Below are 54,220 nucleotides of genomic sequence, written 5' to 3'. Positions count from 1 at the left end.
CGGGCTGGCCGGTTTGGCGGGCTTCTTCGCCGGGGCAGGCACCATCGGTTCGATCACGCTGTCATCCGCCTCGGCGGTCACTGACAGGCTGACCCCCATCGCCATGACGGACCCTGCCTTGGACTTCAGCTCCAAGATCACCCGCTGCGCCAGTTTCGGCCCCACGCCGGGCGCGGCCTGAATGGCGCGTGCATCACCCAGCGTGATGGCGCGACCCGCGCCCTCGGGCCCCAGCGTGCCCAAGATCGCCATCGCGGCCTTGGCACCGACGCCCTGCACGGTCATCAAGAGCTTATGCCATTCCTTTTCCAGCATGGTCGGAAAGCCAAACAGCTGCAAAAGATCCTCGCGCACCAACAACTCGGTATAAAGCGACACCGCCTCGCCCAAGCCCGGCAGGCCCGCCATGGTGCGGTCCGAGACATGCACGATATAGCCCACGCCGCGCACATCAATCAGCACATGGTCCGCGCCGCGCCAATCCAGCCTGCCCGAAATCTTGCCAATCATCCCGCTGCCCTTTTCACTGCGGCCTGCAACCGCCCCGCACTTTGCAGATGATGCGCATGGCAGATCGCAATCGCCAAGGCATCCGCCGCATCCGGCCCGGCAATCTTGACCCCCGGCAGATGCAGCCGCACCATGTGGTCAACCTGATCCTTGGAGGCATGGCCGACGCCCACAATCGCCTTCTTTACCGCATTCGGGGCATATTCTCCCACCGTCAGCCCAAACTGCGCCGGCACCAACAGCGCAATCCCGCGCGCTTGGCCGAGCTTCAGCGTCGCCACCGCGTCCTTGTTAACAAAGGTATGTTCCACCGCCGCCGCCTCGGGGGAATACTGGCGCAGAACCTCGGTCAACTGGCTGTAAAGCGACACCAGACGCAGCGCGAGATCGCCCTCCCCCTCACCCGGAGCGGAATGGCAAATGCCGTTGGCGACATGGCTGATCCGCGCGCCAGCGACGTCGATCACACCCCAGCCAAGGTTTCGCAGCCCGGGGTCAATTCCCAAAACGCGCATGCTTGCCCCGTTCTTTCCTGTTTCGCCCGAATTAGCACGAAAAGAGAACATTCGCCAAGATGAATTGCAGTCTTGCGCGGCGATAGCAGGTCTATTATGCAGTCGCAGAAAGACGACGTCATGGTTTGCGTCAGCGACATTTTCCGCGTGAAATCCGATTTAGCGCATAAATTTATGACATTTTTTAGAACACGAGCCATGCACGGCGCGCATTGCGGCCATGCCGGAACCCCCATTGCTTCGCATCTGCAGCATGGCTATTTACCCGTCATCGAAGGCGAATAAACGCCTCGCAATAGAGCAGTTTGTGAAAGGATACCCGCTATGGCCGCCTATGAGACGTCCCGCGCGGCGCCGTTTGGCGCCATTGCTATTTTCCGCTTCGTTCAGTCTGTGTCTGACAAAGCCGCCGCCCTTGCCGCTTGGAATGACGCTCGCGTCACCCGCAATGCGCTGGCCAAGCTGTCAGACCGTGAGCTTGACGATATCGGTCTGTGCCGTGGTGACATTGAGGTGATCGGCCGCTAAGGCCAGATCAACCGAAGAAATAGACAAAGCCGCTGCCCGGGTTCGGGCGGCGGCTTTTGTTTGCGGTGGGGGCCATGTGTGGTTCGCTCACCGGAACATCGCCCCGCCGATGCCGGGGCCATACTCCCCGACGCGCCTTATGAGATCAGGCGTTCAGCGCGCAGTGGCGACTGCGATCTTTTCGGCGACATAGGCCGTCACCGGATCCACCTGCATCAACCAGCCGCCCAGGCGATCAAAGCCTGGGCTCTGGCTCAACTGCGCGACCCGGTCCTGATAGGCCGCAGGCCCCACCGCATGCAGGATGCCCGCTTTCAGCCCAAAAGCCGTCATCGCAACAAACACAAAAGGCATCAGACGCAGGCGCAAGCGTTTCTTCGGCAGGCCATAGGTGACAGACCGGCCCAGCGTTCCGGGGGCCTCGTGACCATAGCCCTTGCCATGGGAGGACTGATAATCGGCCACGCGACTGTAGAAGTTCACCAAATTCGCATCATACATGACAGCGGCTCCACAAAACGGCCCCACACTTGGGTGTTTATGGGGTCAGATTGTGGCGAAATCGGGGCAGACGCAGGACCTAAGCCCCGGATTTGACAGAAACAATTCAGTTCCGTTTCAGCACCAATGCCGACCACTCACCAATGTCCTCGCGCGACACCAGCGTGAAACCGGCGACATTATAGGCCGCAACCACCGCCTCAGCCTGCACCGCCAGAAGGCCCGACAGGATGACCAGCCCATCCTTGGCACAATGCTGGCCCATGTCAGGTGCCAACTCAATCAGCGGGCCTTTCAGGATATTGGCGAAGATCAGATCATAGGGGCTGACCTCATGCAGACGCGGATGGGCAAAGCCCGCCGCCTCAAGGCATTCGATGCGGCCCTCAAGCCCGTTGATCGCGACATTCGCCTCGGCCACATCCACCGCGACCTCGTCAATGTCCGAGGCAATGACGACCGCATCCGGAAACACCCGGGCCGCCGCCAGCGCCAAAACCGCCGTGCCCGCGCCGATGTCCACAACTTTGGCCGGGCGAATGCCCTGTTCAACCAGCCGATCAAAGGCCCGCAAACAGCCCAGCGTGGTGCCGTGATGCCCCGTGCCAAAGGCCACCGTCGCCTCAATCTGCAAAGGAATCCGGCCCGGATCACTCGGCACCCGGTCAGCATCATGGCTGCCATAGACAAAGAAGCGCCCAGCCTCGACCGGGGCCAACTCGCGCCGCACATGGGCCACCCAATCCACATCGGGCACTTCGGAAATCACGAAAGGCTTGCCGCCGAACTGCGCGACAAGTGCGTTCAACACCTGCGGATCAGGCGCGTCGGACAGGTACAGACCAACCTCCCACAGCCCGGAATTGTCCTCAATCTCAAAGGCGCCAATGCCATAGGGGGCCGGGTCCAACTGCTCCAACGCCGCCGCCAGCGCCCGCGCCGGGCCTTCACCGGGCAAGGTGGTCAGCGCCGACCATGTGGTCTGCGACAGGCTCGACACTTCAAACGCCGCCGCGCCAAAGGCTTCGGCCAGCACCGCCAGCATCACCTCATTCGGCGGCAAGGCAAAGGTGGCCGACACCTGCACCAGCCCCGCCATGCCCTCAATATCATAGCACTCCGCCGTCAGGGCCGGAGGCTGCATCCGCTCCAGCGCCTCGGCCAAGGCAAAGGCGGCGTCGTCACCTTCAAGAGTGGTTTGGGCGGTGAACAAGGGCATTTTGGCCTCCGAAGCTGCATGGCCGGGGCTTAGGCTCTTGGCCTGCCCCGGTCAAGCAATCAGACCGCCAGCCCGATCGGACAGCTCACCCCGGTGCCCGCCAGCCCGCAATAACCATTGGGGTTCTTGGCGAGATATTGCTGATGGTAATCCTCGGCATAGTAGAACGTCGGTACGGGGATGATTTCCGTGGTGATCTGCCCCAACCCCGCCGCCCGCAACCGCGCGCCATAGACCTCTTTCGAGGCCTCTGCCGCAGCCGCCTGCTCGGGGCCATAGCAATAGATGCCCGACCGATAGGTCGATCCAATGTCATTGCCCTGCCGCATGCCTTGGGTCGGATCATGGTTTTCCCAAAACACCTGCAACAGCGCCTCATACGAGGTGACCGCCGGATCAAAGATCACCCGCACCACCTCGTTATGGCCGGTCAGCTGAGTGCAGGTTTCCTTATAGGTCGGGTTCGGCGTGAAGCCGCCCGCATAGCCGACCATGGTCAGCCAAAGGCCGGGCTCTTGCCAAAACTTGCGCTCCACCCCCCAAAAACAGCCCATCCCAAACATCGCCTCAGCCATGCCCGCCGGCACAGGCGATTTGAGATCGATGCCCGACAGGAAATGCGGCTCGGTCAACGGCAAGGGGTCGGGGCGGCCGGGAAGGGCGTTTTCGGGACGGACCATCTGCATCTTGCTGGCATTGGCGAAAAACATCGCACGTCTCCTTCTCGTTCGGCGTCTGTGTTCAACTTGATATAGGCGAGAAACAAAATCCTTCGAAGGATTTTGACAAATTTCTTTTCCAAGAAATTTGAGCCGGGCAAAAACCAGCCTCTCCTCAAACGACTTCGTCGTCTCCTCGCCCCCCCGACGAGCGACGAAGTCGACGAGGAGGGTCGGTCAATAAAAACTCTGCGGATCGATATCAATCGCCAGCCGCAGATTGTTCGGCAGCTTCAACTGCCCGACCCATTCCGCCAAGGCCGCCTGCAACGGCACACCCTTCTCCGCCTTGACCAAGAGCCGCACCCGATGCCGCCCGCGCACCCGCGCAATCGGCGCGGGGGCGGGCCCAAACACCTGCGCCCCCACCCGCCGCAACGGACCATCGCGGCGGGCGAGTTCCGTGCCAAAATCAAACACCTGCGCCACATCGGGTGACGACAGGATGATCCCCGCCATCCGGCCATAGGGCGGCACCCCCGCCGCCCTGCGCTCCGCCGCCTCGGCCTTCCAAAACGCCTCTTCGTCGCCGCCAAGGATCGCCCGAATAACCGGATGCTCCGGCTGGTGGGTCTGCAACCACGCCTCGCCCGGCTTGTCCGCCCGCCCCGCGCGCCCCGCCACCTGCCGCATCAGCTGAAACGTCCGCTCCGCCGCCCGCAGGTCTGACCCCTGCAAGCCAAGGTCCGCATCAATCACCCCAACCAGCGTCAGCAAGGGAAAATTGTGCCCCTTGGCCACGATCTGCGTGCCGATGATGATATCTGCGCCCCCCTCGGCAATGTTCACCACCGCCTCTTTCAACGCCCGGGCTGAGCCAAAGAGGTCCGATGACAACACCGCCAGCCGCGCCTCGGGGAACCGCGCCACCACCTCCTCGGCCAGCCGCTCCACCCCCGGACCAACCACGGCCATCCGCCCCTCCACCCCGCAAGCCGGGCAGGCCACCGGCACTGGCTTCGTCGCCCCGCATTGGTGGCACACCAACCGCTTCAAGAACCGATGCTCCACCATCCGAGCATCGCAATCGTCACAGCCCACCTGATGCCCGCACGCCCGGCAGAGCGTGATCGGCGCATAGCCGCGACGGTTCAGAAACAACAGGCTCTGCTCGCCCTTGGCCACCCGCGCCTGCACCTCCGCCGCCAGCTTGGCCGAAATCCAGCGGTCCGAGGGCAAGGTTTCTGCCCGCATATCAATCGCCTTCATCTGCGGCAGCTCCGCCACCCCAAACCGCGCACCCAGATCCAGACGGCGATATTTGCCCGCCTCAACATTGGCCCAAGACTCAAGACAGGGCGTGGCTGAGGCGAGCACAATCGGGCAGCCCAGGATATTGGCCCGCAACACGGCCATATCGCGCGCGTTGTAAAGAACCCCCTCTTCCTGCTTGTAACTGGTGTCATGCTCCTCATCGACCACGATCAACCCCAGATCGCGGAAGGGCAGGAACAGCGCAGACCGCGCCCCCACCACAAACTGCGCGCGCCCTTGGCCCACCATCTTCCACAACCGGCGGCGCTCAGTCATCGTCACACCTGAATGCCATTCCGCAGGCCGTGCCCCGAACCGCGCCTCCACCCGGGCCAGAAAATCCGCCGTTAAGGCAATCTCGGGCAAAAGCACCAGCGCCTGCTGCCCCCGCCGCAAACATTCCGCCACCGCCTCAAGATACACCTCGGTCTTGCCCGACCCGGTGACACCCTTCAGCAAAGTGGCCGCAAAACCCCCACCGATCTGCCCAACCAGCGCATCGGCCGCCGCCACCTGATCGCCCCGCAGATGGGTGGCAGGCTGCGGCACAAGCGGCGGATAGGGCAGATCGCGGGGGGTGTCCTCCTCGGCAATCACGCCAAGCTTGACCAAACCCTTGACGACAGAAGGCCCGCATCCCGCCTCCTCGGCCAATTCCCCCAAGGTCACGGGAGAATTGCCAAACCGCCGCAGCGCCTCCACCACGCGAAACCGCGCCTCGGTCATCTGGTTGGGCACCGGCCCCCCGAGGCGGTAGACCTTGCGCATCGACACCGCATCGCCCAACCCCGGCGCGCGGGTGGCCAACCGCAACATCGCGGCCAAGGGCGTCAGCGTGTAATCGGCAGCGCGCGTCAAAAAGGCGCGCAACTCGGCCCGCATCGGGGCGGCGTCCAGCACACGCCCCACGGGGCGGATGCGTGCGGGATCAAACTTGCCCTCGCCCGGCCCCCAGACCACGCCCAGAACCCGGCGCGGGCCCAAAGGCACCTCGACAAAATCGCCGTCCCCACAGCCGCCCTCAGGGGATTTATAGTCCAACACGCGGCCCAAGGGCTCTGTCGTCAGAACCCCCACCAACTCGCCTGCCTGATAGACCCGTTCCGCCACGCTGCCGCCCTTTGCCTTGGCCACCCACTTGGGGTAAACCCCCCGCAACGCCATCACAACCCATTCAAAGGACCCCGCCCCATGAAATTCTTTGTCGATACCGCCGATGTCGATGCCATCCGCGAATTGCATGCCCTTGGCATGGTGGACGGCGTCACGACGAACCCCTCGCTGATCCTGAAATCAGGCCGCGACATCATCGAAGTGACCAAAGAGATCTGCTCCTTCGTCGAAGGCCCGGTTTCGGCCGAAGTGGTGGCGCTCACCGCCGACGAGATGATCGCCGAAGGCCGCAAACTCGCCGCCATCGCCCCCAATATCGCCGTCAAAGTGCCGCTGACCTGGGACGGCCTGAAAACCTGCAAGGTGCTGTCGAGCGAAGGCTTCATGGTCAACGTGACGCTCTGCTTCTCGGCCAATCAGGCGCTGGTGGCCGCCAAAGCCGGCGCGACCTTCATCTCGCCCTTCATCGGGCGCCTCGATGACATCAACCTTGACGGGCTGGAGCTGATCTCCGACATCCGCCAGATCTATGACAACTACGGCTTTGACACCCAGATCCTCGCCGCCTCGATCCGCACCGCCAACCACGTCACCCAATGCGCCCTGATCGGCGCCGATGTGATGACCGCCCCGCCTTCGGTTATCAAAGGGCTGGCCAGCCATGTGCTGACCGACAAGGGGCTGGAGCAGTTCATGAAAGACTGGGCCAAGACCGGTCAGAAAATCCTGTAACGGCCCCGCGGCCCCACCTGTCGGATGCCTCCGGCGGGAGTATTTGGGCCAAGATGAAACCGTTTCATCTTGGTCTGAAATACTCCCCGCGGAGCGTCCGCGCGCTGTCAAAGCCGCGCCGCTGTGGCGCAAAGACACTAGAGCGGCGCCCAAGCTTCGTGATAGAAGGTTGGAAAATGAAAAGACTTCGCCCATGGGCGAGGCTGTGAGGCCCGGGACAGATGATAGATCAGGACATGCGGGACCGCATCTTGGCGGAACCTGAAACGCTTCTGGAAGACCGCGATGTGATGAATGCGCTCATCGGCGCGAATGAGCGGCTGATGGGGGGCAATGTCGTCGATCTGCGCGGCATCGCGATGGAGCGGCTGGAAAACCGGCTGGACCGGTTGGAAGACACCCACCGCACCGTGATCGCCGCCGCTTATGAGAATCTGGCCGGCACCAATCAGGTGCACCGCGCGATCCTGCAAATGCTGGACCCGCTGAGCTTTGAAGATTTCCTGAAAACCATGGCTTCAGATGTGGCGCAAACCCTGCGGGTCGATTGCGTCCGGCTGGTGTTGGAGACGGCGCAAGAGGCCGAAGATCCCGCGCTGCGCAAGCTTGGCGATGTGCTGTCGATCGCGGCACCCGGCTTTGTCGCTGATTACCTGACGGGGGGCCGCAATGTGCCGCAGCGCCCCGTCGTCCTGCGGCAGGTCCTGCCGCAATCCGAAGCGATCTATGGCGACCGCGCGGGCTGGATCCGGTCCGAGGCCTTGATGAAGCTCGATTTCGGCACCGGCCGTTTGCCCGGCATGTTGGTCTTGGGGGCCGAGGACCCGCATCAGTTCAAGCCCACCCACGGCACCGATCTTCTGGCCTTCTTCGCTGGCATCTTTGAACGCACCATGCGGCGTTGGTTGTCATGACGGGCGGCGGGCTGGCGATCTCAGCCGCCCAACGCGAGGCCCTCACGCGCTGGCTCGATCATCTGCGCGCGCTGAGAGGGGCGGCTGACAACACGCTGGCCGCCTATGCCCGTGATCTGGGCCAGTTTCTGGACTTTCTCTCTCATCATCAGGGCGGCCAAGCGGGGCTTGGCGCGCTGACCACGCTCGGTCAGGCCGATCTGCGCGCTTGGATGGCCGATCTGAGGGGCCACGAGATCTCGCCCCGCTCCATCGCGCGCAAGCTTTCGGCGGTGAAGGGCTTTCTGGCCTTTGTCGCCGATCAGACCGGGGCCGATGCCACCGCCACCCTCTCGGCGCGGGGCCCGAAATACCGGCGCAAACTGCCGCGGCCTTTGTCGGAAGCGGCGGCGCAAGACATCATTCAGGTGGTGGGCGATCAGGCGCGCAGCGATTGGGTCGCCGCCCGCGATATGGCGATCGTGACCTTGCTTTATGGCTCGGGCCTGCGGATTTCCGAAGCCTTGGGCCTTACAGGGCGCGCCCATCCCCTGCCCGATGTGCTGCGCATCCTTGGCAAGGGCGGCAAAGAGCGGCTGGTCCCGACCCTGCCCGTCACGGGCCAGGCGATTGCCCGCTATGCCGCCCTTTGTCCCTTTGATCTGACACCCGATGCGCCCCTCTTTCGCGGCGCGCGCGGCGGCCCCTTGAACCCGCGCCTTGTGCAAAAGGTCATGGAGCAGGCCCGCCTGCAAATGGGCCTGCCCGCCACCGCCACCCCCCATGCCCTGCGCCACAGCTTTGCCACGCATCTTCTGTCCGCCGGGGGCGATCTGCGCGCGATCCAAGAGCTTTTGGGCCATGCGAGCCTCTCCACCACCCAAGCCTATACCGCGGTCGACACCGCGCGGCTGATGGAAGTTTATGAAAAAGCGCACCCAAGGGCCTGAATTTGCCTCTTGTGGTTGACACGCGGCAATGATCGGCCAAAAAGGCCCTATGGATGTAAAGATCAAAGCCCTTTCGGTTCATTTGCTGACTGCCACCGGGGCAGTTCTGTCGATGTTTGCCATGCTCGCCGCCGTGGAAGGCAATTGGCAGACCATGTTCCTGTGGCTGGTCTTGGCGCTTTTAGTCGATGGCATTGATGGCCCGCTCGCGCGCCGCTATGACACGCCGAAGAATTTCCCGATCTATGACGGCGTCCTGATGGACCTGATCGTCGATTACCTGACCTATGTGTTCATCCCCGCCTATGCCTTGTTCAAATCGGGCATGCTGACAGGCTGGACCGGGTGGCTGGTGATCATCGCCATCTGCTACGGCTCGGTAATCTATTTCTCCGACACCCGCATGAAAACCAAGGACAAAAGCTTCTCGGGCTTTCCGGCCTGCTGGAACATGGTGGTGCTTGTGCTCTTTGCCGTGGCCCCCTCGCAAAGCGTGATCTTGGCGATTGTGGTGCTGTTGACCGTGGGCATGTTCCTGCCGCTCAAGTTCGTGCACCCCACCCGCACCGAGCGCTGGCGCGAGGTCACCCTGCCGGTGTCCATCGCTTGGGTCACCTTCGCCGGTTGGGCGGCATGGGTGAACTTTGCCGAAGGCACCTGGGCGCATTGGGGGCTGGTGGCAACCTCGGTCTATCTGGTGGGTGCAGGCATCGCCCAGCAGATCATCCCCGCCCGGCCCCGGCGAATTTCCTGACCCGCAAATTTCCTGACACCCGCGCCTCGTACGGCGGGCGCCGTCTCGTTGCGCGACGCGTGACCGCTGCACCCGCAGCGGGCTCAAATAGCGGCGCTAAAGCCGCGTCAGCATCACCCCGCCGACAATGACCAGCGTGGCCAACGCCTTGCCCCGCGTCATCTTCTCGCCAAAGACCAGCCAGCCGATCATCACCGCAAAGAGGATCGAGGTTTCGCGCAACGCCGCCACCACGGCAATCGGCGCAATGGTCATGGCCCAGACGCTCACCGCATAGGCCCCGTACGAGGCCGCCGCCGCGATCATCCCCACGCCCCAGGCCTTGCGCTGGCGCGGCAGCACCGCCAACCCTTTCCACGCCAGCATGCCCCCGGCAAAGAACAGCCCATCCACCACAAAGACCCAGGCGATATAGGCCACCGCATCACCCGACACCCGCGCGCCCTGCCCGTCGATCAGCGTATAGGTCGCCGTCGCACAGGCCGAGCACAGCGCATAAGGGATCAGCCGCCGGTTCTCGCCATTGGCAAAGACCCCCTGCGCCATCAACAAGATGCCCAAACCCAGTACGGCAATCCCGGCAAATTCCACCGGCGTGATGACATCGGGCAGGAAGAACGGCGACACCAGCCCCACCATCAACGGGGCCGAACCGCGGGCAATCGGGTAAACCCGGCTTAAATCGCCACGCTCATAGGCATAGGTCAGGAACAGCTTGTAAAAGAAATGCGCGCAACCCGCCGCAATCACCCACGGGGCGACCGACCAATCCAAAGCCGGACGCGCCATCACCACGGCAAGGCCAATCGGGATCTCGCCGATCGACAAGATCACCATCGCCCCCATGCGCGAGGTGCCAACCTTCAGAAGCGAATTCCACAAGGCGTGCAGGAAGGCCGCCCCAAGAACGGCCAGCATGACCCAAAGACTCATGCGGTTTCCTTTGCCTGCCAGTCTGTCACAGAACCGTTACAAAGACCGCAAGCCCGCCGCAAGGCCGATCCGGGGGCGGCAAGGCTCAAAGACGGCTGGCGCTTGCCGCCCCCGTCACCCGCCCGCTGGCCTGCATCCCCAAGGGGGCAAAGGCCTCACGCAGCATGACCGCCATCCCCTCAATCGCCGGAGAGGTGCCGCGCGGATTGCGCAGCAAAATCACGCGGGCATAGTCGACAATCGGAAAGCCATCCTCGGCCGACAACTCCCGACACCCCACCGGGATCGTTGACCGCGACAAGGGCGCCACCGCCACGCCGTTTTGCACCGCAACCCGAAACCCGCCCGCCATGTCGCACGACCACGCGGGCCGCCAGTCGATCCGCTGACGCGACAGCCCGGCTTCGGCAAACTCCCGGCTCCAGGCCGATTTGAAATAGACCGCCACCGGCACCGGGCGGCGCAAATGCTGCTGATGGGTGATCGAGGTGACCCAGACCGTCGGGTCAAGGCACAACACCTCGCCCTCCTGCACATATTCCCAGTCATAAATCACCGCGAGGTCGATCTCATCGGCCTCCAGCGCCTTGATCTGCGCGGTCGAATGGTCCACCCGCACCGACACCTCCACGCCCTCATGGCGCTCATCAAAGGCGGCCAGCGCACGCGGCAACACGGTGCCCGAATACTCGTCCGGAATGCCCACGCGCACCGGCCCGACCAGTGGCTTTTCGCGCAGCGCAATGGCCGCCTGATCCAACAGCGCCACCACCTTGCGCGCATAGGGCAGCAATTGCTCGCCGCGCGGCGTCAGGTCCACCCCCCGCGCCTGCCGGGTGAACAGGGGCTGACCAAGGCTCTCTTCCAACCGCTTGATCTGCAACGACACCGCCGATTGCGTGCGAAACAACCGCGCCGCCGCTATGGTGACAGACCCGCTGTCGGCCACCGCCAGAAAGCTGCGCATCAGATCGCTGTCGAGGGGGGCGCTCATCCGAAATATCCATGAGTTTTACCAATGTCAGGGATAAAACCTATTCGTTTGTAAAATGTCAACGCAAGGCGCATATCCACCCCATACATAGGAGTTTGTCATGTTCGCCCGCCTGATGTCGCTGTTCCAGACCCGCCGCTCGACCCGCTTTTTGCTGGATCGCAGCGATGAGCGGCTCTTGGCCGATATCGGCCTGACGCGGGCCGACCTTAAAGCCATGCACCTCGGCCTCGGCCCGGCTGAAGCCCGCCAAAAGGCGCACAGCTTCCCGGCCCTGCCTTTCGAGTTTCGTCTCCCTGCCTGACGGCAGACCTCTTCGCGGGGGCACCTGACGCCCCCGCGAAGTTTTTTATAGAAAAGGCGCTGATCCCCCGGATCAGCGCCTTTTGGTTTGTCGGACCTGTTGGGCCACGCGTCCGGGCCGCCCAACGCTGTCGGGACAGATGCCATACACCAACCCGACGCAGACCAGACGCCAACCAGACGCCCGATTTACCCCAAAGCGTCGTTGCAGCGCTTGCAGGTGTGGGGGTGTTTGTGGGTGCCCACATCCGGCAAAATCTGCCAGCAGCGCTGGCACTTTTCACCCTGCGCAGGATGGAACACCACCGCCACATCCGCCACATCGGGCAAGCTAAACGCCCCCTCCGGCGCCGGACCCTGACGCAGCACCAGACCCGAGGTGATGCACAATTCGGCAAAGTTCACCGACCCCAAAAGCTTGGCCAAAACAGGGGTAACAAACACCTCCGGCGCGGCTTCAAGACTGGAACCGATCACCTTCGCGGTGCGCTGCACCTCCAACGCGCCCGTCACCACGCGGCGGGCATCACGCAGGCCGGTCCAGGTATCAGCCAAAGATTGATCCAGCCAAGCCTTTGGCGTTTCAGGGAAATCACTCAGGTGGATCGAGCTGTCCTCACCGGGGAAGCGTTCTAGCCAGACCTCTTCCATGGTGAACACCAAGACCGGGGCCAGCCACGCGGTCAGCCGCTGGAGGACCAGATCCATCACCGTCCGGCAGGCCCGGCGGCGCATAGATGCGGGCGCGTCGCAGTAGAGAACGTCCTTGCGGATGTCGAAGTAAACCGCGCTCAGATCGGTCGTGGCAAAGGTGAACAGCTTTTGGAACACGCCTTGGAAGTCGTATTTGGCATAGCCTTCGCGCACCTCGGCGTCCAACTCGGCCAAGCGGTGCAGGATGAAGCGTTCGCTCTCCGGCATCTCCGAAACCGCGATCCGCTCGGCCTCGTCAAACCCCGCCAGCGCACCCAACATATAGCGCATTGTGTTGCGCAGGCGACGATAGCTGTCAGCCACCCCTTTCAGGATTTCCTTGCCGATCCGCAGGTCCACCGTGTAGTCAGCCTGCGCCACCCACAGACGCAGGATATCCGCGCCGTATTCGTCGATAACCGCTTGCGGTGCCACGGTATTTCCCAAGGACTTGGACATCTTCATGCCCTTTTCGTCCAGCGTGAAACCATGGGTCAGCACCCCCCGATAGGGCGCGCGGCCCTTGGTGCCGCAGGCCTGCAACATCGAGGAATGGAACCACCCGCGATGCTGGTCGGTGCCCTCTAGATATAGATCGGCCAAGCCGTCTTCGGTGCCATCCTCACGGTCGCGCAACACGAAGGCATGGGTCGAGCCGCTGTCAAACCACACGTCCAACACGTCGAAAATCTGAGTGTACTCAGCCGGGTTCACGATGCCATCCAGCATCTTTTCCTTGAACCCCGCCACGTACCAAACATCCGCGCCCTCAGCCTCAAACGCCGCCTTGATGCGGGCGTTGACGGCCTCGTTGCGCAACAGGAAATCGGCATCCGTCGGCTTGGCACCCAGCTTGGTAAAGCAGGTCAGCGGCACGCCCCAAGCGCGTTGACGCGACAGCACCCAATCCGGCCGCGCCTCGATCATGGAATAGAGGCGGTTGCGCCCCGTTTGCGGGGTCCAGGTGACCAACTCGTTGATCGAGGTCAGCGCGCGGCTGCGGATCGTATCGCCATGCGCGCCCATGCCGTCGTCCAGCTTGCGGTCAATCGCGACGAACCACTGCGGCGTGTTGCGATAGATCACAGGGGCTTTGGAGCGCCACGAATGGGGGTAGGAATGCTTCAGCTTGCCCTTAGCAAACAGTGCCCCCGCTCCCGCCAGCGCCTTGATATTGCTGACGTTTGCCGGGCCTTCTTTGCCATCGGGCAGGATGATGTGCTGGCCGCCGAACAAGGGCAGATCGGTGCGATATGAGCCATCGGCCTCGACGTTATAGGTCATGCCAAGGCTGTACTTCAGACCCATCTGATAGTCGTCATCGCCATGGCTGGGCGCGGTATGGACAAAGCCCGTGCCTGCATCATCCGTCACATGGTCGCCCGCGACCATCGGCACGGGGAAGTCCCATTCGCCATTGCCACCTTCGATGCCGGCGTAGGGGTGCGACATTGTCATGCCCGCCAGATCGTCAGGCTTCACATCGCACAGGCGGCGGACCATCTCGGGGCCAACCAGCTTGGCTTGGCCAAACACGGCCTCGGCCAAAGCATCGGCAACGATCACCCGGTGACCGATGGTGGCCGTACTTTCGGCAGGCCGCCCGATGATTTCATAAAGACCATAGGCAATGCCCGGCCCATAGCTGACCCCACGGTTCTGCGGGATGGTCCAAGGTGTTGTCGTCCAAATCAGCACATCGGTGTGGGTTTTCGTGAAGAGCGCATCGCCCTTGACCACCTTAAACCGCACCCAAACCATATGGCTCGTGTGGTCGTGATACTCCACCTCCGCCTCGGCCAGCGCGGTCTTTTCGACCGGCGACCACATGACGGGCTTGGAGCCTTGATAAAGCGAGCCGTTCATCAAGAACTTCATGAACTCGTCGGCGATCACCGCCTCGGCATGGTAATCCATTGTTAGATAGGGGTTTTCCCAGTTTCCGGTGATGCCCAGCCGCTTGAATTCCTCGCGCTGGATGTCGATCCAGCCTTCGGCAAAGCGGCGGCATTCCTGACGGAAATCGACGATATCGACATCGTCCTTGTTCAGTCCCTTGGCGCGGTATTGCTCTTCGATCTTCCATTCGATCGGCAGGCCGTGGCAATCCCACCCCGGCACATAGCGCGCGTCGCGGCCCATCATTTGCTGGGACCGCACGACCATGTCCTTCAGGATTTTGTTCAGCGCATGGCCGATGTGCAGATGGCCGTTGGCGTAGGGCGGGCCGTCATGCAGCGTGAAATCGCGGCGCCCGGTCTTTTCGCGCAGCCGATCATAGACGCCGATCTGTTCCCAACGCGCCAGCCAACCCGGCTCACGCTGCGGCAGACCCCCGCGCATGGGAAACTCGGTTTCCGGCAGAAACACAGTGTCACGGTAGTCAACGTCAAGGTCTGGCGTGTCGGCGCACATCGGATGCGGTCCTTCGGGAATGGGGATTGCGGTCGGTCCTTGGAGGCGGCGAATGCGCCTTGTCACCCCGGCGCCCTGTCAGGACGCCGGGCCGCTAATTCGGTGAAGGACCGGAAAGGCTGTGTTCATGGGCTGCCTTATAGGCAGGGCCGCGAACAAGGTCAAAGGGGGTAGGAAGGTCAACGATGCCCACCGAGCCAGACGCAATGTCGCCACTGCCCGCAGGCGTCAGAGCTTTTTCAGCCGGATCACCACATCCACCCGCGAAATCGCGGCCCCTGCGGGCGCGGCGGGCAGTTCGGCGATTTTCAACTGGTTGGCCGGGGCATCGGTCAGGGTGCCGCTGTCTTCCCAATAGAAGTGCGGATGGTCGTCCAGCCGCGTATCGAAATAGGACCGCGAGCCATCTACAACCACCTCATTCATCAGCCCCGCATCACAAAAGGCGCGCAGGGTGTTGTAGACGGTGGCTAGACTGACCTTATCGGCGGTGCCAGCCGCGGCGGCGTAAAGCCCCTCGGCGGTGACGTGACGGTCCTCGCCGTCGCCGACCAAGAGGGCGGCCAACGCAAGACGCTGCCGGGTCGGCCGCAGGCCGCCAGAGGCAAGCCAGCCGATAAGCCGCGCGTCAGGGTCATGGGGGATCAGATCGGTCATGCCTTCCTTATAAAGGACATATCGCAGACATTTCAATTGGAATCCCCAGCCTTGACGCCCGACAGTGACAAAGCGAACGGACAGGCCCCTGCCCTTGCTTCCCTATCGCTGGGGGTGATACACGGAGCAAACAACAGCCTTTGGGGGACTGGGCAAGAATGGGCCTTTATCCGACATCGTTCAGCAAGGAAGACCTTCTGAAATGCGCGCGTGGCGAATTGTTCGGCCCCGGCAACGCGCAATTGCCAGCGCCACCCATGCTGATGATGGACCGCATCACCGAGATTTCGGAAGATGGCGGCTTGCATGGCAAGGGCCATGTGGTGGCCGAATTCGATATCACGCCTGATCTTTGGTTCTTTGACTGCCACTTCCCCGGCAACCCGATCATGCCCGGCTGCCTTGGCCTTGATGGGCTGTGGCAGCTGACCGGCTTTAACCTTGGCTGGCGCGGCTGGCAGGGGCGTGGCTATGCGCTGGGTGTGGGCGAGGTCAAGCTGACCGGCATGGTGCGCCCTGACCGCAAGATGCTGACCTACAAGGTCGATTTCACCAAGGCCCTGACCACCCGCCGTCTGACCATGGGCGTTGCCAATGGCATCGTCGAGGCGGATGGCGAGGTCATCTATCAAGTCACCGACATGAAAGTTGCCCTCTCGGCGACCTAAGAAAAGGAGTGCGCCCATGCGTCGCGTCGTCATCACCGGCATCGGGATCGTTTCATCCATCGGCAATAATGCAGCCGAGGTCGAAGCCTCGCTCCACGCCGGCAAATCCGGCATCGTCTTTGCCCCCGAATATGCCGAGCACGGCTTCCGCTGCCGCGTTCACGGCCAGCCCAACATCGTGCTGGAAGACCACATCGACAAGCGTGACCTGCGCTTTATGGGCGATGGGGCGGCCTATACCTTTATCGCGATGGATCAGGCGGTGAAGGATTCCGGCCTGTCGGAAAGCGATGTTTCGAATGAGCGCACCGGCATCATCGTGGGTTCGGGTGGGCCTTCGACCAAGTCTTTCTTCAAGGCCCACAACATCGTGCGCGAAACGGGCAGCCCAAAGCGGATCGGCCCGTTTGGCGTGACCAAGGGCATGTCCTCGACCGTCTCGGCCTGCCTTGCGACCCCGTTCAAGATCAAGGGCGTGAACTATTCGATCACCTCGGCCTGCTCCACCTCGGCCCATTGCATCGGCAACGGAACCGAGTTGATCCAGATGGGCAAGCAGGACATCGTGTTCGCCGGTGGCGGCGAAGAGCTGGACTGGACGCTGTCGTGCCTGTTCGATGCGATGGGCGCGATGTCGTCGAAGTATAACGATGCCCCCGAAACCGCGAGCCGCACCTATGACGCCACGCGCGACGGGTTCGTGATTGCTGGCGGCGGCGGTGTGGTGGTTCTGGAAGAACTTAACCACGCTCTGGCCCGCGGCGCCAAGATCTACGCCGAAGTCACCGGCTATGGTGCGACGTCGGACGGCCACGACATGGTGGCCCCGTCGGGTGAAGGCGGCGAGCGCGCGATGCGGCTGGCCCTGTCAACCCTGCCGCAGGGCCGCAAGATTGACTATATCAACAGCCACGGCACCTCGACCGTGGTCGGCGATGTGACCGAGGTTGAGGCCATCCGCCGGGTCTTTGGCCAAGGCACCACGCCGCCCATCGCCTCGACCAAGTCGCTGACGGGTCATTGCCTTGGCGGCGCGGGTGTGTGGGAGGCGATCTATTCGCTGATCATGATGAACAAAGGTTTCATCGCCGCCTCGGCCAACGTCACCACGCTGGACCCCGCCCTTGACCCGTCGGAAATCGTGACCAGCCTGCGCGAAGGCGTTGCGATCGACAGCGTGCTGTCCAACAGCTTTGGCTTTGGCGGCACCAATGCGACCTTGGTGATGTCGAAATACCTTGGGTGATCGCGGCTCTCGGCTGATTTCGTTAACAGGAGTGCCAGTATGGCCGATCTGATGAAGGGCAAGCGCGGGCTTGTCATGGGTGTGGCGAATGAACGCTCCATCGCTTGGGGCATTGCCAAGGCCTTGGCGGATGAAGGCGCGGAACTTGCCTTCTCTTATCAGGGCGACGCCTTTGGCAAGCGGGTGGAACCCCTTGCCGCTTCGGTCGGCAGTGATTTTCTGGTCGATGTCGATGTCACCAATGACGACAGCCTTGAGGCCTGCTTTGGCGCGCTGAAAGACCGCTGGGGCACGATGGATTTTCTGATCCATGCCATCGCCTTTTCCGACAAGAACGAATTGACCGGCCGGTTCATCAACACCACGCGCGGCAACTTCAGCAATTCGCTGGCGATTTCCTGCTTTTCCTTTATCGACGTCAGCCGCCGGGCCTCGGAGCTGATGCCGAACGGTGGGTCACTGATCACGCTGACCTATGGCGGCTCAAACCGTGTGACGCCGAATTACAACGTGATGGGCGTTGCCAAAGCGGCTTTGGAAAGCGCCACCCGCTATCTGGCCAATGACCTTGGCCCCCAGCAGGTGCGTGTCAACGCCATCTCGCCCGGCCCGATGAAAACCCTGGCCGGTGCGGCCATCGGCGGCGCGCGCGCCACGTTCCGCCACACCGAGGCCAATGCGCCGATGCGCGCCAATGCCACGCTGGAGGCGATCGGCGGCACCGCCGTTTGGCTGTGCAGCGATTACGGCAATTGCACCACGGGAGAGGTTGTGCATGTCGATTGCGGCTTCCACGTGCTGGGCATGCCGCAGCAAGACAACCTTTAAGCCGCAAGGCGGCTGCGGGCTATCGGATCATCGACACAGGGGCCAAGCGGGCCTTGGTATGGCAACGATGTCGCCATGCCGAAAGACTGCACGGGCGGCCTTCTAACTTTCCCTGCGCTTCACCTGATTGGAGATCTCGGCGACCACCTCATCACTTAGACCAAACTCGCTTTGCAGCTTGGTCAACAGTTGCTTTTCGCGTTCTTCAACAAACCCGTCCGAAAGCGCGTCTCGTAACTGTTGTTCATAAAGCACCTTTTTTCTGGCCAATTGATTGGCAAAGGACGTCGCAACAATACCGCTGAAGATTGCCAAGGTCGCGATGCCCAAAAAGGCGGTCACAATGGCAATCGCTTTTCCAACAGGCGTGATGGGAGAGATATCGCCATAACCGACTGTCGTCAGTGTGATCACTGACCAGTAAATTGCATGCGGAATAGAGGCCAGTTTTTCGGGCTGTACCGCCGCTTCAGCGTAATACATCAAGGTCGAACTCGCCACGATGGCGATTGACAACAGGTACACCACAGCCCCGAACGACCGGCGCTCGGCATAGATTGCGGACGCGAGGTCCTCAATCGCAGTGGAATAATGGGACAGTTTCAAAAGCCGGGTCAGCCGAAGAAGTCGCAAAACCCGCAGATCCGCGCCGGGGAATAAGACCTGCAGATAGAACGGCAGGATTGAAATGATGTCCACAAGGCCATGAAAGCTAAAGATATAGTCTTTGCGGCCCTTCCAATCAGAATGTGAATGCCGAGATCCGTTGCTCCACAGCCTCAGCAGAAATTCCAAAGTGAAGAACGCGATAGCGAAGGTCTCAAACATCGCCAGTTGCGCGCCATAAACGGCCCCAATGCTGTCAACGCTTTCAAGGATAATCTCGGTCACGCTGAGCAAGATCACCAGCGTGATCAGCCTGTCGCACCATAAGCTGGGTTTGTCATCGACGTCGCCCTTGTCCAAAATCTGCATGGTGCGAAGTCGAATATCTTGCACGCGCATCAGCCAGCATCCTTCGGCGCCATGAGATCAAGACAGGTTTCGCAGGAAGGTTCTCAGGGCCCGCAAGAGCCTTCCTCATCAACTCTGGATTTGCACTTGGTTTGTTTTATGAAGTCAATCTTCCTGAATGACGGGCGGGTGTCGCCTTCCAAAGGCGATACACTTTCAATTTCACACCGGTAATTTCACTGATGCGCGCCGCATAATTCTCATATGCGCGCCTTTTGATGAACTTTATTCCCATACGCCCGTAGCGCGATAATCCTTTCACGAGGCGGCAATCCTTGGACCATCGTTTTCTCCTTATGAGACGTCAAGAAGGGCACTTGCAGGCAGAACGTCAGGTCCTAGAACTGCGCTTAAACAAGGAGAGCAGCACATGACATACAAACTGGCCCTGATGGGTGCTTTGGTTTTAAACACCGGTGCAGTTTTTGCATCAGATGAGCTTTGTGTCGCCGTGACAGATACGGCGCTTTTTGCCGATGCTGGGCTGACACAAGACATCCGCCCGATCTTCCAGTTTGATGGTGCCCAGTTCAAACCGGACACCAAAGACGGCGCGGTCATGTTTGGCATGGCCTATGACAATCTCATGCAGCAAATGCTGGAAGAGGGCAGCTATGTGCGGGCCAGCGACTGGGCCTGCGAAACCATGGCCGGGGCCGAAACCAGCGAAAGCGACAAGTCCTATGACGTCTCCGCCGAGGCCTGCCAGCTTGAACTGTCCGACACCCGCCTGACGGTCACGGCGGCAAGCCTTGGCTTTTATGAATCCTCCTGTGACGTGGTGGAGGAGAGTGCCAGAGACGACGGTGCAAGGCTCCTGACACTGCAATGCTACGGTCTGGGCGAGGAATGGCCTGCGAAAGCCGTGGTCAAAGACCTCGACGGCGGGGGGCTTGCCCTCAAACTCGACGAATTCGCGGAAACCTACCTGCCCTGTGACGCTTAATCGTCGTGCGGCCGCGAAATCCGCGCGCCGCAACCGCACGACACAGGCGAAAGCGCCCGCCATGCGCCTTGCAACCTCTCAGAGGCCCCCCAAAGGGCCACTGACAAGGCACATGCGATCGGGATAGGCGGGACTGGAAGGGCGAGCGTCGGCTGCAAAGCCGAAGCAGAAAGCCCAAGCCAATAACAAATTGCCAAAGATTGAAGATTTGGAGCGGGTGACGGGAATCGAACCCGTGTCTTTAGCTTGGAAGGCTAAGGTCTTACCATTACACAACACCCGCGCTGAGGGTTAGATAGCATCCCCGCCGGGCAGGCTCAAGCCTTGCACCTTGCGAAAACCGCATCCGCTCCAGATGCGCACGGGCTTGACCCCCGCCCCCGCTTGGGGCAGGTGAAACCCATGCTGATCTACAAGATCTTCCGCCGCCCCGAATGGGATGCCTTCCGCACCGCAGGCCAGACCCGCGGCGCGCCCGTTGATCTGGCCGATGGCTTCATCCATTTCTCCACCGCCGCCCAAGTGGTCGAGACGGCCGCGAAATGGTTTGCCAGCGACAGCGATCTGGTGCTCGTCGCCTTCGAGGCCAATACCCTCGGCCCGGCCCTGAAATGGGAGCCGTCGCGCGGCGGGGCGCTCTTCCCGCATCTGTACCGCGCGCTTAGCCTGTCCGAAGTGGTCTGGGACAAATCCCTGCCGCTGGGTGCAGCGGGCCACATCTTCCCCGAGGGCGTAATTTGACCCCGACCGAACGCCTGGGCCTTGCTCTTCTGCACCGCTTTGATCCCGAACGCGCCCATGGCCTGTCGCTTCTGGCGCTGCGGGCGGGCCTTGCCCCCCGGCCCGGCCCCCTCAGCTCCAGCCGGTTGGCGACGACGCTCACCGGTCTCACCCTGCCCAACCCGATCGGCCTTGCAGCCGGGTACGACAAGAACGCCACTGCGCTCGGCGCCTTGGTGCAATCGGGCTTTGGCTTTGTCGAGGTCGGCGCGGCCACCCCGCTGCCGCAACCGGGCAACCCCAAGCCCCGGCTCTTTCGCCTGACCGAAGACCGCGCGGTGATCAACCGCTTTGGCTTTAACAATGAAGGCGCCGAGGCGATCGCGGCCCGGCTCGCGGCGCATCCGCGCGGCGCAGTGCCGGTGGGTCTGAACCTTGGGGCCAACAAAACCAGCACCGACCGCGCCGCCGATTTCGCCCGCGTGCTGGCGGTCTGCGGCCCGCATGTTGACTTTGCCACGGTGAATGTCTCCTCGCCCAACACCGAAAAACTGCGCGATCTGCAAGGCCCGGCAGCCCTGTCGGCCCTGCTGCAAGGCGTCATGGAAACCCGCGCGGGCCTAGCCCGCCCGATCCCGATCTTCCTGAAAATCGCGCCTGATCTGAATACGGATGAGCTGGCGCAACTGGCCGAGGTGGCTCTGGCTTCAGGCATAGATGCGGTGATCGCCACCAACACCACCCTGTCGCGCACGGGTCTAGCGTCTTCCCACCGCGATGAGGCGGGCGGGCTTTCTGGCGCGCCGCTCTTTGAGAAATCCACCCGCGTCCTTGCCCAACTCTCGCATCTGACGAACGGCAAACTGCCGCTGATCGGCGTCGGCGGCATCTCAAATGCTGATGAGGCCTATGCCAAGATCCGCGCCGGGGCCTCGGCAGTGCAGCTTTACTCGGCACTCGTCTATGGCGGGCTGTCCCTCGTCACCGACATTGCCCGCGGGCTCGATGCGCTTCTGGCTCGCGACGGCCATGCCTCCCTTTCCGCCGCCGTGGGCACCAATCGCGGCATCTGGATCTAATCTTCTCTTCCCGCCTTCAATGCGGCCCCAATATCCTCGGGGGGTGAGACGCAAAGCGTCGAGGGGGGCAGACGGCCCCCCTTTCCCCGGGCCACGAAGGGCGCTACATCCAATCCCAAGTCACAGGGGAGATGGGCCATGGCCGAGGACGGGTTGAACAGCTACATGACAGGGCCGGATGAGGCTGGGCGTTTTGGCCAGTTTGGCGGGCGGTTTGTGTCTGAAACCCTGATGCCGCTGATCCTCGACCTTGAGGCGCGCTATGAGCATGCCAAGACCGACCCGACCTTCTGGGCCGAGATGGACTATCTGTGGAAGCACTACGTCGGCCGTCCCTCGCCGCTTTACCTTGCCGAACGGGTGACCGCCCATCTTGGCGGTGCCAAGGTCTATATGAAGCGTGACGAGCTGAACCACACCGGCGCGCACAAGATCAACAATGTGCTGGGTCAGATCATCCTCGCCCGCCGCATGGGAAAAACCCGCATTATCGCCGAAACCGGCGCGGGCCAGCACGGCGTGGCCACCGCCACGGTCTGCGCCAAGTTCGGGTTGCAGTGCATCGTCTACATGGGCGCGCATGACGTCGAACGTCAGGCCCCGAACGTGTTTCGGATGAAGCTTCTCGGCGCCGAGGTGATCCCCGTCACCTCTGGCCGTGGCACGCTGAAAGACGCGATGAATGATGCCTTGCGCGATTGGGTCACCAATGTGCGCGACACCTTCTATTGCATCGGCACGGTGGCCGGTCCGCACCCCTATCCGGCCATGGTGCGCGACTTCCAGTCGATCATCGGCAAAGAGGTGCGCTGGCAGATGGAAGAGCACGAAGGCAAGGGCCGCCTGCCCGATACCGTCGTGGCCGCCATTGGTGGCGGGTCGAACGCCATGGGCTTGTTCTACCCCTTCCTCGATGATCCGTCGGTGAACATCATCGGCGTCGAGGCGGGCGGCAAAGGCGTGGACGACCGGATGCAGCATTGCGCCAGCCTGACCGGTGGGCGTCCGGGCGTGTTGCATGGCAACCGGACCTATCTTCTGCAAGACCCGGACGGCCAGATTCTGGAAGGCTTCTCGATCTCGGCCGGTCTTGATTATCCCGGCATCGGGCCTGAACACTCGTGGCTGCATGATATTGGCCGGGCGAAATACGTCTCGATCACCGATGCCGAAGCGCTGGAGGCGTTCCAGCTGTGCTGCAAGCTGGAAGGCATCATCCCCGCGCTGGAGCCAAGCCATGCTTTGGCCCATGTGATGAAGATCGCGCCGACTCTGCCCAAGGACCATATCATCGTGATGAACATGTGCGGGCGTGGCGACAAAGACATCTTCACGGTTGCAAAACACCTTGGCGTGGACATGAAGGTCTAACGCCAGCCGAGCAACTGCTTGATTTTGCTGATAAACATTTGTTTATCTGCCTTTATTCTGCCACAATCGCCCCACGCAAACCTTCGAAAGATGGTATTGTGGGGGCGGTCCTGTCTTCGTGAATTCACCCGGCGAATCATTTTCATCCAGCCGGGCGTTGAGGCAACGAGTTGGAGAATGGATTGTGGAAAAAGATCTTTTGTTAAAGCGCCTGCTGATGCGGGCCGGTGTTTCGGTTCTTGCGGGTTTGCTTATGTCCACGGCCGTGCTGGCCCAAGACGTGACGGCCGATGCAGGCGATACCCCTGATGCGTCCATCGGAATCGACGTTGGTGATCCGGGGGACGGCGATCAGGGGGATGGCGATCAGGGCGATGGCGATCCTGATATGTCCATCGACCCCAATGATCCGGGTCTTGACGGCAGCGACATCGGCACTGACGGCGGCGCCGTTGCAGACGGCGATACCGGCGGTGACGGTGGCCCGGTGGCAGACCGCGAAGGGGAAACCGGCGAAGGCTCTGATCCCGATGTCTCGATGCAATTCGGCACCGAGATTGATGCACCTGTCGAAGCGACCTTCGATCTCACGGACCCGCCAGAACCCATCGTCGACATGGAACCCGTCATGGATCTCGCCATAGATCTTGGCCCGCTGGCACAGTCCGGATCGGGGGATACTGGCCAAAAGTCGCAAGAAAATGACCGCGATTACGGCGACCGCGGTGAAGCAAACAGCCATTTGCTTCGGCAGGTCAAATAGCCACGCGGCTCCGGCCCGCACTCCCACGCAGGCCGGAGCCTTTCCTTCGTTGATGTGCCCAAGCCGCCAGACCGGCGGCACAACTTGGGCCGGAGACATGACATGTTGCGCATCACTGCCATGATGACCTTGCTGCTCGCCACCCTCGCAGGCCCGGCTCTTGCCGACACGAAGGGCAAGAGGGCTACGGCCCAAACGCCCTCGGAGCAGATTCTCTCGATCTTGACCAATCGCGGCTACCGTATCCTTGAAGATGAACGAACGTGGCTTGGCCGTCAGCGCATCATCGCCGAAAGGGATGGCACCCGCCGCGAGTTGGTGTTCCACCCCGGCACGGGCGAAATCCTGCGCGACTATTCGGTTCGGATCGAGATGGCCGGAACGCTGCACGGGTCTGGGGACGGCGGCGGTGCTGGTGCCACGCAGCCCAGCGTCGGCGTCGCGGCAAGCCCGGGCCAGAGCGAGACCTTTGGCAGCGCGCCCGGGCTGAGCGTCAGCGAATCCTTCGGGGATATGACCGGGTTCTCTGCCGGGCAGGCGCAAGAATGATCCGCCCTACCACCCAAGCCATAGGTCGCGCCGCATGACCCGCCTTGCTGCATTCGGGCTTTTGCTCCTCATGCAAGCGCTTTGCGCCTTGGTTTTCGTGCTGGATATCCTCCTGTCCGCCCTAGGCATTTACCCGGCGCCCTTGTCGTGGAGCACGCGAGAGCTGTTGGAAATCGGGGCGGGACTTGGCCTGTTTCTTGGCCTGATCCTTGGCACCATTCTGGTCTTTCGGGCCGTGCGCGATCTGAACCGCGCCGAAGCCCGGCTTGACCGCGCCTCCGCCGCCTTTGTCGATCTGTTGAATGCCCGGTTCGACCAATGGGGGCTGACCGCTGCCGAACGCGATGTCGCACTCTTTGCGATTAAGGGGCTGTCGGTGAGCGAGATGGCGCGGCTGCGGGAAACCTCGGAAGGCACGATCAAGGCCCAGACCGCCGCGATCTACCGCAAGGCCAATGTCACTGGCCGCCCACAGCTTTTGTCTCTGTTCATCGAAGATCTGATGGGCGCTGACCGCAGCAATCCCGCCGATATCGAATCAGCTGCGTAACGCTCCGCCTTTGTAGGTGTCGCACGCCTCAGACCACAGCCCTGTGCAGGTTCGACCTATGGCGGCCTTGTTCAGACCAAGGTCTTAAACTGCAGTTTAGCCGCATGCTCCAACTGGCCTAAACCGCCGCTCCTAAACCCTGCGCCGATTTCCTGTCTGACCCATCCGGTGCCTTCTGATCTGGCCGAGGCTGACAGGACTGGTCGGGACAGATCCCGCCACCCCCCCTGTCAGCCTCACGCACCAAACCCAGCGCCTTTGCGCAGATTTCGCCAGCGATGGCCCAAACAGGAGATTTAAGATGAAACGCATTTTCGCACTTGCCGCGATGTTCGCCCTTCCCGCCAGCGTCGGCTTTGCCGCGATTGACACTGACGGGTTGATCAGCCGCTTTCAAGGCGATGGCTATACCACCATCGAAGTGACACGGGGCATCAACGAAACCAAGGTTGAGGCCATTCGCAACAACGAAAAGGTGGAAGTGGTCTATGACAACGCCACCGGCTCGGTTCTCGAAACCGAATTTGGCACGCCCGATGCCGATGACGACATCCGCCCCGGGGTGACCGTGCGTGACCGCAATCGCGACTTCGTGCGGGATGAAGATGACCGCGATGATGATCAGGATGACGATCAAGATGATGATCGCGACGATGATCAGGATGACGACAACGGCAGCGATGACGACGGTGGCGATGATAATGGCGGCGATGACGACGGTGGCGACGACAACGGCGGCGATGACAACGGCAGCGACGACAATGGCAGCGATGACAACGGTGGCGATGACAACGGTGGCGACGACAACGGTGGCGATGACGATGGCGGCGACGATGACGGTGGCGATGACAACGGCGGTGATGACAATGGCGGCGATGACGACTGACCAACGTCAGCCGCATTGCGCTTGACGGCTGGCGGGATGTCGGCCCGGGCTTGCCGGGCCGACAATTCTTTGAAATGATAGAAGCCTATTATGAAAAACGCCCATTTGATGAAGCGCAGATCATTCCTGCTTTTGACCTCGGCCGCAGCCGCGTCTGTGGCCTTCCCCGCGCATGCTGACTACGTGAACAGCGTGCGCGATCAGCTGCGCCAACAGGGCTACCGGCAGATCTCCGTCAGCTCGACCATGCTCGGCCGCACCCGGATCGTTGCAAAGTCTAAGACCGGCACCCGTGAGATCATCATGAACCCCCGCACCGGAGAGATCCTGCGCGACCTGTGGTCATCGGCCCAAGGAAGCAGCGGGCCCTCTATTGTCGGCAGTGACGCCGATGATCCCGATGATGGTCAGGACGACGACAGTGACGACAATCGCGATGACGACGCCGATGACGATGGGGATGACGATGGCGGCAAAGGTCGTGGGCGTGGCGGCGACGACGGGGATAACGATGGCGACGGGGGTGATGGTGACAGCGATGGCGACGGGGGCGGTGATGACTGACCTTGTCCTTGCCAGGTTGCCGGGCTGATGCGCAAGCAAGCGGTCCTTGCCGCCGTCTTGTTGGTTCAAGTCCTGTCGGCGGTGTTCTTCGTGGCCGACATTGCCTCATCCTATGTCGGGCTTTGGTCAGCCCCGCTGAGCTGGGAAATGCGCGAGTATCTCGAACTCTCCGCCGCCACCGGTCTGACGCTCGGGGTTGGGTTCGGCATCTGGGTGCTGCGCCGCACGATGCGCGAACGCAATCTAGCCCAAGAGCGGCTCCGCCGCGCCTCGGGGGCCTTCATGAACCTTTTGGACGAACGCTTTGGCGAATGGGGCCTGACCCCGGCAGAAAAGGATGTGGCGCTCTTCGCGATCAAGGGGCTGGCCACCGCCGAAATCGCCGTTTTGCGCGCCACATCGGAAGGCACCGTCAAGGCACAGACCAACGCCATCTACCGCAAGGCCGGCGTCAGCGGCCGATCACAGCTTTTGTCGCTGTTCATCGAGGACCTGATGCGCGACGAGGGCGTGTTGCGACCGGCGAGTGCGGATCAGTCAGTGGCGTAAAGCCGCAAGACCTCGAGTGGCACCACCTTCAGCGTCTCGACATGGGTTGCCGCCAGATGCACCTTCGGCGCCGCCCCCTCCTCGTGCGCCTGCAAGAAGCGGCCCGCGCAGAGGCACCAACTGTCGCCCGGTTTCAGCCCGACAAACCCGTATTCCGGGCGCGGCGTAGACAGGTCATTTCCGAGGTATTTCGACAAGGCCAGAAACTCGGCTGTCATCACAGCGCAGACCGTGTGCATGCCGCGATCTTCGGGGCCGGTGTCGCAGCAGCCATTGCGGAAGAACCCGGTCACCGGGCTGGTCGAGCACGACAAGAGCGTCCCCCCCAGAACATTCACCGACGCTTCACGCATGTCTCTCTCCCTGCCCCAGTATCTTCCCGGCTGGCCTCGCCACCGGGACAAACATAGGGTGTCCGCATGAAAGGCCAAGATACACTATAGGGGTGCAAGGTGGATAGGATCATCATTCTGGCGATTTTGATTGCTCTGGCCGTCCCAGCGTCGATCATCTTGCTTTTGGGGCAGCTTGCGGGGCTCAAGGCCCGCGTGGTCAGCTTTGCCGGGCTTGGGCTGTTGCTTGCCTGATTGCACCGTTGGATCGGGCGGCACGATTGGCGATGCGGCACACAGATCTTGCACAAGGGTTGACTTGCTGGGCCAAAACCCCCATGTGCACCTCAGCCCACCCATCCCGTCCCGCGTGAGGACCAGGGGATGCCGGGCAAGGTTCCCCCTTCACGCAAGGTAACCCCTCCTGCACGGCCTGCCCGCAAGACGCGGTGGGGCGAGTGTCGGTTGCCTTTTGTTGAACGGACGACCCCATGACCACTTTTGCCGATCTCGGCCTTTCCCCTTCGATCCTGAAGGCGTTGGAAAAGACCAATCTGAAAACCCCGACGCCCATTCAGGCGCAGGCCATTCCCCATATCATGAAAGGCGCCGACCTGATGGGTCTGGCGCAAACCGGCACCGGCAAGACGGCGGCTTTTGGCCTGCCCTTGCTGCACCGCATCCTTGACCTTGGCCACCCGCCGGGGCCGAAACACGTCCGCGCGCTGATCCTTGCGCCGACGCGTGAGCTGATCATCCAGATCAAAGACAATCTTGAGGTGTTCACCAAGGGCACCGCCGTAAAGGTCACCATGGTGGTGGGCGGCGCGTCGGTTTTCAAACAGGCCCAAGCCCTGTCGCGCGGCACCGATGTGCTGGTCGCCACCCCCGGCCGCCTGATCGACCATTTGGAACAAGGCAACGTCAGCCTTGAAAAGTGCGGCTATCTCGTCTTGGACGAGGCGGATCACATGCTGGATATGGGCTTTATCCATTCCTTGCGCAAAATCGCCAAGCATATCCCGCAGCGTCGCCAGACCCTGCTGTTCTCGGCCACCATGCCCAAGGATATTGAGGAAATCGCCGACACCTACCTGCACAACCCGGTGCGCGTGCAGGTCTCGACCCCTGGCAAGCCGATCGAAAAGATCGTGCAGGGCGTGCATTACATACCGATGGGCGACAAGGCCAAGCTTCTGGAAGAATATCTCCGCAAGCACCCGACCGAACAGGCGTTGGTCTTTGGCCGCACCAAGCACGGGTCAGAAAAGCTGATGAAACTGCTGGTGTCTTGGGGCTTTAAAGCCGGTTCCATCCACGGCAACAAAAGCCAAAACCAGCGCGAGCGCACGCTTTCCGAATTCAAGGCGGGTGAGCTGGATGTGCTTGTCGCCACCGACGTGGCCGCCCGCGGGATTGATATTCCGACCGTTCGCCACGTCTATAACTATGACATGCCGAATGTGCCGGAAAACTATGTCCACCGCATCGGCCGCACCGCGCGTGCCGGGGCCGAAGGCACTGCCGTGGCCTTCTGCGCGCCCGCCGAGATGGACGAATTGCGCGCCATCGAAAAGGTGCTGAAAAAGCCGATCCCGGTTCTGGGTGGTGCGCCTTGGTCGGCTGAAATGGTGGCCGCAGCCCCGAAACCGGGACAGAACCGTGGCCAGCGCCCCGGTGGTGGCCGCACCGGTGGGCAGAAAAAGGGCAGCCAACCGCCTGTTTCCAAAGCCGCAGGCCCGCGCCCCGCATCGAAACCCGGCGCCCGGCCGCAAGGTCGCCCCGCCGGCGGTGGCCAGCCGCCGCGCCGCGATGGCGCGCGTCCGAAGCCGCGTCAGGCCTAAGCCGACCGCGACAACATCTGCAAAGGCCGGGGTCCCCCCCGGCCTATTGCGCCTCTTCTTCAAGGTTCAGCTTCATCTCAAGCAGCACCTGCTGCAGCGCCAGCGTTTCGCGCAGCAATCGCTTGGCCTCATTGATCGAGATTTTCCCATCGCTGATCGCCATGTTGTACTCGCTCATCAACAGCGCAAAGCGCTGCGCCAGCGCCACGACATCCTGATTGACCCCGCTTGAGGCCGCATTGCGCTTGTCCGCGTCATAAGACAGCGTGATCCCCCGCAGATCGGCCAAGGCCGAAGTCACATTCGGAAACCGGGACGCGCCTTCGAGTTGCGCCACCACATCGACAGGCATGAACCGATCACCGTGCTCGTCATTGTCCGAGTAATAGCGGCCAAGCGTCGCCTTCGATTTGCCGGTGATCTCACAGGCCGCCTCGATGCCCACATCCTTGACCAGAGCCTCACAATGCTTTTTCAAATAGCTGGCAACACTCATATCAAAACCTTTGCAGTACAAATCTGGACAGGATCCGGGGAATTCAGAACCTCTTTTCCCATTAATGGGCTGGTAACGGTTTGTCATGAATAAAGGTGTTCCGGCAAGCCCGGAACAGTAGCGAGTGGCCAGCGCCCCCAGCGCTGGCATAGGTGGGGGTCTGCCGTGCTGTTGCTCTTTTAAAGGGTGGCTTTGGTGTGTGTTCGTCATGGCCGCGCGGTAGACCCTTCAGCATCTTGAAAGGTTGCCTCTCCAAAGCCCAGTTTAGGGCGAGACGATCGGCTGAAGGGGCGCCGCGCGCCTCCACCTTCTTTCGCGCTCTGGCCGCTGTGGCGGCCCGCTCCTCCAGCCCTTAGGCTTCCCCTTGCGCGCGAGGCGCGGCCTGCGGTAAACCGCGCTATGGCCAAGCTCTACTTCAACTATTCCACCATGAACGCGGGAAAATCGACGCTCCTGTTGCAGGCGGCGCATAACTACCGCGAAGGGGGGATGGACACCTATCTCATCACCGCGCAGTTCGACAACCGCGCCGGCGAGGGCCGGATCGCCAGCCGCATTGGCATTGGGGAGCCTGCCGATACCTTTGCGCCCGATGACGACATGTTCGCCAAGCTGGAGGCCCGTTTTGCCGAGGGCAAAATCGCCTGCGTGTTCATCGACGAGGCGCAGTTCCTGTCGAAAGCGCAGGTTTGGCAATTGGCCCGCGCCGTGGATGATCTGGGCGTGCCGGTGATGTGCTATGGCCTGCGGGTGGATTTCCGTGGCGCTCTCTTTCCCGGATCGGCCGCACTGTTGGCTTGGGCGGACGAAATGCGCGAGGTGCGCACCATCTGCCACTGCGGGAAAAAGGCCACGATGGTGATGCGCAAGGGCCCCGATGGCCGCCCGCTGAAAGACGGCGAGCAGGTGGTGATCGGCGGCAATGAGACCTATCAAAGCCTGTGCCGCCGCCATTGGCGGCAAGCGGTTGGCGCTTAGGCCTCTTCGGCCTTGGCGCGCAGCGCAATCAGCGTGCCCGCCGCTACGATCAGAACCATGCCCAAAACCGCCAGCGGCTCCAGCCCCTTGCCCCAGATGACCCATGTCCAAAAGGCACTGGCCGGCAGGATGACATATTCCAGCACCGAGGCCCGGCTGGCATCGGTGATCTGATAGGCGCGGATCATGAAGCCCACGCCAATCAGGCTGCCTGCCGCTTGCACGAAGGTCCAGAAATAGAACTCACCTGAGGCCCAAACCGGCCCGCGCTGTAAGAACCCGTCGGGCCCGACCGGCACCTCCAACGGAAACAGCGTCAAGGCCACCATGCCAACCGCCCCGATGATCCCCAGCGCGCCGAAGAACCCGGCCAAAAGCGTCTGCGCGCTTTCCGCGCCGCACCATTCGCGGGTGGCGATATTGCCCAATGCATACAGCGCTCCGGCAAGGATCGGCAACAAGGCTGCCATCGATGCGCCGCCCAGCGCCTCGGGTCCCAAGACAAGAATGACCCCGACAAAGCCCAAGGCCACCGCCATCACCTGCACTGGCCCGATCGCGTGGCCATAGGCGAAGCGTGAGATCAAGAGGACCCAGATTGGCGCGGTGAAAAGCCCCGCCGCGACCAGCGCCACATCCAGAAACGCCAACGCCCCGAAATAAATCACCATGGCCGAGCCGTGAATGGCCGAGCGTGCGACCACCGCCCGCCAACTGCGCGGTTTCACACGAAAGCCCCAGATTGCCACGCCAAGGCCCAAAAGCACCGCCGTCATGCACGACCGGGTGAAGTGGAACTGCCACAGCCCCGCCTCTTCGGCGATCACGCGCACGTAATTGTCGGTGAACCCGATGACAAAGGCGTAGACGGAAATCAGCCCTGCGGCCATCAGCGTTCGGTCTTTGGTCGCAGTCATCGGCTGATCCTTCGCATTTCACCTTCACATCTGCGACGATCCTTCGCAAACTGCCCGCCGAAAAGCGACACATCGCGACATTCCGGGGGACAAGATGGGCTGGCTGGCGGATGAAACCGGACTTGGGAAGACTGCGGCGAATTTTGTGGCGCTGACGCCCCTGTCGCATCTGCGCCGCGCGGCGGATGTGTTTGCGAACCGCACCGCCGTGGTGTGGAAGTCCACCCGGCTGAGCTATGCCGATTATGCCGCGCGCGTCGGCCAACTGGCCAGCGCATTGGCCGGGCGCGGCATTCGCCCCGGCGATGTGGTGGCCACGCTGCTGCCAAACATCCCCGCCCAAGCCGAGGCGCATTTCGGCGTGCCGGCCTGCGGGGCGGTGTTGAACACGATCAACACAAGGCTGGATGCCGACACCGTGGCCTATATCTTTGGCCATGCGGGGGCAAAGATTGTGCTGTGCGACACGGCGTTTCTGCCGCTTGCGCAAGAGGCGATCCGCCGGATGGAAGGCACTGCCCCCGAGATCATCGAGGTGGTGGACCATGGCTTTACCGCCTCAGGCGCCTATCTGACTTATGAAGCGCTTTTGGTCAAGGGCGACCCGTCAGCGCCTTGGATCATGCCCGAGGATGAGTGGGAATCCATTGCGATCAACTACACCTCCGGCACCACTGGGCGACCCAAGGGCGTGGTTTACCACCACCGCGGGTCCTATCTGGCCACCACCGCCAATGCGCTGGGTTGGCGAATGCAGCTCTTCCCGGTGTACCTGACCATCGTGCCGCTTTTTCACTGCAATGGCTGGTGTCACACGTGGATGATGCCGATGATGGGCGGCACGTTGGTCTGCTGTCGCGACATCACGGCGAAGGCGATCTATGATGCCATCGCCGATGAAGGTGTCACCCATTTCGGCGGCGCGCCGATTGTTCTGAACACAGTCATCAACTGCAAACCCGAAGAGCGCCGCGCGTTTTCCCATGTGGTTGAGGTGTTTACCGCCGGGGCCCCGCCCCCGGCTGCCACGCTTGCCGCCTTTGAACCCTTGGGCTTCAATGTCACCCAAGTCTACGGCCTGACCGAAACCTATGGGCCTGCCACCGAATGCCTCTGGCAGCCCGAGTGGGACGACACCACCGGCGACGACCGCGCCGCGCTGAAGGCGCGCACCGGGGTGGCGATGGCCATGCTGGAAGGGGCCGAGGTGCATGACAGCCACGGCACCCCCGTGCCGCACGACGCCATCCACTTGGGCGAGATCGCCATGCGCGGCAATCTGGTGATGAAGGGCTATTACAAGAACCCCACCGCCACCGTCGAGGCCTTCAAGGGCGGCTGGTTCCGATCAGGCGATATCGCGTTCCAGCACCCCGATGGATACTTGAAAATCACCGACCGGGCGAAAGACATCATCATTTCGGGCGGCGAGAATGTCAGTTCGGTCGAGGTGGAGGGGGCGCTGATGCACCACCCGGCCGTCAGCCTGTGCGCCGTAGTGGCCAAGCCCGATGACAAATGGGGCGAGGTGCCGTGCGCCTTTGTCGAGTTGAAGCCGGGCGCAACCGCCACCGAAGCCGATCTCATCGCCCATTGCCGCACGCGTCTGGCCGGGTTCAAGACGCCCAAACATGTGGTCTTTACCGAGCTTCCCAAAACCTCGACCGGGAAGATCCAGAAGTTTGAACTGCGCGCCGTGGCCAAGCTGATGTCGTGATCAGTAGATGTAACGAATCTGTTCGGTCCAATAGCGTTCGATCCGCTTCAGCGCGGTGTTCATCTGGTCCATGCCCGCGGCATCGACAAGCCCGCGCTTGACCAGCCCTTCGGCGTGGCGGGCGAAAAGATCTGACAGTTGCGCCCGAACCCGGCGGCCCTTTTCGGTCAACCGCACCCGCACTGACCGGCGGTCAATCTCAGACCGTTGGTGGTGCATATAGCCCAGTTCCACCAGTTTTTTCAGATTATAGGACACGTTCGAGCCCTGATAATACCCGCGCGATTTCAGCTCGCCCGCGGTGACCTCATTCTCGCCGATGTTGAACAGCAACAGCGCCTGAACCGAGTTGATCTCCAAAAGCGAAAGCCGCTCAAACTCATCCTTGATGACGTCCAGCAAAAGCCGGTGCAGCCGTTCCACCAGCGCGAGGTTGTCCAGATAGCCCAGCATCATGGCCTTTTGTGAGCCATCCAGAACCGGGGAATGAATTGACATGTCTGCCTCCAAATCCACATGAATTTGGGGCAGACTGCGCACAAAACGCAAACATAACGTAAACTCGCGCGGGTTTCGTCGCGAATTCTCGGGACTTCTCAGCGGCCAAGCCGAGTGCGGGCAAAGGCCCCTATTTCGGCGATCAGGGCCGCAAACTCTTGCGGTGCGGGGTTCTGGCCCAGAACCCAAGGCAGAAGATCCTGATCGTTTTCATTCAAAAGCCGATCATAAAGCGCGAGTGTCGGCGCATCCATTGTGCCCAGATGGGCATCAGCATAGGGGCCCAGCACCAGATCCATCTCTTTGGTGCCACGCCGCCATGACCGCATCGCCATACGTTTCAGCCCTGCCTCAGCCGTTTCCATGCCCAACCCCGCTTGCACCAAATCTGTCCCAAGCCTATGACAGCGCCGAACCCTTCAGCCCCGGAGCCCGCTCATGGCCTTCCTGTCCGATACCCTCGCCCGTGTCAAACCCTCGCCCACCATCGCCGTCACCACCAAGGCGGCCGAGTTGAAGGCACAGGGCCGCGATATCATTGGTTTGGGCGCGGGCGAGCCGGACTTTGACACGCCGGAAAACATCCGCGCGGCGGCCAAGCGCGCGATTGATGAGGGCAAGACGCGCTATACCCCGGTGGATGGTATCCCCGAGCTGAAAAAGGCGATCTGCGTCAAGTTTGAACGCGAAAACGGTCTGAAATACGCGCCGAACCAGATCACCGTTGGCACTGGCGGCAAGCAGATTCTGTACAACGCCCTGATGGCCACCTGTAACCCGGGCGATGAGGTGATCATCCCCGCGCCCTATTGGGTGTCTTACCCCGATATGGTGCTTTTGGCAGGCGGTACCCCGGTAGCGGTGGAATGTGGCATTGAACATGATTTCAAACTGACCCCAGCACAGCTTGAGGCGGCGATCACGCCCAAAACCAAATGGTTCATCTTCAACTCGCCCTCGAACCCCACGGGCGCAGGCTATACGCGAGCCGAGTTGAATGCGCTTTGTGATGTGCTGATGCGCCACCCCCATGTCTGGATCATGTCGGATGACATGTATGAACACCTTGTGTTCGACGATTTCGAATTCACCACACCGGCACAAGTGGAACCCGGCCTGTATGACCGCACCCTCACCTGCAACGGCGTGTCAAAGTCTTACGCCATGACCGGCTGGCGGATTGGCTATGCCGGCGGCCCGGTGCACCTCATTAAGGCGATGGGCACGATCCAGTCGCAGTCCACCTCGAACCCCTCCTCGGTGTCGCAATATGCGGCCCTTGAGGCCCTGACCGGCCCACAAGATTTCCTTGCCCCGAACCGCAAGCTGTTCCAGCGCCGCCGCGATCTGGTGGTGTCGATGCTGAACGCCGCCAAAGGCGTTACCTGCCCCAAGCCTGAGGGCGCGTTCTATGTCTATCCCGACATTGCAGGCTGCATCGGCAAGACATCAGCAGGCGGCACCAAGATCACCGATGATGAGGCCTTTGCCAGCGCGCTTCTAGAGGAAACCGGGGTTGCCGTGGTCTTTGGCGCGGCCTTTGGCCTTTCGCCGAACTTCCGCGTCAGCTACGCTACGGCCGACAGCGTATTGGAAGATGCGTGCAAGCGCATCCAGACCTTTTGTGCGGGCTTGAAATAAGGGGCGCCATGTCGGGCGATTTGCCAGACTATTATTTTCGGGTCCGCGAAAACGGCGCGGTGGTGTTTCGGGTTGATACCGAAAACCGCCAGCGCCGTATCGACATGGAAGAGATTGCCACCGTCAACATCAACAACGGCAAGATCAAACCGCATGGCGACCGCCCGCTCAGCCCCGAAGAGATTGCGCTGATCGAGGGCTGGATCACCGAACGCCAAGCCGTTTTGGCCGCGCGCGATGTCGATGACATCCTGCGCGCGATTGACCATATGAACTTCACCACGCAATGGGCGCAGTCAAAGGCCAGCGATGACGCGCTTGAGGCCGTCACGGACCCCTTGTTGATGGCCATGCATGACCTGCGCAGTGTCCTGATCCGCAAGAAGGCAGATCGGTTGATGAAGGACGAGGCGGCGGAGTAGCTCGCGCCTATGCCTTCGGCAGCCGCAACCAAAACCGCGCCATCAGGCTGATCGCCGCCATCGCCAGCCCCACCACCAACCCCAGCCACAGCCCGACCGGGCCAAAGCCCAAGGGGAAGGCCAGCGCATAGCTGGCGGGAATGCCGATCAGCCAATAGCTGACCGAGGCCAGCACCATCGGCACCTTGGTATCTTGCGCTCCGGCCAAGAGGCCAAGCGCCATCACCTGCATGCCATCAGCCAGTTGAAACAGCGCCGCACAGGCCAAAAGCGCGGTTCCCGTAACGATGATCGTGGCACTGGCCGGATCGTCGGGGTTCAGGAACGGCCAGATCAGCGCCTCGGGAGCCAAAAGGAACAGGCAGACCGTCAGCATCGCCATGCCAAACGACAGCGCGATGCCGGTTAGTGCACCTTGGCGCAAGGCGGTCCAATCCGCCGCGCCATAGGCATGCCCGCCCCGCACTGTCACCGCGTTAGACAGTCCCACATGCACCATGAACGCGAGCGCCGTGATCTCCAGCGCAATGCCATGGGCGGCAAGCTCGGTGGTGCCGATCCAGCCCATCATCAGCGCCGAGGCTTGGAAGAGCCCGCTTTCAGCCAGCCCGGTCAGGCCCATCGGCCACCCCAGCCGAAACACCGCGCGAAAGCCCGGCCAATCCGGCCGCCAAAAGCGTTGGAAGAGACTATACTTCGCCAATGCGGGCAAAAGGGCGGCGTAAAGCACAATCAGCCCCAGCGACACGATCTGCACCGTCACGGTGGCAAGGGCCGAGCCCGCCACACCCAACTCAGGCGCTCCCAAATTGCCGAAGATCAAGGCCCAGTTCAGCAGGACATTCAACGGCACCGCTGCCACCGTGACCCACAGCACGACCTGCGTGCGCTCCAGGGCTGAGAGATAACTTTTCAGCACCATCACCAAAAGCGCGGGGCACATGCCAAGCCCGGCAATCCGCAGGTATTGCTGCGCCAGTGCCGAGACCTCTTCCTCTTGGCCCAAGGCCAAGAGAATGGGTCCAGACCACCAGAACACCGGATAGGTCAGCGCCGAAAATAGGATCGACAGCCACAGCCCCATCCGCGCCACACGGCGCACCTGCCGCTCATCGCCTTGGGAATTCGCCGAGGCGACCATGGGCATCACCGCCTTGGCGAAACCCGACCCCAAAACGAAGATCGTGAAAAAGCTGGACGCGCCCAAGACCCCCGCCGCCAAGGGCAGAACCCCATACCAGCCCAGCATGACGGTATCGGTCAAATGCAGGACGAACTGCGCCACATGGCTGCCGATCAAGGGCAGACCCAAGGTCAGGGTAGCGCGGGCATGAAAGAGATAGGGGGAAATCTTGTGCATCTGCCTGATCTATCGGCAGAACCGCCCCCCGGCAAGCACCCTGCGCGGCGAGGATGGCCCGCCTTTCAGGCTAAAGCGCGGCGGTCAACAGCGACAGGGCCGCCACAGCAACGACCAAGCCCGCGATGATCTCGAACCACGGCAAGAAGCGCGTGGCACCCTGTCCGGGCAGGCTGGCCAAGGCGCCCTCGCGCGCCCAGACCGCCATGGCGGCGACACCGATGGTCACCATGGCGGTGCCAAGCCCCATGGCGAAGGTGCCTATGATGCCAGCGCTGCCAATGCCAAGCTGCCATGTCAGGATCAACAGAAACAAGGCCCCCGAGCAGGGGCGCATTGCGATGCCTGCGACAAGGGCCAGCGTGTCGCGCCAGCCGGTCAGGTGCTGCACCTCCACCACCGTTGGGCCATGTGCGTGGCCGCAAGTGTCACAAACCGCGCCGTGGCTGTGCGGGGCGTGCGCATGGTCATGATGGGCGTGGCCGTGTCGATGGACGTGGTGATGGGCGTGCCGCGCCCCCCCTTGCGCCCGCAAGCCAACCACCCCGCGCCACACGAGCCACAGCCCAACCCCAGCCACCATAAGCGTGCCCAAGGGGGCCATCACCTCTTCGGCCAGCCCTTCCGCCTCGCTGCGGCCAAGCCCCAACAAAGCCACCACCGCATAAACCAGCCCCACCGCCACCGCGGCCTGCGCCAGCGACGAGGCCAGCGCGACCCCGGCAAGCCGCCCAAAGGGCACCCGCCGCGCCATGCCATAGCCGCCGATCACCAGCTTGCCATGGCCCGGCCCCGCGGCGTGCAGAAACCCATAAGCAAAGCACACCGACAACAGGCCCAAAACCGCCCCCGGCTGCCCGCTTTTGATCGCCCGCACCGCCCCCGCAAGCGCGTTTTGCACCTGCCGCTGTTGCTCCAACACCCACGCCTGCAAGGGGCCAAACCCGCCCAGCAGCCACACAAGCCCCAAACCCAGAGCCAGCACCGCCCCCGCCGCCATCACCGCACGCGACATGTTACCCACCACAGCTGACCCGCGCCTCCTCGGCATAGGCGGCCCCGACAGCCGGGAAATCCGCCTCGGCCGCCTCATCGCCCGCAAATTCAGCCAAGGCCTCTTGCAGGATCTGGTCGGCTGCCTCGCGGTCGGGTTCATAAATGTCGACGGTGCAATCGTCGCGACCGGTCACGGTGGCATCTGCAACGGTATAGGCCGTGTAAAACCCCGGATCGTAAGACTGCACCAAAAGCGGCCCCGCCCCCAGATCCACCAGCGTATCAAAACGACGGAAATGGGTCGAGATCAGCTTGCCGCCCTCATAGGCCACGGTCCAATCCATCGGGCGCGACAGCGCAAGCGGCGCGGCGTCCAAAAGCGCATAAGTGTCGCCCTGAAACTCGGGCTGCCAGCCCATGTCGAACCCGTTCATCTGCACCAGTTCCTCGGACGTCAACACGCCGTCAAAATCGGGATCGAGCCCGCGTTCGGCAACAAGGGTCAGCGAGAAGAACTCGTCATAGGTCCAACGCACCCGCACACCCTCGGCGCGGCCATCGGCGGCAAAGACCACCTCAAGGGCGGCGTCGATGAAGATATGCGGATGGGCGAGCACCGGCGCAGGCGAGGCCAGCGCCGCAAGAACCGCCATACCTGCCCAGACCGCCCGCATCCTGCCACCCGTGTTCCGGCTTTGGCCAAGGCATACCATGGGCCAAGCCGGGGCGGAAAGATCGCAGGTCACGCGGGGCGCGAAAAGCCGCGCATGGGGGCTCGCCGCAGGCGGGCTATTTGATCTTCTTGCCTGCGATGGTGGTGCCATCCTTGGCTTGGCCCGAGTTCGCCGTGGCCAAGACCTTGGGGGTCTCTTTCTTTGGCTTTTTGGCCTCTTTGTTGCCTTTGTTCTTTTCCTTGGACATGTCGCGCTTCCTGTCTGTGCCGGGAAAGCTGCCAAGGGTGCCGGGCGGGCACGCAAGACATCAGGGGCGGGCCGCAAGATGTGCGGGGCGGAGCCTGTAGCGTCAAGATGGGGGTTCGGGCAGGGGAAGACAAGCGCCGCGCGGGTTGCGTTGGTCACTTGGAATTCGCGACAACGGTTCAACCCGCGCCCCTTTGCCCGGAATCAAGGCGCGAATGCGCCGCCGGGCCGCGCCCGACCTCCCCCCGGGAGGGCGCGTTTGCAACGGTTGCCAGCAGAAATTCTGGGGAAGAACTGGAACCATAAAGCGCCTAGAACCAGCGTCGGTGCGCCGTCCCAAGGTCGGGCGCGGCCCTATGGTGTGATTGGCGCACAATGAATGCGCGGTCAACGGCCGGCTGGAACCTACCGTTGCCTTTTTTCTCATAACCACAAAGCTCTGTGCGCTTCTCCGGTCTGATAGAATTGCCTTACGAGCTTAACGAATTTTCTGAAGTCTGAGTTTTGCTCGACTAATCTATTCACGGTGCCCCAATCAATCGCATTTCTATCGGCTGCAGGCAGTAGTATCTGGCTTTCACCTGGATTTATGGTATCAAATCTAATCAACCCAATACCGTGTAATGATGACAGAATTCGAAGTTCATTCAGGGTCTGACCACCTTGTATCTCCGTTGCGACCAAGTAACCTTGGTCCGCCCAAGATGAGTTGCTAACGGCTTGAAAGAAGGTTTCACGAACGTTCGAACCATTGATGTGCAGCTTGAGCTCGAAAGACCAAAGCCGAGTCTTAGTTTCCGCCATCTCCTTTACCGTATCCGCTACATCTCGATCCCACCCGCGAGAAAGGTCTTCAAGAGCAACAATATCTGGGAAGAGCCAACGATTGCCATTTTGACCACGATTGTTCACAGATCGTTTTTCATCAATCCGCAAACTCAAGAGAGAGAACTCATTCCACAAATACTCACAAAAAACCGGATAGAGATCTGACTCACGCTGCCCAGTCATCGAAACTTCTAACGATTTGGCATCATTAGAAATTGCTTGATTCGGTTGAGGAGTTGATCCTGCTTCATCCTCAAGGGACTTATTCGAAAAATAATACTTTCGAGGGCGCTCTTCGGTTGTTCGAACCTGAAATCTTGCCTCAAGTGCGGGCCTTTGAGCCCCGATTTCAGCAACGATCTGCTGGGCCATTGCATCATCTGAGTCTAGCGCAATCTTTTTTGCAGTACTAGCTGAACGCTTGTTCTGAGTGGCGCTTGGGTAAGTCTCCATGATCCAAAGCGCAATCTCTCTGGCTGTAAATCGCTGTTCTGGATGCGCTTTCAAAAGTTCGGGAACAAATTTAGTTATGCTGAATTTATCACTCATCAAACATCCAACTCCTCCACAAACCTCGCATTTTCCTGAATATACTGGAACCGCAGTTCCGGCTTCTTGCCCATCAACCGCTCCACCAGATCGCCGGTCATGCCCGGCTCATCATCGTCGATCGACACGCGGATCAGCTTGCGGGTCAGGGGGTTCATCGTGGTGTCTTTCAGGTCCTTGGCATCCATCTCGCCCAGCCCCTTAAACCGCTGCACGTCGATCTTGCCCTTGCCGCCAAGACCCTTTTTCAGCCAGATCTCTTTCTCGGCATCATCGGCCACATAAAGCCGCTTGGCCCCTTGGGTCAGCCGATAGAGCGGCGGGCAGGCGAGATAGAGATGGCCCTTGTCGATCATCGGGCGCATCTGGGTGAAGAAAAAGGTCATCAGCAAGCTGGCAATGTGCGCTCCGTCGACGTCGGCGTCGGTCATGATGATGATCTTGTCATAGCGCAGATCATCCACCTTGAAACGGGTGCCCATCTGCACGCCCAACGCCTCGCAGATGTCGCGGATTTCGGCGTTGTCGCCGATCTTGTTCGAGGCTGCGCCAAGCACGTTCAGGATTTTACCCCGCAACGGCAGCAAAGCCTGCGTCTCGCGGTTGCGCGCCGCCTTGGCCGAGCCCCCGGCGCTGTCACCTTCGACGAGGAACAGCTCTGTTCCTTCCCGGTTCTTGGCGCTGCAATCGGCCAGCTTGCCCGGGAGTCGCAGCTTTTTCGTCGCCGTCTTGCGCTGGGTTTCCTTTTCTTGGCGGCGCTTCAGCCGTTCTTCGGCGCGCAGCACCAGAAAATCCATGATCGCGCCAGCCGATTTCGGATCACTCACCAGCCAGTTGTCAAAGTGGTCGCGCACCGCGTTTTCGACCCATTTCGCGGCCTCTTCGGTGGCCAGACGGTCCTTGGTTTGGCCCACAAACTGCGGCTCACGGATGAAAACCGAAATCAGCGCACAGCCGCCGGTCAGCATATCATCGCGGGTGATCAGCTCGGCCTTGCGGTTCTTTGACAGCTCACCGTAAGCTTTGATGCCCTTCAGGATCGCCGACCAAAAGCCAAACTCATGCGTGCCGCCTTCCGGGGTGGGGACGGTGTTGGTGTAAGACTGGATAAACCCATCGCGCACGGGCGACCAGTTGATCGCCCATTCCACCGACCCCGGCACCCCGAACTTTTCTTGAAAACCCACTTTGCCGGCAAAGGGCCGGTCGGCATAGGTCGTGGTTTTCTCGAGCGTGTCCGACAGATAGTCGGCCAGACCACCGGGGAAGTGGAAGGTGGCCTCCATCGGCATATCGCCGTCAGGAATCTGCGATTTCCAGCGAATCTCGACGCCCGAGAAGAGATAGGCCTTGGACCGCGCCATTTTCATCAGGCGGCTGGGCTTGAACTGGTGGCTGCCGAAAATCTGCGCGTCGGGGTGGAAGGTCACCGTGGTGCCGCGCCGGTTCGGGGCCGCGCCGATCTTTTCAATCGGGCCAAGCGGCTTGCCGCGCGAAAAGCTTTGCTGGAACAGCTCTTTGTTCTTGGCAACCTCAACCACCATCAGATCCGACAGCGCGTTCACAACCGAGGAGCCAACGCCATGCAGACCGCCCGAGGTTTCATACGCCTTGCCGTTGAACTTGCCGCCCGAATGCAGCGTGCACAGGATCACCTCCAGCGCCGATTTGTCTGGAAACTTCGGGTGGGGATCGACCGGGATGCCGCGCCCGTTGTCGCGGATGGTCAGGGACCCGTCCACGTTCAACTCCACCTCGATGCGGCTGGCATGGCCCGCCACCGCCTCGTCCATCGAGTTGTCCAGAATCTCGGCCGCCAAATGGTGATAGGCGCGCTCATCAATCCCGCCGATATACATGCCGGGGCGCAGGCGAACGGCCTCTAACGGCTCCAACACCTCGATGCTGCTGGCGTCGTAGATTTGGTCCTTGGCGGACAAAAGGTCACTGGGCATCGGGCTGCTCTTTTTCTGGGTCAGCCAGCATTAGACCATTTTGCGGGGGGTGTCCGCAAGATGTTGGGGTCAGGAGTGCTTTCGCAGCCAGTCGGCCAACTCGCCCTCGTCCAACAGCCGCTGGGCAGCGCGGATGATGACAGGCCCGATTTCGGTGGCGGTGAAGCGGGCAGGCACGCCGTTGGCCACAAGGCAGATTTGCAAAGCGCGATATGCCGTGCGCTTGTTGGCGTCATTAATGCAATGGCCCTGAGCGATGGCCACGGCATAGGCCGCGGCCAGATCAAAAACATCGTCGATCAATCCATACGCAATGCGATTTTCAACGCGCGCCAATGCCCCTTCAAGCGACTTGTCCAAGGCCAGACCCGTCAACTCGCCAGGGTTCAAAACCTCATCGTGAATATCCACCACAAGGTCCACATTCAGGATGAACATGCCTTACTTGTCCCGCAAATAGTCCAGCACAGGCTGAGCGGTTTCGCGGGTACGGGCCAACAAGTCCTTTAACGCCTCACGCGACAGAGGTGTATGCTCCGGCACCTGGGCAACGCTGTCTGCCGGCACAAGATAGCCAACCAAGGCCGAGTTCTTTAGGATCGCCACCGGCTTACCGCCGGCGCGGTCCAGAACCTTTTGCGGCTCCCGCAGTTCGGTCATGGTACAGATTTGCGGGGTCAGAAGGCGGGTCATTGCGGCGCTCCGGAGTGAATATGTGATAGAATATACACTGGAGTGTATAAATATTCAACCCGCAGCGCCCAGCCCTTACGCCGGTTCCGCCAACCGCCCCGCCCACATTTTCTGAAAGGCCGGGCGGGCCTGGCAGCGGGCAATCCAGGCGCTGATGGCGGGGTATTCAGCCAAAAGCGTCGGGTGCGGCTGGGCATAGCGGGTGCATTCTTCGGCCATGATGTCGGCGACGGTGAACCGCCCGCCCACCAGCCACTCTTGCCCCGCCAGATGTGCCTCAAGCCGCGCCAAGGGGCGGCGGAGCACCTCGGCCGCCTTGGCCACAAGAGCGGCCCCTTCCGGCGTCTTGTCCTGCCCTTTGGTGATGGTCATGGCGATATCGAGTGCCGGGCCTTCGATGGCTGTGCTGGCAAAGAGCGCCCATTGCTCCATCAACGCGGTCTCGGCATCGTTCGCCGGGGCAATCGGCCCACCGGCGCGGCGCACGACATGTAGGGTGATCGCAAGGCTTTCGGTCAGCACCAGATCGCCGTCCACCATGGCGGGGATCTGGCCCATCGGATTGACCTTCAGGAAATCAGGGCTGGCGGTGTTGGCCGGGGCATCGGCGGCAGCCGGGTCGGGCAGGCGGTAGGCTTGAATGGTCGGGTGGTGGGTAAAGGCCATCCCGGTTTCAAACAGTGCCCAAAGCGGGCGCGTCGCGCGCGAACGATAGCAGCCGTAAAGCGTCAGCATCTGGGGAACCCTTGCGTCTTGTTCTATCCTGATCGCCAGCCTAGGCCAGCACTGCGGGAAACAAAAGCCCGGGCTTTGGCCGTGGCCATTGGGTCACTTTGAGTGAAAACCTACAGTCATCCTACATGGAATTGACGCGGATCAAGGCGGAGCAAATCTGTGTCGTGCGTTGCTTATGGGACCCCATCGCAAGGAATCGCCCATGGACCAGCCCCCCGTGCCCAAGGCATTGCCGCCCACCGTTCAGCTTGCCGACCAAGGGCCCATAATCGCCCCCGATGTCTCGGGTGAGGGCGAGGGGCTGACCGGCCCGCGCCAGTTTCCGGCCATTAGCCCTGGCGCCATTCGACAGGTGTTCGAATCCGGCAAATATCCCTATGCCCGCCTTTTGGGCCGCGCGCCCTATGAGGCGGAAAAGGCAAGGTTACAGGCCGAGCTTTTAAAGGTGCAAATCTGGGCGCAAGAGACGGGGCAGAAGTTTGTCATCCTAATGGAAGGCCGCGATGCCGCCGGCAAGGGCGGCACGATCAAGCGGTTCATGGAGCATCTAAACCCCCGCTATGCGCGGGTCTGCGCCCTGACCAAGCCGTCAGATGTGGAAAAGGGCCAGTGGTTCTTTCAACGCTACATCGCCCATCTGCCAACCGCCGGAGAAATGGTGTTCTACGACCGGTCTTGGTACAACCGCGCGGGGGTTGAACGGGTGATGGGCTTTTGTTCCCCCGCCGAATATCTGGAATTCATGCGCCAAGCGCCCGAGTTTGAACGGATGTTGGTCCGTTCAGGCATCCGACTGTACAAATACTGGTTCTCGGTCACCCGCGAGGAGCAGCGCACCCGCTTTATGGCGCGCGAAACCGATCCTTTGAAGATGTGGAAGCTGTCGCCGATCGACAAGGCATCCTTAGACAAATGGGACGACTACACCGAGGCCAAGGAGGCGATGTTTTTCTACACCGACACCGCCGATGCACCTTGGGTGATCGTCAAATCCAATGACAAGAAACGCGCCCGGCTGAATTGCATGAAGCATTTCCTGTCGACCATCGACTATCCCAACAAGGACCATGCGGCCATCGGCCAGCCCGACCCGTTGATCGTGGGCCGCGCCAGTCAGGTCTTGCAAGGGGCCGGGCATATTCTGGATGCCGCCAAGCATCCGGCGATCCGGCAGGCATAGCGCGGGCTTGGCCCGGGCGATCAACCGGGGTTGAAGAACCCGTGGATCGCCTCGGCCAACCCTTGCGAAATTCCCTCGACCGCCATGAGGTCGGGCACACCGGCGCGGCTGACCGCCTTGGCCGATCCAAAATGCGCCAATAGGGCGCGCTTGCGCCCCGCTCCAACGCCCGGAATCTCATCCAAGGGGGTGGCCGAAACCGCCTTGGCCCGCTTGGCGCGGTGGGCGCCATTGGCCCAGCGGTGGGCCTCGTCGCGCAGGCGCTGCACGAAATATAACACCGGATCATTGCGCGGCAGGGCCATGGGGGGCAGACCCTCGCGGTGGAACTCTTCTTTGCCCGCGTCGCGGTCAATGCCCTTGGCGACACCGATCAGTGCCACATCCTCGACCCCCAACTCGGCCAAGACGCCCGCCACCGCCGAAAGCTGCCCCGCGCCCCCGTCGATCAGCAACAGATCGGGCCACATGCCCGAGGTGCGGTCAGGATCCTCTTTCAGCAATCGCTCGAACCGCCGCGTCAGCACCTCGCGCATCATGCCGAAGTCGTCGCTGTTGGCCCCGGCCTCTGATCGGATGTTGAACTTGCGATACTGGCTTTTCAAAAACCCATCGGCCCCGGCCACGATCATGCCGCCCACGGCATCAGATCCTTGGATATGGGCGTTGTCATACACCTCAATCCGGTTGGGCGGCGCATCCAAATCAAAGGCATCGGCCAGCCCCTGCAAGAGCTTGTTCTGCGTTGCGCTTTCTGACATGCGCCGGGCGAGGCTTTCACGCGCATTGCGGGCGGCATTTTCCACCAACTCTGCCTTTTCGCCGCGCTGAGGCACTGCCAATTCCACCTTGCGGCCCGCCCGGATAGACAGCGCCTCGGCCACAAGATCGGGGTTTTCGACGGGATGCGACAAGAGGACCAGCCGGGGCGGTTCCTTATCGTCGTAAAACTGGGTGAGGAAGGCCTCAAGGATTTCCGGCTCTTCGGCCCCTGCCCCGGTTTTGGGGTAAAAGTCGCGGTTGCCCCAAGACTGGTTGGCACGGATGAAGAACACCTGCACGCAGGCCTGACCGTGATCCAGATGCACGGCCACCACATCGGCCTCAGCCACGCCTTCGGGGTTGATGCCTTGGCTTTGCTGCACCTGCGTCAGCGCCTTGATCCGGTCGCGCAGCGCAGCCGCGCGTTCAAACTCCATCGCCGCAGATGCCTCGCCCATCTCACGCGCCAGATTGGCTTGCACTGCGGTGGATTTGCCATCCAAAAACCGTTCGGCATCCTCGACCAGCGCCGCATAGGCGGCCTCATCCACCCGGCCCACGCAGGGCGCGGCGCAGCGCTTGATCTGGTATTGCAGGCAAGGACGCGTGCGGCTGGCAAACATCGCATCCGAACAGTTGCGCAGCAAAAACACCTTCTGCAACTGGTTCAGCGTGCGATTGACTGCGCCGGCACTGGCAAAGGGGCCAAAGTAGCGCCCCTTCTCCTTTTTCGCGCCCCGGTGTTTCTTAAGCTGGGCAAAGGGATGTTCGCGGCTGATCAGGATATTTGGAAACGACTTGTCATCGCGCAAAAGCACGTTGTAGCGCGGCTTCAGCTGCTTGATGAGGTTCTGCTCCAACAAGAGCGCCTCAAGCTCGGTCCGCGTGGTCAGGAACATCATCGAGGTGGTTTCAAAGATCATCCGCGCGATCCGCGCCGAATGACCCGTGGGCCGCGCATAGTTCGACACCCGCGCCTTCAGATTCCGCGCCTTGCCAACATAAAGCACCTCAGAGGCCGCATTCAGCATGCGATACACCCCCGGACTTCCGTCCAGCGTGCGCAGATACTCTTGGATCACCTCATGCCCGGTGCGGGGTGTCTCGGTCATGCGGAAATGCGCCTCTTCGATGCATTGATTCTGCCTCTTGGCTGCAATGATAAAGACCCAAGAGCAAGAGGGAAGAAGTCCACCGAGATTGTGGATAAGTTTGCGGAGAAGTTTTCAGGACGCCGGAATTTGCCTTGTTTCACATGGGCCAGAACGGTTTGCCTATTTTTTAGGCAAATAGATAAGCCACTGATATTGAATGATAAATTATTTAACATTTTGCAAATCCCTGAAAAATCAGGAGATTTTGTAACGGCTCTGTGACGGCAGGGGCCAAAGTGGACAACTCGCCGCAGACAAACCGAGGGGGCCTACTCAACCCCCAGCACATCCGGGGTCTGCCAGCCCAGATGCTGGCCACCATCTACCGCGATCATCTGGCCCGTCACCGCCGGTGACTCGAGGAAAAACCCAAGCGCCGCCGTGATGTCGGAAGGGTTGGCACCGCGCCCCAGAACGGTGGCGGCACGCTGTCGGGTGAAATGGCTGTCGCTTTGCCGCGCGCCCTGCAAGGTGGGGCCGGGGCCAATGGCATTCACACGGATTTGCGGCGCAAGGGCTTGGGCCGCGGTGCGCGTGAGCGCCCAAAGGCCCATTTTGGCGATGGTATAGGTCATGAATTCCGGCGTCAGCTTGTGCACGCGCTGGTCGATCATGTTGATGACAAGCCCGCTCGACTCAGGCTCGCCCACTGCGTCGCGCCCGGCCGCCGGGGCTTGGGCGGCAAAGGCCTGCGTCAAGACGAAGGGCGCGCGCAGGTTCGATTCCAGATGCCGATCCCAGCTTTTGCGGCTTGCAGTGCGCAGCGTGTCATATTCGAAAATTGAGGCATTGTTGACCAAGACCGTCAGCGGCCCGCCAAGCCCCTGAACCGCCATCGGCACCAGCTTTTCCACCTGAGATTCGATGAGAAGATCAGCCCGCAGCGCACAAGCGCGCCGACCCATGGCGGTGATCTCTTTCACCACCTCTTCGGCCTCTTTGCGTGAGGCGGCGTAATGCACCGCCACATCATAGCCACGCCGCGCCAGATACAGCGCCATCTCGCGGCCCAACCGCTTGCCCGCCCCCGTCACCAATGCCCGCATGTCACGCCTTCTTGCAATCGCAGTCTGATTTCCCAACGATATAGCGCCCGCATTTGGGACAAACAGGGGGCTTTAACCCCCGACGGCGCAATTGGGTGATGCGGCCCATCTTGCCGGGAAACAGCGCCTTGCCGATCATACCGACCAAGGCCATGGCCAAGAGAAAGACGAGGATAATCTTGACCAGCATCTAAAGCTCCCAGTTGCTGTTAAAGGCCATAGCGCGCCCAAAGCGCCCTGTCTTCCACGGATTGCATCAGATCCTCGCCCAAGCTGAGGCCGAACCGCGCCAAGAGTCCGCGCTTTTGGCCCAAAGGCACCAACCGCACCTTGTCGCCGTAAAGCGCTTTCATCTTGGGCACCAGATGGGCGACCCCATCGACCAGCCCCAGATCTACCGCTTGCTGGCCCACCCAGACATCAGCATTGAAAAGATCCGCCTCGGCCAACCGCGCGCCACGTCGCGCCTTCACATGGGCGATAAAGGCCTCATGGATCGGTCCTTGCAAGGCGCGCAGCCGGTCAATGTCCTCGGGCTTTTGCGGCAGGAAAGGATCGGCAAAGCTTTTCGACTTGCCCGCCGTCACCACCCGCCGCTCAATCCCCTGACGCGCCATCAGTTCGGGAAAGCCGAAACTGGCGAAAATCACGCCGATGGACCCTACGATGGAACTGTCATCCACCCAAATCTCATCGCCCGCGCAGGCCAGCCAATAGCCGCCCGACGCCGCGACATCTTCAACAAAGGCGTGCACCTTGACGCTCTTTTCATCCGCCAGCCGCCGGATCCGCGCGGCGATCAGGCTGGATTGCACCGCCGATCCGCCCGGCGAGTTGATCGCCAGCGCCACGGCCGCAGGTTTCATCTTGAACGCCTTGTCGATGATACCCGCCAAAGCGGCGTCAGACAGGCTGCCCCGCCCGGTGCCAATGTTGCCCTGCAGGCGGATGACCGGCACAAGCGGCGGCCGTTTCAGAAAGGGGATGAAATTTCTCATGCTTCACAGGTAGGGCGTCCACCCCCGTCGCGCAACGGTGCTGTGCGATATGTCCCGAGTCCGTCCCCGCGGGCTGCCGTCTTGGGGGCCAGCGCCCCCATGCCATGGGTTTCTCGAACCAAGGGCGCAACCCATGGCATACCCGGAGTATTTCAACAGGCGCAAACCCAAGAGCGGGCGCGCATGGGATTTGCGCCTTTCCAAATACTCATCTTGCCACCCTTGCCACGGGCGCAGCGCCGGGCCACCTTGGGCACCATGATCGACAAGCTGGAAATGTTCATCGCTTTGGCCAACGAGCGCCACTTTGGCCGCGCGGCCGAGGCGGTTGGCGTGACGCAACCCAGCCTCTCCGGCGCGATCCGCCAGTTAGAGGATCAGTTGGGCGTGCAGCTCGTCTATCGTGGCAGTCGGTTTCAGGGGCTCACCCCTGAAGGTCAGCGCGTGCTGGATTGGGCGCGGCGCATCGTGGGCGACATGCGCGCGCTGAAGGACGAGATGCGCTCGGTCCATGCCGGGCTGTCGGGCAATCTGCGCATTGGGGTCATTCCCACCGCGCTACCGATGGTGGCAGAACTCACCGGCCCCTTCACCGCGCGGCACCCGAACATGCGCGTCACCATCCTGTCGCGCACCTCGGTCGAGATCTTGGACGGCATTGAAAGCCTCGAGCTGGATGCCGGGATCACCTATCTGGACAACGAACCCTTGGGCCGAGTGTTTCAAACCCCGCTTTACACCGAGTTTTATCGGTTTCTCTGCGCCCCCGGAACCGAGTTTGCCGGGCGCGACCGGATCAGTTGGCACGAGATGGCCTCGGTGCCCTTGTGTCTCTTGACCTCAGACATGCAGAACCGTCGCATCGTCAACCAGCATCTGGCCGAAGCCGGGGCAAAGGTGCAGGCCATGGTGGAAAGCAATTCCACCATTGCGCTGGTGTCCCATGTCCGTTCGGGCCTCTGGGCCTCGGTGGTGCCGATGAAGCTGGCCGAGATGTTCACCGGTCAGGGTTTGGTCGCCATTCCCATCGTCGACCCCGAGGCCGAGCATCTGGTCGGCCTGATCACCACCCGTCGCGATCCGCAGACCCCGGTCCTGCAAGCACTGATCGAAGAGTCCGCTCGGCTGGCCACGCGCCTGCGGCGATAGACGCGGCCTATCGAATGACGGGATATCTATATTGATTTCCCTATCAATCGGCGTATCAGGGGCGAAGCTACCAAAAGGGCCGCCCATATGCTTGATTCCGTCGAAGTCACCTCCCGCGTCGGGGATATCCTGAACGCCCACAAGGGGATGGAGGGTTCTCTGCTTCCGATCCTGCACGCCATCCAAGCCGAGTTTGGCTATGTGCCGCAGGCCGCCCTTCCGATCATCGCGCAGGATTTGAACCTGTCGAAGGCCGAAGTTCATGGCGTGATGTCCTTTTACCACGACTTCCGCGAGAATCCGGCAGGTCAGCATGTGCTGAAACTCTGCCGGGCCGAGGCCTGCAAGGCGATGGGGGCCGACCGCGTGGCAGACCACGCGCAAAAGGCGCTGGGCATTGAATGGCATGAAACCACCAAGGACGGCCGCGTTACGTTGGAGCCGGTGTTCTGCCTTGGCCTGTGCGCCTGCGCGCCCGCCGCAATGGTGGACGGCAAAATCGTGGGCCGGGTTGATGCGGCCAAGATCGACAGCATCATCGGGGGTCTGAAATGAAGATTTATCTGCCGCTGGACAGCGCCGCTGTCGCCCTTGAGGCCGATGAGATTGCCGAGGCGATCCGCGCCCATGCCCACACCAAGGGCGTTGATCTGACGCTGGTGCGCAATGGCAGCCGGGGCATGGTCTGGCTGGAACCCTTGGCCGAGGTGGAAACCCCCGCTGGCCGTATGGCCTTTGGCCCAATGACGCTGGCCGATGTGCCCGCGCTGTTCGGCGATTTGGCCGCGCATCCGAAGGCGCTTGGTCTGACCGAAGACCTGCCGTGGCTCAAGGCGCAGACGCGCCTGACCTTTGCCCGTGTCGGCGTGATCGACCCCTTGTCCTTGGCCGATTACCGCGCTCATGGCGGTTTGACCGGGCTTGAGCGCGCTTTGGGCATGGCCCCGGCCGATATGGTGGCTGAGGTCACGAACTCTGGCCTGCGCGGTCGGGGTGGTGCGGGCTTTCCCACCGGCATCAAGTGGAAAACCGTCTCCGAGGCCAAGGCCGACCGCAAATACATCGTCTGCAACGCCGACGAGGGCGACAGCGCCACCTTCGCCGACCGCATGCTCATGGAAGGTGACCCCTTCACGCTGATCGAAGGCATGGTGATTGCGGGTCTCGCTTGTGGTGCGACCAAGGGCTTTGTTTACTTGCGCTCGGAATACCCCGTCGCCATTGCCGTGATGCAAAAGGCGGTCGAGACCGCCCGCGCCGAGGGTCTTTTGGGTGCGAAAGTCTTGGGCAAAGGCCCGACCTTTGACATGGAAATCCGCGTTGGTGCCGGGGCCTATGTCTGCGGCGAGGAAACCAGCCTTCTGAACAGCCTTGAAGGCAAGCGCGGCATCGTGCGCGCCAAGCCGCCGTTGCCCGCGCTGCAAGGCTTCATGGGCAAGCCGACGGTGGTGAACAACGTCATCTCCTTGGCCTCGATTCCGGTGATCTTTGAAAAGGGCGCCGAGCATTACAAGAACTTCGGCCTTGGCCGTTCGCGTGGCACGATCCCGCTGCAGATTGCCGGGAACGTCAAACATGGCGGGCTGTATGAGATCGCCTTCGGTCTGACCTTGGGCGAGATCGTGGACAAGATCGGTGGCGGCACGGCCTCGGGTCGCCCGGTCAAGGCGGTGCAGGTGGGCGGGCCCTTGGGCGCCTATTTCCCGCGCAGCCTGTTCGACACGCCCTTTGGCTATGAAGAATTTGCGGGCAAAGATGGCCTCATCGGCCACGCTGGCCTCACGATCTTCGACGACAGCGCCGACATGCTGGAAATGGCGCGCTTTGCCATGGAATTCTGCGCCATCGAATCCTGTGGCAAATGCACGCCCTGCCGCATCGGCGCGGTGCGCGGGGTGGAAACCATCAACCGCATCAAGCGCGGCGATGCCGCCGCCATGCCAATCCTCACCGATCTGTGCAACACCATGAAATCCGGCTCGCTCTGCGCGCTGGGCGGGTTCACCCCATATCCGGTGATGTCGGCTGTGACCCATTTCCCCGATGACTTCTCGACCCAGAAGGAAGCGGCGGAATGATCGAAAAGGTTCAAGGCCCGGCCTCTTACTTTCCTTCGATTGAGAAGAAATACGGCCAGCCGATACAGCACTGGTTTAACGAGATCACAGATAAGTTGGCGCTCCCTCATATGCAGATCGTCAGCTTCCTGAAAAACACACACGGCATGGGCCACGGCCATGCCAATGCCATCGTGGCCCATCAGTTGGCCCAGAAGAAAGGCGCTTGAGATGAAAGACTTCATCATCCCGTCCGACCGCGATTTCGGCACGCCCTATGTGCGGTCGACGGCCACAGTCACGCTGAACATCGACGGGTTCGATGTGACGGTGCCGGAAGGCACCTCCATCATGCGCGCCGCCGCCGAGATTGGCATCACGGTGCCTAAGCTGTGCGCGACCGACAACCTTGAGGCCTTTGGCTCTTGCCGCCTTTGCCTTGTGGAAATCGAAGGCCGCAACGGCACGCCCGCCTCTTGCACCACGCCCGTTGCCCCCGGCATCCGGGTGAAAACCCAGACCGGCAAGCTGAAAGAGCTGCGCCGTGGGGTGATGGAGCTTTACATCTCCGACCACCCGCTCGATTGCCTGACCTGCTCGGCCAATGGCGATTGCGAATTGCAGGACATGGCTGGGGCCGTCGGCCTGCGCGATGTACGCTATGAGGCGATCGACACGCACTTCCGCCCCAAGAACAACTCGGGCGAGGCCAATCCCCAGTGGAAGGCCAAGGACGAATCCAACCCCTACTTCACCTATGACCCGGCGAAATGCATCGTCTGCTCGCGCTGCGTTCGGGCCTGTGAAGAGGTGCAGGGCACCTTTGCGCTGACCATCGAAGGCCGGGGCTTTGACAGCCGTGTGTCGTTCGGTGCGAAAACCGATGATGCGCTGGCCTCGGATTGCGTATCCTGCGGCGCCTGCGTGCAGGCCTGCCCGACGGCGACCTTGCAGGAAAAGTCGGTCATCGAGATCGGCACGCCGGAACGCTCGGTCATCACCACCTGCGCCTATTGCGGCGTCGGCTGCCAGTTCAAGGCCGAACTGCGCGGCGACGAGCTGGTGCGGATGGTCCCTTACAAGCATGGCAAGGCCAACCGGGGCCATTCCTGCGTTAAGGGCCGCTTTGCCTATGGCTACGCCTCCCACCAAGACCGCATCCTGTCGCCGATGATCCGCGACAGCATCAACGACCCGTGGAAAGAAGTATCCTGGGCCGAGGCGATGGAATTCGCCGCGAACCGCATGAAGGGCATCATTTCCAAATACGGGCAAAAGTCCGTGGGTGTGATCACCTCGTCGCGCTGCACCAATGAAGAAACCTATCTGGTGCAGAAACTGACGCGCGGTGTGTTCCTGAACAACAACACTGACACCTGCGCCCGCGTCTGCCATTCGCCCACCGGCTATGGCTTGGGCCAGACCTTGGGCACCTCTGCCGGCACGCAAGACTTTGATTCGGTAGAACATACCGATGTGGCCATCGTGATCGGGGCCAACCCCGCCTCGGGCCACCCGGTCTTTGCGTCGCGCCTGAAAAAGCGCCTGCGCAAAGGGGCGAAACTGATCGTCATCGA

The 54,220-nt window shown here is 61.6% G+C and carries 62 protein-coding genes and 1 tRNA gene (2 of these 63 running past the window's edge); 33 read left to right on the top strand and 30 right to left on the bottom strand.

Translation table 11 applies throughout. The features are described from left to right. Window positions 1–510, bottom strand: the 5' portion of a protein-coding gene (gene ruvA / locus AC72UB_RS02265) for a Holliday junction branch migration protein RuvA (RefSeq protein WP_505188318.1). 177 nt of this gene lie to the left of the window's left edge; 510 of the gene's 687 nt are visible here — the first part of the coding sequence; it begins with the start codon at window positions 508–510; the stop codon falls past the left edge of the window. Then, window positions 507–1,025, bottom strand: coding sequence for a crossover junction endodeoxyribonuclease RuvC (gene ruvC, locus AC72UB_RS02260; protein WP_505188317.1), 519 nt, complete (start codon window positions 1,023–1,025; stop codon window positions 507–509). The genes ruvA and ruvC overlap by 4 nt, the downstream gene beginning before the upstream one ends. Before the next feature lie 96 nt (window positions 1,026–1,121). Here ruvC and AC72UB_RS02255 point away from each other — a divergent pair, with 96 nt between their 5' ends. After that, window positions 1,122–1,310: a hypothetical protein gene (locus AC72UB_RS02255; protein WP_463288897.1), complete on the top strand. Its 189-nt coding sequence runs from the start codon at window positions 1,122–1,124 to the stop codon at window positions 1,308–1,310. Between the two features lie 39 nt (window positions 1,311–1,349). Next, the gene (locus tag AC72UB_RS02250; protein WP_505188316.1) at window positions 1,350–1,553 is read left to right on the top strand and encodes a DUF1127 domain-containing protein; all 204 of its coding nucleotides are present in this window, start codon (window positions 1,350–1,352) and stop codon (window positions 1,551–1,553) included. A gap of 153 nt (window positions 1,554–1,706) precedes the next feature. Here the strand turns inward: AC72UB_RS02250 and AC72UB_RS02245 are convergent, their stop codons facing one another. The 4 genes from AC72UB_RS02245 to AC72UB_RS02230 all read right to left on the bottom strand — a co-directional run bounded on the left by AC72UB_RS02245 (window position 1,707) and on the right by AC72UB_RS02230 (window position 6,488). Next, complete coding sequence (locus AC72UB_RS02245) at window positions 1,707–2,054, bottom strand: hypothetical protein (protein ID WP_505188315.1); 348 nt, start codon at window positions 2,052–2,054, stop codon at window positions 1,707–1,709. Between the two features lie 106 nt (window positions 2,055–2,160). After that, window positions 2,161–3,045, bottom strand: a complete 885-nt coding sequence (locus tag AC72UB_RS02240; protein WP_505188405.1) for a 50S ribosomal protein L11 methyltransferase — start codon at window positions 3,043–3,045, stop codon at window positions 2,161–2,163. A gap of 287 nt (window positions 3,046–3,332) precedes the next feature. Beyond that, complete coding sequence (msrA, locus tag AC72UB_RS02235; RefSeq protein ID WP_505188314.1) at window positions 3,333–3,983, bottom strand: peptide-methionine (S)-S-oxide reductase MsrA; 651 nt, start codon at window positions 3,981–3,983, stop codon at window positions 3,333–3,335. Between the two features lie 186 nt (window positions 3,984–4,169). Continuing rightward, window positions 4,170–6,488, bottom strand: coding sequence for a primosomal protein N' (locus AC72UB_RS02230; RefSeq protein ID WP_505188313.1), 2,319 nt, complete (start codon window positions 6,486–6,488; stop codon window positions 4,170–4,172). Between AC72UB_RS02230 and fsa the strand changes: the two genes are divergently transcribed. The 4 genes from fsa to AC72UB_RS02210 all read left to right on the top strand — a co-directional run bounded on the left by fsa (window position 6,438) and on the right by AC72UB_RS02210 (window position 9,688). Beyond that, the gene (fsa, locus tag AC72UB_RS02225; RefSeq protein WP_463288892.1) at window positions 6,438–7,091 is read left to right on the top strand and encodes a fructose-6-phosphate aldolase; all 654 of its coding nucleotides are present in this window, start codon (window positions 6,438–6,440) and stop codon (window positions 7,089–7,091) included. The two genes, AC72UB_RS02230 and fsa, sit on opposite strands and share 51 nt — an antisense overlap. Before the next feature lie 221 nt (window positions 7,092–7,312). Further along, a complete protein-coding gene (locus tag AC72UB_RS02220) occupies window positions 7,313–8,005 on the top strand; it encodes a DUF484 family protein (RefSeq protein ID WP_463288891.1) in 693 nt (230 codons plus the stop codon). Beyond that, window positions 8,002–8,934, top strand: coding sequence for a tyrosine recombinase XerC (locus tag AC72UB_RS02215; protein WP_505188404.1), 933 nt, complete (start codon window positions 8,002–8,004; stop codon window positions 8,932–8,934). The genes AC72UB_RS02220 and AC72UB_RS02215 overlap by 4 nt, the downstream gene beginning before the upstream one ends. Window positions 8,935–8,983: 49 nt before the next feature. Beyond that, entirely contained in the window at window positions 8,984–9,688 is a 705-nt protein-coding gene (locus AC72UB_RS02210; RefSeq protein WP_463288889.1) for a CDP-alcohol phosphatidyltransferase family protein, read from the top strand. Between the two features lie 96 nt (window positions 9,689–9,784). On the opposite strand, the gene AC72UB_RS02205 is transcribed toward AC72UB_RS02210, so the two are convergent. After that, the gene (locus tag AC72UB_RS02205; protein WP_505188312.1) at window positions 9,785–10,621 is read right to left on the bottom strand and encodes an EamA family transporter; all 837 of its coding nucleotides are present in this window, start codon (window positions 10,619–10,621) and stop codon (window positions 9,785–9,787) included. Window positions 10,622–10,706: 85 nt separating this feature from the next. Then, window positions 10,707–11,615, bottom strand: a complete 909-nt coding sequence (locus tag AC72UB_RS02200; RefSeq protein WP_505188311.1) for a LysR family transcriptional regulator — start codon at window positions 11,613–11,615, stop codon at window positions 10,707–10,709. Between the two features lie 100 nt (window positions 11,616–11,715). On the opposite strand from AC72UB_RS02200, the gene AC72UB_RS02195 reads away from it, so the two are divergent. Next, on the top strand, window positions 11,716–11,919 hold the full coding sequence (locus AC72UB_RS02195; protein WP_505188310.1) for a DUF1127 domain-containing protein: 204 nt from the start codon (window positions 11,716–11,718) through the stop codon (window positions 11,917–11,919). Between the two features lie 188 nt (window positions 11,920–12,107). Here AC72UB_RS02195 and ileS read toward each other — a convergent pair whose 3' ends face one another. Together ileS and irrA are read right to left on the bottom strand one after the other, a co-directional pair. Next, window positions 12,108–15,026: an isoleucine--tRNA ligase gene (ileS, locus tag AC72UB_RS02190; protein WP_505188309.1), complete on the bottom strand. Its 2,919-nt coding sequence runs from the start codon at window positions 15,024–15,026 to the stop codon at window positions 12,108–12,110. Window positions 15,027–15,254: 228 nt separating this feature from the next. Next, complete coding sequence (gene irrA / locus AC72UB_RS02185) at window positions 15,255–15,683, bottom strand: iron response transcriptional regulator IrrA (protein ID WP_463288884.1); 429 nt, start codon at window positions 15,681–15,683, stop codon at window positions 15,255–15,257. Window positions 15,684–15,841: 158 nt separating this feature from the next. Between irrA and fabA the strand changes: the two genes are divergently transcribed. Genes fabA through AC72UB_RS02170 form a run of 3 tightly spaced genes read left to right on the top strand, consistent with a single transcriptional unit; the run spans window position 15,842 to window position 18,425 of the window. Continuing rightward, complete coding sequence (gene fabA / locus AC72UB_RS02180) at window positions 15,842–16,351, top strand: bifunctional 3-hydroxydecanoyl-ACP dehydratase/trans-2-decenoyl-ACP isomerase (RefSeq protein ID WP_463288883.1); 510 nt, start codon at window positions 15,842–15,844, stop codon at window positions 16,349–16,351. Window positions 16,352–16,367: 16 nt separating this feature from the next. Further along, on the top strand, window positions 16,368–17,597 hold the full coding sequence (gene fabB / locus AC72UB_RS02175; protein WP_505188308.1) for a beta-ketoacyl-ACP synthase I: 1,230 nt from the start codon (window positions 16,368–16,370) through the stop codon (window positions 17,595–17,597). 39 nt (window positions 17,598–17,636) lie between these two features. Beyond that, window positions 17,637–18,425 carry an enoyl-ACP reductase FabI gene (locus tag AC72UB_RS02170; protein WP_463288881.1) on the top strand — a complete coding sequence of 263 codons (789 nt, stop codon included), beginning with the start codon at window positions 17,637–17,639 and terminating at the stop codon, window positions 18,423–18,425. A gap of 102 nt (window positions 18,426–18,527) precedes the next feature. On the opposite strand, the gene AC72UB_RS02165 is transcribed toward AC72UB_RS02170, so the two are convergent. Next, on the bottom strand, window positions 18,528–19,400 hold the full coding sequence (locus AC72UB_RS02165; protein ID WP_505188403.1) for a potassium channel family protein: 873 nt from the start codon (window positions 19,398–19,400) through the stop codon (window positions 18,528–18,530). A 409-nt stretch (window positions 19,401–19,809) separates the two neighbouring features. On the opposite strand from AC72UB_RS02165, the gene AC72UB_RS02160 reads away from it, so the two are divergent. After that, window positions 19,810–20,385 carry a hypothetical protein gene (locus tag AC72UB_RS02160; RefSeq protein WP_505188307.1) on the top strand — a complete coding sequence of 192 codons (576 nt, stop codon included), beginning with the start codon at window positions 19,810–19,812 and terminating at the stop codon, window positions 20,383–20,385. 209 nt (window positions 20,386–20,594) lie between these two features. Here AC72UB_RS02160 and AC72UB_RS02155 read toward each other — a convergent pair. Next, a tRNA-Gly gene (locus tag AC72UB_RS02155) sits at window positions 20,595–20,668 on the bottom strand. A 119-nt stretch (window positions 20,669–20,787) separates the two neighbouring features. Here AC72UB_RS02155 and AC72UB_RS02150 point away from each other — a divergent pair. The 9 genes from AC72UB_RS02150 to AC72UB_RS02110 all read left to right on the top strand — a co-directional run bounded on the left by AC72UB_RS02150 (window position 20,788) and on the right by AC72UB_RS02110 (window position 27,416). Then, window positions 20,788–21,126: a DUF952 domain-containing protein gene (locus tag AC72UB_RS02150; RefSeq protein WP_505188306.1), complete on the top strand. Its 339-nt coding sequence runs from the start codon at window positions 20,788–20,790 to the stop codon at window positions 21,124–21,126. Next, window positions 21,123–22,184 carry a quinone-dependent dihydroorotate dehydrogenase gene (locus AC72UB_RS02145; protein WP_505188305.1) on the top strand — a complete coding sequence of 354 codons (1,062 nt, stop codon included), beginning with the start codon at window positions 21,123–21,125 and terminating at the stop codon, window positions 22,182–22,184. Before AC72UB_RS02150 ends, AC72UB_RS02145 begins: the two co-directional genes overlap by 4 nt. 138 nt (window positions 22,185–22,322) lie before the next feature. Then, on the top strand, window positions 22,323–23,555 hold the full coding sequence (gene trpB, locus AC72UB_RS02140) for a tryptophan synthase subunit beta (RefSeq protein ID WP_505188304.1): 1,233 nt from the start codon (window positions 22,323–22,325) through the stop codon (window positions 23,553–23,555). Window positions 23,556–23,739: 184 nt separating this feature from the next. Continuing rightward, entirely contained in the window at window positions 23,740–24,318 is a 579-nt protein-coding gene (locus AC72UB_RS02135; RefSeq protein ID WP_505188303.1) for a hypothetical protein, read from the top strand. Between the two features lie 102 nt (window positions 24,319–24,420). Continuing rightward, entirely contained in the window at window positions 24,421–24,867 is a 447-nt protein-coding gene (locus tag AC72UB_RS02130) for a PepSY domain-containing protein (protein ID WP_505188302.1), read from the top strand. A gap of 34 nt (window positions 24,868–24,901) precedes the next feature. Continuing rightward, complete coding sequence (locus tag AC72UB_RS02125) at window positions 24,902–25,417, top strand: helix-turn-helix transcriptional regulator (protein WP_463288873.1); 516 nt, start codon at window positions 24,902–24,904, stop codon at window positions 25,415–25,417. A 301-nt stretch (window positions 25,418–25,718) separates the two neighbouring features. Beyond that, complete coding sequence (locus AC72UB_RS02120) at window positions 25,719–26,303, top strand: PepSY domain-containing protein (protein WP_505188301.1); 585 nt, start codon at window positions 25,719–25,721, stop codon at window positions 26,301–26,303. Window positions 26,304–26,411: 108 nt separating this feature from the next. After that, window positions 26,412–26,867, top strand: a complete 456-nt coding sequence (locus AC72UB_RS02115; protein WP_505188300.1) for a hypothetical protein — start codon at window positions 26,412–26,414, stop codon at window positions 26,865–26,867. A 27-nt stretch (window positions 26,868–26,894) separates the two neighbouring features. Next, window positions 26,895–27,416, top strand: coding sequence for a helix-turn-helix transcriptional regulator (locus AC72UB_RS02110; RefSeq protein WP_463288870.1), 522 nt, complete (start codon window positions 26,895–26,897; stop codon window positions 27,414–27,416). On the opposite strand, the gene AC72UB_RS02105 is transcribed toward AC72UB_RS02110, so the two are convergent. Further along, on the bottom strand, window positions 27,401–27,769 hold the full coding sequence (locus AC72UB_RS02105; protein ID WP_463288869.1) for a DUF2237 family protein: 369 nt from the start codon (window positions 27,767–27,769) through the stop codon (window positions 27,401–27,403). The genes AC72UB_RS02110 and AC72UB_RS02105 overlap by 16 nt on opposite strands. A 99-nt stretch (window positions 27,770–27,868) precedes the next feature. Here AC72UB_RS02105 and AC72UB_RS02100 point away from each other — a divergent pair, with 99 nt between their 5' ends. Together AC72UB_RS02100 and AC72UB_RS02095 are read left to right on the top strand one after the other, a co-directional pair. Next, window positions 27,869–28,003 carry a hypothetical protein gene (locus AC72UB_RS02100; RefSeq protein ID WP_505188299.1) on the top strand — a complete coding sequence of 45 codons (135 nt, stop codon included), beginning with the start codon at window positions 27,869–27,871 and terminating at the stop codon, window positions 28,001–28,003. A 236-nt stretch (window positions 28,004–28,239) separates the two neighbouring features. Next, a complete protein-coding gene (locus AC72UB_RS02095; RefSeq protein ID WP_463288867.1) occupies window positions 28,240–29,592 on the top strand; it encodes a DEAD/DEAH box helicase in 1,353 nt (450 codons plus the stop codon). A gap of 43 nt (window positions 29,593–29,635) precedes the next feature. Here AC72UB_RS02095 and AC72UB_RS02090 read toward each other — a convergent pair whose 3' ends face one another. Further along, the gene (locus AC72UB_RS02090) at window positions 29,636–30,088 is read right to left on the bottom strand and encodes a hypothetical protein (protein WP_505188298.1); all 453 of its coding nucleotides are present in this window, start codon (window positions 30,086–30,088) and stop codon (window positions 29,636–29,638) included. Window positions 30,089–30,487: 399 nt separating this feature from the next. On the opposite strand from AC72UB_RS02090, the gene AC72UB_RS02085 reads away from it, so the two are divergent. Then, window positions 30,488–31,066 carry a thymidine kinase gene (locus AC72UB_RS02085; protein ID WP_505188297.1) on the top strand — a complete coding sequence of 193 codons (579 nt, stop codon included), beginning with the start codon at window positions 30,488–30,490 and terminating at the stop codon, window positions 31,064–31,066. On the opposite strand, the gene AC72UB_RS02080 is transcribed toward AC72UB_RS02085, so the two are convergent. Further along, window positions 31,063–31,983 carry a DMT family transporter gene (locus AC72UB_RS02080; RefSeq protein ID WP_505188296.1) on the bottom strand — a complete coding sequence of 307 codons (921 nt, stop codon included), beginning with the start codon at window positions 31,981–31,983 and terminating at the stop codon, window positions 31,063–31,065. The two genes, AC72UB_RS02085 and AC72UB_RS02080, sit on opposite strands and share 4 nt — an antisense overlap. A gap of 94 nt (window positions 31,984–32,077) precedes the next feature. Here AC72UB_RS02080 and AC72UB_RS02075 point away from each other — a divergent pair, with 94 nt between their 5' ends. Then, window positions 32,078–33,700, top strand: a complete 1,623-nt coding sequence (locus AC72UB_RS02075) for an AMP-binding protein (protein ID WP_505188295.1) — start codon at window positions 32,078–32,080, stop codon at window positions 33,698–33,700. Here AC72UB_RS02075 and AC72UB_RS02070 read toward each other — a convergent pair whose 3' ends face one another. Beyond that, a complete protein-coding gene (locus tag AC72UB_RS02070) occupies window positions 33,701–34,198 on the bottom strand; it encodes a MarR family winged helix-turn-helix transcriptional regulator (protein WP_505188294.1) in 498 nt (165 codons plus the stop codon). A 98-nt stretch (window positions 34,199–34,296) separates the two neighbouring features. Next, window positions 34,297–34,563, bottom strand: a complete 267-nt coding sequence (locus tag AC72UB_RS02065; RefSeq protein ID WP_463288861.1) for a succinate dehydrogenase assembly factor 2 — start codon at window positions 34,561–34,563, stop codon at window positions 34,297–34,299. A gap of 73 nt (window positions 34,564–34,636) precedes the next feature. On the opposite strand from AC72UB_RS02065, the gene AC72UB_RS02060 reads away from it, so the two are divergent. Continuing rightward, window positions 34,637–35,839: a pyridoxal phosphate-dependent aminotransferase gene (locus tag AC72UB_RS02060; protein WP_505188293.1), complete on the top strand. Its 1,203-nt coding sequence runs from the start codon at window positions 34,637–34,639 to the stop codon at window positions 35,837–35,839. 8 nt (window positions 35,840–35,847) lie between these two features. Continuing rightward, entirely contained in the window at window positions 35,848–36,261 is a 414-nt protein-coding gene (locus tag AC72UB_RS02055; RefSeq protein ID WP_505188292.1) for a hypothetical protein, read from the top strand. 7 nt (window positions 36,262–36,268) lie between these two features. Here the strand turns inward: AC72UB_RS02055 and AC72UB_RS02050 are convergent, their stop codons facing one another. The 9 genes from AC72UB_RS02050 to AC72UB_RS02010 form a co-directional block, all read right to left on the bottom strand. Further along, window positions 36,269–37,621: an MATE family efflux transporter gene (locus tag AC72UB_RS02050; RefSeq protein WP_505188291.1), complete on the bottom strand. Its 1,353-nt coding sequence runs from the start codon at window positions 37,619–37,621 to the stop codon at window positions 36,269–36,271. A gap of 70 nt (window positions 37,622–37,691) precedes the next feature. Continuing rightward, window positions 37,692–38,636, bottom strand: coding sequence for a nickel/cobalt transporter (locus tag AC72UB_RS02045; RefSeq protein ID WP_505188290.1), 945 nt, complete (start codon window positions 38,634–38,636; stop codon window positions 37,692–37,694). A 1-nt stretch (window position 38,637) separates the two neighbouring features. Beyond that, on the bottom strand, window positions 38,638–39,291 hold the full coding sequence (locus tag AC72UB_RS02040) for a DUF1007 family protein (protein WP_505188289.1): 654 nt from the start codon (window positions 39,289–39,291) through the stop codon (window positions 38,638–38,640). Between the two features lie 115 nt (window positions 39,292–39,406). Then, window positions 39,407–39,538: a hypothetical protein gene (locus AC72UB_RS02035; protein WP_463288854.1), complete on the bottom strand. Its 132-nt coding sequence runs from the start codon at window positions 39,536–39,538 to the stop codon at window positions 39,407–39,409. 422 nt (window positions 39,539–39,960) lie between these two features. Next, entirely contained in the window at window positions 39,961–40,914 is a 954-nt protein-coding gene (locus tag AC72UB_RS02030) for a COG2958 family protein (protein WP_505188288.1), read from the bottom strand. Beyond that, on the bottom strand, window positions 40,914–42,869 hold the full coding sequence (gene parE / locus AC72UB_RS02025; protein WP_505188287.1) for a DNA topoisomerase IV subunit B: 1,956 nt from the start codon (window positions 42,867–42,869) through the stop codon (window positions 40,914–40,916). Before parE ends, AC72UB_RS02030 begins: the two co-directional genes overlap by 1 nt. A 69-nt stretch (window positions 42,870–42,938) precedes the next feature. Next, window positions 42,939–43,307, bottom strand: coding sequence for a type II toxin-antitoxin system death-on-curing family toxin (locus AC72UB_RS02020; RefSeq protein WP_505188286.1), 369 nt, complete (start codon window positions 43,305–43,307; stop codon window positions 42,939–42,941). A 3-nt stretch (window positions 43,308–43,310) separates the two neighbouring features. Next, window positions 43,311–43,562: a hypothetical protein gene (locus AC72UB_RS02015; protein ID WP_505188285.1), complete on the bottom strand. Its 252-nt coding sequence runs from the start codon at window positions 43,560–43,562 to the stop codon at window positions 43,311–43,313. 75 nt (window positions 43,563–43,637) lie between these two features. Beyond that, the gene (locus AC72UB_RS02010) at window positions 43,638–44,297 is read right to left on the bottom strand and encodes a glutathione S-transferase family protein (RefSeq protein WP_505188284.1); all 660 of its coding nucleotides are present in this window, start codon (window positions 44,295–44,297) and stop codon (window positions 43,638–43,640) included. A gap of 202 nt (window positions 44,298–44,499) precedes the next feature. On the opposite strand from AC72UB_RS02010, the gene ppk2 reads away from it, so the two are divergent. After that, window positions 44,500–45,477 (top strand): polyphosphate kinase 2, encoded by a 978-nt coding sequence (gene ppk2 / locus AC72UB_RS02005; RefSeq protein ID WP_505188283.1) that lies wholly within the window; start codon window positions 44,500–44,502, stop codon window positions 45,475–45,477. Between the two features lie 20 nt (window positions 45,478–45,497). Here ppk2 and uvrC read toward each other — a convergent pair whose 3' ends face one another. Next, window positions 45,498–47,351 carry an excinuclease ABC subunit UvrC gene (gene uvrC / locus AC72UB_RS02000; protein ID WP_505188282.1) on the bottom strand — a complete coding sequence of 618 codons (1,854 nt, stop codon included), beginning with the start codon at window positions 47,349–47,351 and terminating at the stop codon, window positions 45,498–45,500. 6 nt (window positions 47,352–47,357) lie between these two features. On the opposite strand from uvrC, the gene AC72UB_RS01995 reads away from it, so the two are divergent. Continuing rightward, entirely contained in the window at window positions 47,358–47,615 is a 258-nt protein-coding gene (locus AC72UB_RS01995) for a hypothetical protein (RefSeq protein ID WP_505188281.1), read from the top strand. Window positions 47,616–47,662: 47 nt separating this feature from the next. Here AC72UB_RS01995 and AC72UB_RS01990 read toward each other — a convergent pair whose 3' ends face one another. Genes AC72UB_RS01990 through AC72UB_RS01980 form a run of 3 tightly spaced genes read right to left on the bottom strand, consistent with a single transcriptional unit; the run spans window position 47,663 to window position 49,437 of the window. Continuing rightward, window positions 47,663–48,439 carry an SDR family oxidoreductase gene (locus AC72UB_RS01990; protein ID WP_505188280.1) on the bottom strand — a complete coding sequence of 259 codons (777 nt, stop codon included), beginning with the start codon at window positions 48,437–48,439 and terminating at the stop codon, window positions 47,663–47,665. A gap of 1 nt (window position 48,440) precedes the next feature. Further along, window positions 48,441–48,629, bottom strand: a complete 189-nt coding sequence (locus AC72UB_RS01985) for a hypothetical protein (protein ID WP_463288846.1) — start codon at window positions 48,627–48,629, stop codon at window positions 48,441–48,443. Window positions 48,630–48,648: 19 nt separating this feature from the next. Further along, complete coding sequence (locus tag AC72UB_RS01980; RefSeq protein WP_505188279.1) at window positions 48,649–49,437, bottom strand: S49 family peptidase; 789 nt, start codon at window positions 49,435–49,437, stop codon at window positions 48,649–48,651. 258 nt (window positions 49,438–49,695) lie between these two features. Here AC72UB_RS01980 and AC72UB_RS01975 point away from each other — a divergent pair, with 258 nt between their 5' ends. From AC72UB_RS01975 to fdhF, 5 genes are all read left to right on the top strand, one after another. Further along, complete coding sequence (locus tag AC72UB_RS01975; RefSeq protein WP_463288844.1) at window positions 49,696–50,586, top strand: LysR family transcriptional regulator; 891 nt, start codon at window positions 49,696–49,698, stop codon at window positions 50,584–50,586. Between the two features lie 87 nt (window positions 50,587–50,673). Beyond that, a complete protein-coding gene (locus AC72UB_RS01970) occupies window positions 50,674–51,141 on the top strand; it encodes a formate dehydrogenase subunit gamma (RefSeq protein WP_505188278.1) in 468 nt (155 codons plus the stop codon). Continuing rightward, window positions 51,138–52,664, top strand: coding sequence for a formate dehydrogenase beta subunit (locus AC72UB_RS01965; protein ID WP_505188277.1), 1,527 nt, complete (start codon window positions 51,138–51,140; stop codon window positions 52,662–52,664). The genes AC72UB_RS01970 and AC72UB_RS01965 overlap by 4 nt, the downstream gene beginning before the upstream one ends. Then, window positions 52,661–52,873, top strand: coding sequence for a DUF4287 domain-containing protein (locus AC72UB_RS01960; protein ID WP_505188276.1), 213 nt, complete (start codon window positions 52,661–52,663; stop codon window positions 52,871–52,873). The genes AC72UB_RS01965 and AC72UB_RS01960 overlap by 4 nt, the downstream gene beginning before the upstream one ends. Before the next feature lies 1 nt (window position 52,874). After that, window positions 52,875–54,220, top strand: the 5' portion of a protein-coding gene (gene fdhF / locus AC72UB_RS01955; protein WP_505188275.1) for a formate dehydrogenase subunit alpha. The gene runs 1,534 nt beyond the window's last position; only the first 1,346 of its 2,880 coding nucleotides appear in the window; the start codon lies at window positions 52,875–52,877; its stop codon lies off the right edge, out of view.

It is taken from the genome of Allotabrizicola aquatica (SeqCode) (assembly GCF_965194375.1).
GTDB classification, from domain to species: Bacteria; Pseudomonadota; Alphaproteobacteria; order Rhodobacterales; family Rhodobacteraceae; genus Tabrizicola_A; species Tabrizicola_A aquatica.
The sequence above is the reverse complement of the archived record's forward strand: the minus strand, read 5'-3'. Positions and strand labels throughout refer to the sequence as shown.

Coding starts and splice junctions, on each gene's coding strand:
- AC72UB_RS01965 (WP_505188277.1), top strand. CDS start 51,138: ATGAAGATTTATCTGCCGCTGGACAGCGCCGCTGTCGCCCTTGAGGCC.
- AC72UB_RS02245 (WP_505188315.1), bottom strand. CDS start 2,054: ATGTATGATGCGAATTTGGTGAACTTCTACAGTCGCGTGGCCGATTAT.
- AC72UB_RS01995 (WP_505188281.1), top strand. CDS start 47,358: ATGCGCCTCTTCGATGCATTGATTCTGCCTCTTGGCTGCAATGATAAA.
- AC72UB_RS02120 (WP_505188301.1), top strand. CDS start 25,719: ATGAAACGCATTTTCGCACTTGCCGCGATGTTCGCCCTTCCCGCCAGC.
- AC72UB_RS02215 (WP_505188404.1), top strand. CDS start 8,002: ATGACGGGCGGCGGGCTGGCGATCTCAGCCGCCCAACGCGAGGCCCTC.
- AC72UB_RS01990 (WP_505188280.1), bottom strand. CDS start 48,439: ATGCGGGCATTGGTGACGGGGGCGGGCAAGCGGTTGGGCCGCGAGATG.
- parE (WP_505188287.1), bottom strand. CDS start 42,869: ATGCCCAGTGACCTTTTGTCCGCCAAGGACCAAATCTACGACGCCAGC.
- AC72UB_RS01985 (WP_463288846.1), bottom strand. CDS start 48,629: ATGCTGGTCAAGATTATCCTCGTCTTTCTCTTGGCCATGGCCTTGGTC.
- AC72UB_RS02130 (WP_505188302.1), top strand. CDS start 24,421: ATGTTGCGCATCACTGCCATGATGACCTTGCTGCTCGCCACCCTCGCA.
- irrA (WP_463288884.1), bottom strand. CDS start 15,683: ATGACCGATCTGATCCCCCATGACCCTGACGCGCGGCTTATCGGCTGG.
- trpB (WP_505188304.1), top strand. CDS start 22,323: ATGGCCGAGGACGGGTTGAACAGCTACATGACAGGGCCGGATGAGGCT.
- AC72UB_RS02095 (WP_463288867.1), top strand. CDS start 28,240: ATGACCACTTTTGCCGATCTCGGCCTTTCCCCTTCGATCCTGAAGGCG.
- AC72UB_RS02065 (WP_463288861.1), bottom strand. CDS start 34,563: ATGGAAACGGCTGAGGCAGGGCTGAAACGTATGGCGATGCGGTCATGG.
- AC72UB_RS02090 (WP_505188298.1), bottom strand. CDS start 30,088: ATGAGTGTTGCCAGCTATTTGAAAAAGCATTGTGAGGCTCTGGTCAAG.
- ruvC (WP_505188317.1), bottom strand. CDS start 1,025: ATGCGCGTTTTGGGAATTGACCCCGGGCTGCGAAACCTTGGCTGGGGT.
- AC72UB_RS02105 (WP_463288869.1), bottom strand. CDS start 27,769: ATGCGTGAAGCGTCGGTGAATGTTCTGGGGGGGACGCTCTTGTCGTGC.
- AC72UB_RS02040 (WP_505188289.1), bottom strand. CDS start 39,291: ATGCGGGCGGTCTGGGCAGGTATGGCGGTTCTTGCGGCGCTGGCCTCG.
- AC72UB_RS02050 (WP_505188291.1), bottom strand. CDS start 37,621: ATGCACAAGATTTCCCCCTATCTCTTTCATGCCCGCGCTACCCTGACC.
- AC72UB_RS02010 (WP_505188284.1), bottom strand. CDS start 44,297: ATGCTGACGCTTTACGGCTGCTATCGTTCGCGCGCGACGCGCCCGCTT.
- uvrC (WP_505188282.1), bottom strand. CDS start 47,351: ATGACCGAGACACCCCGCACCGGGCATGAGGTGATCCAAGAGTATCTG.
- AC72UB_RS01975 (WP_463288844.1), top strand. CDS start 49,696: ATGATCGACAAGCTGGAAATGTTCATCGCTTTGGCCAACGAGCGCCAC.
- AC72UB_RS02110 (WP_463288870.1), top strand. CDS start 26,895: ATGCGCAAGCAAGCGGTCCTTGCCGCCGTCTTGTTGGTTCAAGTCCTG.
- AC72UB_RS02150 (WP_505188306.1), top strand. CDS start 20,788: ATGCTGATCTACAAGATCTTCCGCCGCCCCGAATGGGATGCCTTCCGC.
- AC72UB_RS02060 (WP_505188293.1), top strand. CDS start 34,637: ATGGCCTTCCTGTCCGATACCCTCGCCCGTGTCAAACCCTCGCCCACC.
- msrA (WP_505188314.1), bottom strand. CDS start 3,983: ATGTTTTTCGCCAATGCCAGCAAGATGCAGATGGTCCGTCCCGAAAAC.
- AC72UB_RS02220 (WP_463288891.1), top strand. CDS start 7,313: ATGATAGATCAGGACATGCGGGACCGCATCTTGGCGGAACCTGAAACG.
- AC72UB_RS02030 (WP_505188288.1), bottom strand. CDS start 40,914: ATGAGTGATAAATTCAGCATAACTAAATTTGTTCCCGAACTTTTGAAA.
- AC72UB_RS02070 (WP_505188294.1), bottom strand. CDS start 34,198: ATGTCAATTCATTCCCCGGTTCTGGATGGCTCACAAAAGGCCATGATG.
- ppk2 (WP_505188283.1), top strand. CDS start 44,500: ATGGACCAGCCCCCCGTGCCCAAGGCATTGCCGCCCACCGTTCAGCTT.
- AC72UB_RS02160 (WP_505188307.1), top strand. CDS start 19,810: ATGACATACAAACTGGCCCTGATGGGTGCTTTGGTTTTAAACACCGGT.
- AC72UB_RS02200 (WP_505188311.1), bottom strand. CDS start 11,615: ATGAGCGCCCCCCTCGACAGCGATCTGATGCGCAGCTTTCTGGCGGTG.
- AC72UB_RS02210 (WP_463288889.1), top strand. CDS start 8,984: ATGGATGTAAAGATCAAAGCCCTTTCGGTTCATTTGCTGACTGCCACC.
- ileS (WP_505188309.1), bottom strand. CDS start 15,026: ATGTGCGCCGACACGCCAGACCTTGACGTTGACTACCGTGACACTGTG.
- AC72UB_RS02195 (WP_505188310.1), top strand. CDS start 11,716: ATGTTCGCCCGCCTGATGTCGCTGTTCCAGACCCGCCGCTCGACCCGC.
- AC72UB_RS02055 (WP_505188292.1), top strand. CDS start 35,848: ATGTCGGGCGATTTGCCAGACTATTATTTTCGGGTCCGCGAAAACGGC.
- AC72UB_RS01960 (WP_505188276.1), top strand. CDS start 52,661: ATGATCGAAAAGGTTCAAGGCCCGGCCTCTTACTTTCCTTCGATTGAG.
- AC72UB_RS01970 (WP_505188278.1), top strand. CDS start 50,674: ATGCTTGATTCCGTCGAAGTCACCTCCCGCGTCGGGGATATCCTGAAC.
- fabB (WP_505188308.1), top strand. CDS start 16,368: ATGCGTCGCGTCGTCATCACCGGCATCGGGATCGTTTCATCCATCGGC.
- AC72UB_RS02205 (WP_505188312.1), bottom strand. CDS start 10,621: ATGAGTCTTTGGGTCATGCTGGCCGTTCTTGGGGCGGCCTTCCTGCAC.
- AC72UB_RS02230 (WP_505188313.1), bottom strand. CDS start 6,488: ATGCAATTCGCGGATGGCATCGACATCGGCGGTATCGACAAAGAATTT.
- AC72UB_RS02255 (WP_463288897.1), top strand. CDS start 1,122: ATGCAGTCGCAGAAAGACGACGTCATGGTTTGCGTCAGCGACATTTTC.
- AC72UB_RS02020 (WP_505188286.1), bottom strand. CDS start 43,307: ATGTTCATCCTGAATGTGGACCTTGTGGTGGATATTCACGATGAGGTT.
- AC72UB_RS02015 (WP_505188285.1), bottom strand. CDS start 43,562: ATGACCCGCCTTCTGACCCCGCAAATCTGTACCATGACCGAACTGCGG.
- AC72UB_RS02115 (WP_505188300.1), top strand. CDS start 26,412: ATGAAGCGCAGATCATTCCTGCTTTTGACCTCGGCCGCAGCCGCGTCT.
- AC72UB_RS02075 (WP_505188295.1), top strand. CDS start 32,078: ATGGGCTGGCTGGCGGATGAAACCGGACTTGGGAAGACTGCGGCGAAT.
- AC72UB_RS02085 (WP_505188297.1), top strand. CDS start 30,488: ATGGCCAAGCTCTACTTCAACTATTCCACCATGAACGCGGGAAAATCG.
- AC72UB_RS02125 (WP_463288873.1), top strand. CDS start 24,902: ATGACCCGCCTTGCTGCATTCGGGCTTTTGCTCCTCATGCAAGCGCTT.
- AC72UB_RS02170 (WP_463288881.1), top strand. CDS start 17,637: ATGGCCGATCTGATGAAGGGCAAGCGCGGGCTTGTCATGGGTGTGGCG.
- AC72UB_RS02035 (WP_463288854.1), bottom strand. CDS start 39,538: ATGTCCAAGGAAAAGAACAAAGGCAACAAAGAGGCCAAAAAGCCAAAG.
- AC72UB_RS01980 (WP_505188279.1), bottom strand. CDS start 49,437: ATGAGAAATTTCATCCCCTTTCTGAAACGGCCGCCGCTTGTGCCGGTC.
- AC72UB_RS02045 (WP_505188290.1), bottom strand. CDS start 38,636: ATGTCGCGTGCGGTGATGGCGGCGGGGGCGGTGCTGGCTCTGGGTTTG.
- fabA (WP_463288883.1), top strand. CDS start 15,842: ATGGGCCTTTATCCGACATCGTTCAGCAAGGAAGACCTTCTGAAATGC.
- AC72UB_RS02165 (WP_505188403.1), bottom strand. CDS start 19,400: ATGCAGATTTTGGACAAGGGCGACGTCGATGACAAACCCAGCTTATGG.
- fsa (WP_463288892.1), top strand. CDS start 6,438: ATGAAATTCTTTGTCGATACCGCCGATGTCGATGCCATCCGCGAATTG.
- AC72UB_RS02080 (WP_505188296.1), bottom strand. CDS start 31,983: ATGACTGCGACCAAAGACCGAACGCTGATGGCCGCAGGGCTGATTTCC.
- AC72UB_RS02250 (WP_505188316.1), top strand. CDS start 1,350: ATGGCCGCCTATGAGACGTCCCGCGCGGCGCCGTTTGGCGCCATTGCT.